Source organism: Pseudomonas sp. LBUM1660, from assembly GCF_059695935.1.
This window is the reverse complement of sequence record NZ_CP166795.1, coordinates 3,116,939-3,174,609: the sequence shown is the minus strand read 5'-3', so window position 1 is coordinate 3,174,609 and position 57,671 is coordinate 3,116,939. Positions and strand designations below refer to the sequence as shown.

The following is a 57,671-nucleotide window of genomic DNA, read 5'->3' as shown; positions in this document are numbered from 1 at the left end:
GATGGGTCGTGCTGGCCTTCAGCGCCTGCTCGTAGCTGATGCGTTTGACTCCGGCCAGCTTGTTGCCCAGCAGCTCATTGGCCTTGGCTTCGATCCACTTGGTGATGTGGGTATCGGCCGGTCCACCGTTGGTGGGGTTGTATTTGTAGCCACCGCTTTGCGGCGGATTGTGCGACGGGGTAATGACGATACCGTCCGCAAGTCCCGAAGTACGGCCGCGGTTGTAGCAAAGAATCGCGTGAGAAATCGCCGGGGTCGGCGTGTATTCATCACCCTCGGCGATCATCACGGTGACGCCGTTCGCGGCCAGCACTTCCAGGGCGCTGGCGCCGGCCGGGGTGGACAGTGCGTGGGTGTCGATGCCGACAAACAGCGGACCATCGATGCCCTGGGCTTCGCGGTACAGGCAGATCGCCTGACTGATCGCCAGAACGTGCCATTCGTTGAAACTCAGGTCGAACGAGCTGCCTCGGTGTCCGGACGTGCCGAAGGCTACGCGTTGGGTAGAGATGGCGGCATCAGGCTGGCCGGTGTAATAGGCCGTTACCAGTCGCGGGATGTCGACCAACAATTCTGCCGGTGCCGGTTTGCCCGCAAAAGGACTGAGTGTCATGCAAAACCTCTGAAATAGAGTGGTTCAGGAATAGGAACGCAGTTTACTGGCAGTTTGACCGCAGCGCGACGTTAACGATCCCGAGCGAAATGTTATCAATCGCCAAAGCCCCGCCCCTGCTCAATCAATCGATTCCAGGCGCAAGGCATCGCCCAGCAAACCCATTGCGGCCGCGAGGTCGTGGTCGCCACCGAAGGTATGGCTCAGGCGCAAGTGTTGCGCGTGCAGCCCCTGGAGACTGAACAGTTCCCCTGGCGCGATGACCACCTGGTGTCTGAGCAGTCGTTGGAACACCCGACGTACATCAACCTGACGCAACGACTGCACCCAGATCGTCGCACCGCCCAAGGGCTCGACGAAGTGCAAGGCATCCCCCAGTCGCTCCTGCAACAACTGGGTCATGTGCACCTTGCGATCCTTGAGCAGGCGCCGCAACACCAGCAAATGCTGATCGATTCGCCCATTGCCGTATAGCCGTGCGATGGCTTTCTGGCGAATAGGTGACAACCGGAATGACCGCAACAGGAAATGCCGCTGCAGTTCGATGCTCAATTGCCGCGAGAGCAGATAACCATAAGGCGCTTCCGGCCCGATGGATTTTTCGAAGGTGGAGAAAACGATCAGCCGATCCGGGTTCAGCAGATCGCGAAACCGCAGGCCGTCGGGCTCGAATTCGAGTTCGCCATAACAATCATTTTCCAAGACCCAACTGCCATGACGCTCCAATAGCTCAGCGATTGACTGCTTGTTGCTGTGGGAGGCGACGCTGCCGCGCGGCATGTTGAGCCCGGAGGAAAGCATCACCAGCCGCACCGGCTCGGTCTCCAGCAGTTGCTTTAGTTGCTCAAGGTCCAGGCAGCCATTGGCCTGCAAAGGCAACTCGATGACCTGGACGTCAGCGTCCTGGAGCAAGCGCAGAATCGTCCAGTCGCAAGGCGATTCAACGATGACCGTGGCATCCTTGAGACACAGCACGGCGATCAGTATCTCCAGGACGCCGCGTAAATCGGCGCCGATGTAGACATCATCGGCGTGCCAGCAGCGTGCCGGGGACGAGGTATAACGTGCGGCCAGGGCGGCGCGCAGTTCCAGTTCACCGCACGGTTGTGAAGTCGTTTGCGGTTGACGCGGATACTGACGCAGCAATTCCCTTTCAAGCAGCAATAACGGGCTATCGAGGGGCTGCAGCAACGCCGGTTCATCCGCGCTCAACACCAGCATCCCCGGCCGCCTGGCGTTTACATAAACCGTCTCGAGCAGGTCATTGCCGCTGCTGAGAGGACGAATGGACGACACGGGCAGCGCGTAATAGCCGGATTTGGCGACCGAATACACCCGCCCTTCCTTTTCCAGCAACGAATAGGCGTATTGAATAGTCGAAATCGATACGCTCAAACGGTCCGCCAATTGCCTTAATGAAGGGAGGCGGACTCGAGTGTCGCTGACGGGTTCGTTGATGAGGTTAGTCAGGTAACGGTAAACCGCCTGATAGGCGAAGTCGGTTTCGCGTGGTCCTTTCATGGGCAATGACCGAACACGCCACGCGCCCTGTGGGGTGGGTGGATGAACGCGGTGACCCCGAGCATTTTCAACGACCCGTTGACCGTTCGCCATCTGCGGCGTTGCCCGCGTCGAGGTCCAGCGCCTGCTCATTCGCATTACCGACTTCCGGCCCTTCGCCCCTCGCCACTGGCCCCATCCGGTAAAGCGTGCCGGTCAAGTTGACGGGCAACCCGCTGACGTCGACCATCCATTGCAGCACCTGCTCGGGCGCCGGCTTGCCCTGCATCGCCCGGTGCAGATCGGGTAACGCGACGAGCATGCCGGGATGACATTGACGTAGAAAACGCTCAAGCGAGGCTCCATTCTCGACAAAGGGCGCGAACAGCAAGCACACCAGTTGAGCCTCGCTCAAGCCGAGGCTTTTCTGGGCCTCGGCCGCCGCCAATTCACGCTGGTCGGACATTGCCGTCGGGTGGCCGAACGTCTCCATTGCCTGCTCGCAAAAGCGCTCGGGAAGTTGTTTGCGACGCATCATGACCAAAGCCTGCTGCACGTATTCAGCAACGCCCGCTTCATAGGTACGGCCGTGAACAAAACAGGCCTCCAGTCCCCGAACGTGCGCGGAAATCGAAAGGCTGACACATTCATTATCGCTAAGCTGTGCGGCCAGTTCGTCAGGCTGAAACCCGAGGAAATCGGTGAGCAGTGGCCAGCGATCTTCCAGATTACTGACCAGCATGTCGTGAATATCGATGAAGGTCGTGCGCCGACACGCCTCAAATGATTCGGCCGGCCGCCACTCGGCCTGGCCATGTTCAGGATAAAACTCGCGGTAGCAATCACTGCCCAGTTCATCCAGTCGTGCGAACAGCTCCTCGTAACCGGATTCAGGGCAAATCGATGCCTTGAGACCGGCCTTTTGCGCCGCTCGGGTCAATCCATCCATGAACTGCTTTTGCTGACGAGGCGTATCGCTGCTGACAAACGCATCGACACCTCGGTCCCAACGGCAGATTTGCCCATAAAACTCGCCCGCTGCCAGGTACCCGTCATCCCACAGATGGAGCGGTCCGTTCCAGGTTCGCCGGTGACCAACCATCAACAGATTGAGACGATTCGACTCGCGGCCTGCATCGGAAACCGGCACCAGGTGGTTGAATGGCAGGACTTCCCGGTTATCGACCATCACCACTTCGACCCGAGGATCGTCGTAGAGAAACAACGCACTGCAACTGCGATGGATGTTTTCAAGAGTCGTCGAGCTTGCGCCGTTCGCGCGCAAGGTCGCGACTCGCAGCTGAAACGTCGCAGGTGCCCGGCCGGCGATGCTCAATTGTGCGGCGCGCAGCAATGCAAGCGTGTAGCAACTGTCGCGGGTCCCGGACTGGATCGCCAATACCTTGTATTCGCCGATACGGTCCATGCCACCTGCGGCGACCACCAGACGCTGAATCATCAACTGCAATGCCGTGCGCTCGGCGCGCGAGAAAAAACTCAGCAATCGCTGCAGTACTTGCTGATAAACATAGTTCATTGCCTGTTCATGGGTATGGGTCATCATTGCTTACCTGTTACGCATAGGTTCGATGTCACGCAAACAACTGTATGCATTGCACAAACGGCTGCCTGACATGATTAAAGTGTTGCGCTTGATATCAAATGCTAACACTTAGTTTTGAGTAATTATTTGAAATGAATCGAGCTTACTTGTAATCCCATCCGTTCGCGATTGCAGCAAAGCCCCGCTGCGCAAGCGCTCTGCGACCGCGCGAGGGATCCTAGGAAATGTCCGACAGCGTCCCACAGACAAGTAGCACGAAAAATAAAGAAAGAAGTCGCCATTAATTTTTCGGCAATTGATCGATCACACGTTATTTGTTGAGTTTGTATTGCCGGAGCGCGCAGAAAAGTATCTATCCAATACCCAGCCATAGCTCATTCCTTGAGATGAAAGTAATCATTCAATTATCGGGGCTTATAGGGTGATTAGAAGATACAGATTGAGAGCAAAAACCAGTTCAGTTGCTGAACTGACTCGTCGTAGATTGGGGGGGGGGGCTCGGTTTTTCGGAGGGAAAATACAAAAGTCCGTGCAAGCACGGACTTTTTTCAGCGGTGTTACGCAGGTTCGACCTGGAGCGCAACCCGTTCGCGACACGGGCATTCGTCCATGTAGCGGTGCGCCTCGACAAACTCGGAAAACGGGAAGACCCGAGTCTTGAGTGGCAGCAGCACGCGGTCAGCGGTCAGTTGGTTGATGTCGCGCAAGGCACGTTGCAGTGCGACCTGGTCCTGGATAATGCCCAACTCCGGCTTGCCGGTGAAGTTGCCGATGCAGTGAACGAAGAACTGAATGTTCTTCTGAAACGCTGCGCAGGCCGGGAACGGCGTCTGGTTACCGCCTTGCAGGCCGTACAGCACCAGGCTGCCACGAGGCGCAAGCACATCGCCGAGCAGTGACATCTGCGGACCGCCGAGGCCATCGAACACCACGTCGACACCGCGGTTGTCGGTGATTTTGTTGATCCGCAGGAGCAGATCTTCTTCCTCGGTGACGATGACTTTTTCGGCACCCAGCGACAACAGGTATTCACGTTCTTCAGCGGTCTTGGTGGCGGCAATTACCCGCACACCCAATGCCTTGCCCAGTTGCACAAAGGACGGACCGGCACAGTGGCTCGCGTCGGTCACCAGGGCAAATTGCCCGGGTTTGACCCGCGCCAGATCGACATAAGCGAAGTAGGCGATCAACAGCGGCGTGTAGTGCACGCTGGCTTCGATCGGGCTGAGCACATCCGGATAGCGGGTCAATGCCGAACGAGGCAGAACGATCTGCTCGCCGTAGACCGGATAGTCGTTGGGGCTTTCAGCCGGGAAGCTGGCGACCTTGTCACCGACTGCCAGGTCATCGACACCCTCGCCGACCGCCGTGACGACGCCGGACATTTCATGGCCAAGGCCAGAAGGCAGGCGAGCGTGAGATGAGGCCAGGTTCTGGCGCCAGAGAATATCGTACCAGCTGATGCCAATCGCCTCGACGCGCACCTGCACTTCGCCCGGCGCAGGGAGAGCGGCCGCATGCTCTTCGCATTTGAGCACCTCGGCTGGACCAAACTTGTGAAAACGAATCGTGCGGGACATCGCAAACCTCGTCAAAGAAACCTCTAATGCCCTGAACTCTATCTGGGCTTTCTACCCAAGACTATCAGTGGCTATTAATAGTCGACATGCCTGTCATTGATTCCGCAGCATCCATTGGATCAACGGTTGTCGTAAAAATCTGCAGTAGCCGTTCAAGGGAAACTGAATTATTCGGTGCAGAGTAGCAGCCTTTCCCCGTAAGATTCATGCCGGCCATTGTTCTCATATGGCCGCTCTCGTCAAGCTTGATGACTCTGCCAGGACTCCAGATGAATCGTAATGACCTGCGTCGTGTCGACCTGAACCTGTTGATCGTTTTCGAAACACTGATGCACGAACGCAGTGTGACCCGCGCTGCGGAGAAATTGTTCCTCGGCCAGCCGGCGATCAGTGCGGCGCTCTCGCGCCTGCGCGGGCTGTTCGATGATCCGTTGTTCGTGCGTACCGGGCGCAGCATGGAGCCTTCCGCCCGAGCGGTGGAAATCTTCGCCCTGCTCTCTCCTGCCCTGGATTCGATTTCCACCGCGGTCAGCCGCGCGGCGGAGTTCGACCCAGCGACCAGTACGGCGGTGTTCCGCATTGGCCTGTCGGACGATGTCGAGTTCGCGCTGTTGCCGATGCTGCTCAAGCGTTTGCGTGCGGAGTCGCCGGGGATCGTATTGGTGGTGCGTCGGGCCAACTACATCCTGATGCCGAGCCTGTTGGCCTCGGGGGAGATTTCAATCGGCGTCAGTTACACCGCCGACCTGCCAGCCAACGCCAAGCGCAAAGTACTGCGCCGCAGCATGCCGAAGTTGTTGCGCGCCGATACGGTGCCGGGGCCATTGAGCCTGGATGACTTCTGCGCCCGCCCCCATGCACTGGTGTCGTTTGCCGGTGACCTGAGCGGCTTTATAGATGAAGAACTGGAAAAGCTCGGGCGCAAGCGCCATGTAGTGCTTGCGGTGCCGCAGTTCAACGGGCTCAGCACGCTCATCAGCGGGACCGATATCGTCGCGACGGTGCCGGACTACACCGCTGACGCGTTGACGGCGGCTGGCGGTGTGCGGGCTGAAGATCCGCCCCTGCCGGTGCGTAGCTTTGAATTGCACATGGCGTGGCGTGGTTCGCAGGATAATGACCCGGGTGAGCGTTGGCTGCGGTCGCGGATTCAGATGTTCTTTGGGGACCCGGACAGCCTCTGATAAAACTAGCTAAATGGCCATAAGAGCCGCGAAATACTTGGCCTTGTCGACTCTGAAACCTTCCATCGCCATCCGTCAAGATCCGCTTTATTCCACCGCATCTGGGGGCTAGTCATGGCATTTGTTGTAATTAAAAAAAAGATGCCCCCTGCCATGAGTGCGAACCTACAGAGCGGCGCTAGAGGTAGCGCAAGGTCGCTGACAGAGTCTGGCAAGTACACCGATGGCGAGGTACCTGCAGTGCTGCCCGTTCTCCGCTGCGCAGTGATCCTGCGAAGAGCCAGTTCTTGCGCCCTAACGCCCAAGGTCGGATCTGGTCTCTACCCAATTATTGTCAATGGGTACGGCGCCATCATCGAGATAGCGCGACAGCGCCGTACAGCGTTTGAGGCTGTAATCCAGAGCTTTACTGATCGCCGAGCCGTCGTGCACGATCTGGTGCTGGGCGATCATCCAGGCATGCAGTATCTTCGGTTCGAGTTCAGGCATTTACAAAGGGAAACTCCAAGTGAAAGCTCGTACCTGCTTCGGTGCTATCAACGGTTACACAACCGCCATGCACTTGCATAATCGAACGAACAATGGCCAATCCCAGCCCCCCAGAGTCGTCGGGCTGATTACGTGATGGGTCGCACCGGTAAAAGCGCTCAAACAATCGTGGTAGATGTTCTGCTGCAATCGGCTCGCCGTGGTTATGCACCGTGATTTCGAGCCTATCCCCCGAAATCTTGCTGCTGACGGTCACTGCTGACGCGGGAGTTGCGTAGCGCAGCGCATTGGCTAGCAAGTTAGCCAATGCTCGACGGACCAAACCTGGATCCCCCAGCAACGGATCCTGGGCCTGGTTTATCAGTTGCACATCTCGCTCTTGCGCCACTCCTTCGAAATACTCACATAGTTGCTCAATGAGATCGTGCAGGTTGATTTGCTCGAATTTTACGCAAGCGTTTGGCTGCTCGGTGCGAGCGAGAAACAGCATGCTGTCGATCATTCTCGCCAGCCTTTCATACTCTTCCTGATTGGAAACCAGCAAATTCTGATAGTCCTCGATAGAGCGACTGCGCCTCAAAGCTTGCTGGGTATGTCCCATCAGGTTGCCAAGCGGGGTTCGCATCTCATGGGCGAGGTCTTCCGAGAAGCGTGAAAGCTGGGCGAATCCGTCCTCAAGGCGTGCAAGCATCTGGTTGAGGGCACTACACAGCAGTTTGAGCTCATTCAGTTCATTGAACTCGTCCAGCCGCAGATGCAGATGCTGCACATCGATTCCAGCGGCGCGCTTGGCCAGCAGTCGCACAGGGTGCAAGCCTCGTTGACTCACCCACCAGCCGAATGCGAAAGCCAACAGCGCGCCGACTGACATGGCCAGCCAGAGCTTGAGTCGGTAGGCCCCCAGCATTTGGTCGCGCTCACTCAACAACTTGCCAGCGATCAGGGTCAAACCGCGATCACCCTGCGTGACATCCTGCCAGGCAAGCCGCACTGGCTCGGAAGAGTGATCGTCAACGAGGCGAGCCTGGGGTGCAGCCGGCAACTTTGGAAAAGTCATACCCACTGGGTTGATTTCGATCAACACCTTGCCGGTGTCATCGACAATCCATAGCAGATTGTCGCGATTGCCCAACATGTTTTCGTAGAGCTTGGGTCGACCTTGCAGTTGCTCGATGCTGTCGCTATCGCTGATCAATGCTTGCATTCGCTCCAGGCGCCCCAGCAGGGCCTGATCATCGCGCCAGGCAATCTCTCGCTGTAAAGACTGATAAAGATAAAAACCAATCGAGCCCAGTAGCAATGCGCTGACCAATGCGAACATGATCGCCAGGCGCAGGCTAAGGGTGTGCGGAAACAGATTCAGGATTGCACCTCAAGCATGTAACCGATACCACGCACTGTATGTATCAACTTAAGTGAGTATGGATCGTCAACCTTGGCCCGCAGTCGACGGATGGCGACATCCACCACATTGGTGTCACTGTCGAAGTTCATCTGCCAGATTTGGGAGGCAATCAGCGAACGCGATAGCACCTCCCCTTCACGACTAAGCAGCAGATGCAGTAGGGCGAACTCCTTGTTGGTCAGGGTGAGGCGCTCTCCGTTGCGCGTTACCTTGCGTCGTAACAAGTCCAGGCTCAGGTCGCCAGCCACAAAATGCTCAACCTCGCGAGGCGGGCCGCGGCGCAGCAAAGTGCGTACCCGTGCCAACAACTCGGCATAGGAAAAGGGTTTCACCAGATAATCATCGGCCCCCAACTCCAGCCCTTTGACCCGATCATCAACCGAATCACGTGCGGTGAGAAACAATACTGGGGTCTGCCACTTACGCCGGATGATTTGCAGCAATTGCCAGCCATCCAACCCCGGCAGCATGACATCCAGAATGATCAGATCGAACTCACTCTCCTGCGCCAAATGCTGGCCGTCCAGCCCGTCAAGGGCGATCTCTACCGCATAGCCCGATTCAGTCAGGGCTTTGCGCAGGTAATCCGCCATTTTCGTTTCATCTTCAACCACCAGGATACGCATTTTTTCCTCCAGGACTGGAGCACAGGCTAGCCCGCTTCGCTGTTTTCTCACATTACATATTGGTAATCAGGAGGCAATCATTCTGACGGGGTGGGCTGGTCATGATGTCTGGCAATGACTCAGAAAGACTCAACCAACCAAGGAAACACCATGCGTACAAGCCTATCGACTTCATTGCTGATCACGCTCGCAATGAGCTCTGCGTTCGCCGTTGCAGCCCCGGATCAGGTTGCGCAACGCAAGGACTTGTCACTCGCAATGGCCAACGATTTGCTAACGGCGGCGCTGACGGCCTGTCACGCCGATGGCCGCTCAGCCGTTGCCGCAGTTGTTGACCGTGGCGGCAATCTGGTTGCTGTGCAACGCGATGACAATGTCGGCCCGCACAACACGTCAGCCGCACAACGTAAAGCTTATACCGCCCTGTCGACCAAGACTTCGACGCGGCAGTTGGCGGAGCGTGCGCGCAGTACTCCGGATGCTGAAAACCTCAACACCCTTGATGAGTTGTTGCTGCTGGGTGGAGGCGTGCCATTGAAGTTCGATGACCAGGTCATCGGCGCCATCGGTGTGGCCGGTGCGGGTGGCGCTGTACACGATGAACGTTGTGCGGAGGTCGCCATCAACAAAGTTTTACCTGCCGTTAAAAACTAAGGACATCACCATGACTGTATTGAAAAGTTTCTTCGCTGGCGCTGTATTGAGTGCCCTTTCAGCCCTTTCAGCCCTTGCATCAGCGGCAACAAATCCATTGAGCGTGCATGTACTTAACTTGCAGGATGGCCTGCCCTCCCCTGGAGTCAACGTCACGTTGGAAAAACAGGATGGGAAAAACTGGGGCATGCTCAACAGCGCGGCAACCAACGAGCAAGGTCGTATCACCGGGCTGTATCCGGAAGGCCGGAGTCTGGAGAAAGGTACCTACCGTGTCACCTTCAAGACTGGTGAGTGGTTCAAGGCGCACAAAACGTCCAGCTTCTTTCCGGAGGTACCGGTCATTTTTGAGGTGGACGGTACCGTTCCTCACTATCACATCCCGTTGCTTCTCAGCCCTTACGGCTTCTCCACATACCGAGGAAATTGATCGTTAAGCGATACCAAATGGATACCGCCCGAAGGTGAAGACAGCCGCCCCTAGTCAAAAGGGCGGCACTGTCGCTTAACTTTTCGGCATCAAAATCTTCAGCGATGACCTGGCCGACTCCTTAGAGTTGGTTCTCGTTTTAGGGGGTAATGCCGGCGACAACTCCTTTCTGATCCTTGACCATGAATTGTGGGCCACTCATCAAAAGCCCTGGTTGGCCATGCTGAGAAAAGGGCATGCGGTCCATTTCACGGCGGAAAGAATGGCGCCCATCCTCAGTCTGTTCCTCGGCGTACTTGATACAAACCTATACAAGATAATGTCATGCGCATAAGGCTGATCAGAAGGCGGTGATGCTTTACTTTGACGATGAATGCCCGCTCTGCGCTCGATAAATCAATGTCCTGCGCAGAGGCGATAATGAGCCCCAACCGCTCTATTTGTCGGCGTCCGTTGTGATGGGCTGGAACCCGCAACATGGAGCTCGCGCGCCGCAAGCTTTAGGTGCTTCGGCCACTAAAATGACTTGAGGCGCAATCCGTGCGCCCCTTTCGGTCGGATATCGAGTGCTCTGCCGATTATGCGACAGCTGCGTAAACCGATAGTCAATTGCCGGTGCTCAATCCCCTACCCGATCAGCGCAATACCCGCGATCAACATGCATTCCTCGTGTTTAACCTCAAATTATCTTGTACAGAATCATATCTTTGTATAGGTTTTACCTTAACTTGATGAAAGTGCCAAGCAGTCCATATCCACTGAGGTACGTATGTTCAACTCGCAAATCAAAAAAGAACTGGCCGCCAGCCAGCAGCGCTTGGCTGACTGCGAAGCCACCCTCGCAGCATTAGGTGGCTCCATGGCACTGATTGAGTTCCAACCTGATGGCACGATCCTCGGCGCCAATAACAATTTCCTGAGAGTAATGGGCTATCGCCTTGAGGAAATTCACTCCCGGCATCACCGCTTATTCTGTACGCCGAAATACGCCAACAGCGTCGCTTATCAAGGTTTTTGGTCACGCCTGAGTAATGGTGAGTTCATAAACGACCGCTTCCTGCGCCTGGACAAACAGGGGCGTGAGATCTGGCTGGAGGCTAGTTACAACCCTGTTTGCGACGCCTCTGGACGGGTGATCAAGGTCGTCAAGATTGCTACTGATGTAACTGCCCGCGTGCAGAAGGAACAAGAGCAGGAGAGCCAAATCAAAGCGATTAACCGCTCCATGGCAACCATTGAGTTCAACCGGCAGGGTGAAGTCATCAGCGCCAACGAAAACTTCCTTGCAGTGATGGGGTACCGCCTCGATGAGATTGTTGGCAAGCACCATCGTCTGTTCTGTGAGCGTAGCGAAAGTGAATCCAACGAGTATCGCCAGTTCTGGGAGCGCCTGAATCACGGCGAATTTTTCTCCGGTAACTTCAAGCGCCTCAACAACCAGGGACAAACCGTCTGGTTACGTGCGACTTACAATCCGGTGTTCGACGCCAGCGGCAGCCTTTACAAAGTAGTTAAGTTTGCGAGCGATATCACGGCTCAGGTTCTCCAGCAGGAAACTGAGTCACGAGCAGCACGCATGGCCTATGAGACTTCATTGAAAACCGACGAGACAGCACACGAAGGCGCCCGAGTGGTGCAGGAGACAGTGGATCTCATGCAAAGCCTGGCTGGCGAATTGAATCACGCAGCCGAAGGTATCAATGATGTCAGTCAGCAGTCGGAAGTAATCAGCAACATCGTGCAGACCATCCATGGCATCGCCGAACAAACGAATCTTCTAGCGCTAAACGCAGCCATCGAAGCGGCTCGTGCCGGAGAGCAGGGTCGAGGTTTTGCGGTGGTCGCTGACGAAGTGCGCAATCTGGCTTCGCGCACAAGCCAAGCCACCATCAAGATTGTCGAGGTGGTGCAGCACAATCGTGAATTGGCCCGGGGGGCAGTGGCCAGGATGGAGGCGAGTAAAGGCAAGGCAGAACAAGGCGTCAAATTAGCCGGTGAGGCTGGTCAAGTGATCCTGGATATTCAGGATAGTGCTCGCCAAGTCGTACACGCGATCAGCAATCTCTCGTCGACATTAGCACGATGATTCAGCCTGCGGCATGTGCAAAATCTTGGCTTGATCGACACATTGATAGCTATTGAAAAATGGGTTTTGAATGAACGAAAAATCATCACCAGTCCCTCTTGGTAGTGCCCAGTCCTTTGCGCAGGCTGCAACACAGAATTGTCATGAACCCGATTGATTGCTCCTCGACGCAAGGCGCATGCTAGAGGGCTAGCCTCAGACTTATATCATTCCGAATGATAGTTACCTTCGCTTCATTCGATTCGTGCGATACCACCCCGCCGCTCATCATCCGCCCATCTCAATACATTGGCGGATGCATCCATGGAACAGTCACTCAAACATTTGCGCTTCCCATTGGCCATGTTGGCCGTACTGGTGATGAGCGCCTGCGGCAAGGCTCCGGAGTCTGCCGCTACCATGCCCGCGGCCAAAGTCAGCGTCGCCAAAGTGCTGGAACAACCGGTCAACGAGTGGGACGAATTCACCGGGCGCCTTGAAGCGCCAGAAACCGTAGAAATTCGCCCACGGGTCTCCGGCCAGATTGATGACGTGGCCTTCACTGAAGGTGCATTGGTCAAAAAAGGCGACTTGCTGTTCCAAATTGATCCACGCCCTTTCCAGGCCGAGGTCCGCCGCCTCGAAGCACTGGTTGCCCAAGGTCGCGCCAACGCCACCCGCAGCGAAAATGAAGCCCAGCGTGGCGAACGCCTGCGTACCAGCAACGCGATCTCCGCCGAACTGGCCGATTCGCGCACCAGTGCAGCTCAAGAAGCCCGCGCCGCCGTCGGAGCCCTCCAGGCCCAACTGGACCTGGCCAAACTGAACCTGAGTTTCACCCGAGTCACCGCGCCTATCAGCGGCCGCGTCAGCCGTGCAGAAATCACCGCGGGCAACCTGGTGACTGCCGACACGACCGCGCTGACCAGCGTCGTTTCCACCGACAAGGTCTACGCCTACTTCGACGCCGACGAACGCGTGTTCCTCAAATACACCCAGCTCGCTCGCCAGGGCAAACGCGGTGCAACCACTCCGGTTTACCTCGGTCTGTCCAACGAAGACGGCAACCCGCACCAGGGCGTGATGAACTTCGTCGACAACCAGGTCAACCCGAAAACCGGCACCATCCGCGGTCGCGCGGTCTTTGATAACGCAGACGGACAGTACACCCCAGGCTTGTATGCGCGCTTGAAACTGGTCGGCAGCGGCACCTACTCCGCCGTGCTGATCAACGACGAAGCGGTCGGTACCGACCTTGGCAAGAAATTCGTGCTGGTGATGGATGCCGACAACAAAACGGCCTATCGCTCCGTCGAGCTGGGGCCGAAGATCGAAGGTTTGCGCATCGTGCGCAGCGGCCTGAACAAGGACGACACCGTCATCGTCAAGGGTCTGCAACGGGTTCGCCCTGGCTCGCCGGTCACCCCTGAAGTGATCCCCATGGCCAGCGAACAAACCCTTGCGGCACTCGCACAACAACGACAAGCGCTGGAAGCCAGCAACCTGCCCCAAGTCGCACCTGCCAAGGTCGCGCCGGGTTCGGTTGTGAAACTGGCTGCTGCGACTCCACGCGGTTAAGGGACGACAACTTCGATGAATTTTTCCCAATTCTTCATTTCACGGCCGATCTTCGCAGCGGTACTTTCGCTGTTGATCCTGATCGCCGGTGCCATCTCGCTGTTCCAGTTGCCGATCAGCGAATACCCGGAAGTGGTACCACCGACCGTTGTGGTCCGTGCAAACTTCCCCGGCGCCAACCCAAAAGTCATCGGTGAAACCGTGGCCGCTCCCTTGGAGCAAGCCATTACCGGCGTCGAGAACATGCTGTACATGTCCTCGCAGTCCACTGCTGATGGCAAGATCACCCTGACCATCACCTTTGCCCTGGGCACCGACCTGGACAACGCACAGGTGCAGGTCCAGAACCGCGTGACCCGGACCGAGCCGAAACTTCCAGAAGAAGTGACGCGCATCGGTATCACCGTCGACAAGGCATCGCCCGACCTTACCATGGTTGTGCACTTGACCTCGCCGGACAAGCGCTACGACATGCTCTACCTGTCCAACTACGCCTTGCTCAACATCAAGGATGAGCTGGCGCGTCTGGGCGGTGTCGGTGATGTGCAGTTGTTCGGTATGGGCGACTACTCGCTGCGGGTCTGGCTCGATCCGAACAAGACCGCTTCACGTAACCTGACTGCCACCGACGTGGTGACGGCGATTCGTGAACAGAACCGTCAAGTCGCTGCCGGTGCGCTGGGTGCGCCCCCTGCCCCGAATGCCACGGCGTTCCAACTGTCGGTCAACACCCAAGGTCGCCTGGTTTCCGAAGAAGAGTTCGAGAACATCATCGTTCGCTCCGGCGACAACGGTGAAATCACGCGCCTGAAAGACATTGCTCGCATTGAGTTGGGTTCCAGCCAATACGCCCTGCGTTCGTTGCTGAACAACCAGCCAGCGGTGGCGATCCCGATCTTCCAGCGCCCTGGTTCCAACGCGATCGAGATCTCCAACGAAGTTCGCGACAAAATGGCCGAACTGAAGAAAAACTTCCCGGAAGGCATGGACTTCAGCATCGTCTATGACCCGACGATCTTCGTGCGCGGCTCCATCGAAGCAGTGGTTCACACCCTCTTCGAAGCACTGATTCTCGTGGTTCTGGTAGTGATCCTGTTCCTGCAAACCTGGCGCGCTTCGATCATTCCGTTGGTGGCAGTGCCGGTTTCGCTGATCGGTACGTTTGCCGTGATGCACCTGTTCGGCTTCTCGCTGAACGCCCTGTCACTGTTCGGCCTGGTATTGGCCATCGGTATCGTGGTGGACGACGCCATCGTGGTAGTGGAGAACGTGGAAAGGCACATCGAGCTGGGAGAATCGCCCGTAGAAGCCACCAAGAAAGCCATGCGAGAGGTGACCGGGCCGATCATCGCGACGGCGCTGGTGCTGTGTGCGGTATTTATCCCGGCGGCGTTCATTTCCGGACTCACCGGCCAGTTCTACAAACAGTTTGCCCTCACCATTGCCATCTCGACCGTGATCTCGGCGTTCAACTCGCTGACACTGTCCCCTGCCCTGGCGGCCGTGCTGCTCAAGAGCCACGATGCGCCGAAAGATCGCTTTACCAAAGTGCTTGATAAACTATTGGGCGGCTGGCTGTTCCGTCCGTTCAACCGGTTCTTCGAACGCGCCAGCCATGGCTATGTCGGCACCGTAGCCCGGGTTATCCGCAGCAGCGGTATTGCCCTGCTGTTGTACGCAGGCCTGATGGTGCTGACCTTCTTCGGTTTCGCCCACACCCCGACCGGTTTCGTACCTGGCCAGGACAAGCAATACCTGGTGGCTTTCGCCCAACTGCCGGATGCCTCGAGCCTGGACCGTACCGAAGACGTGATCAAGCGCATGTCCGACCTCGCCCTGAAACAGCCGGGTGTGGAAAGTGCGGTGGCGTTCCCTGGCCTGTCGATCAACGGCTTCACCAACAGTCCGAACGCCGGTATCGTGTTCGTGACCCTGAAACCGTTCGACGAGCGTAAAGACCCGAGCATGTCGGCCGGTGCGATTGCCGGTGCGTTGAACGGCCAGTTCGCCGGGATCCAGGAAGCCTACATGGCGATCTTCCCGCCGCCGCCGGTGCAGGGTCTGGGCACTATCGGTGGTTTCCGCCTGCAGATCGAAGACAAGGGCAACCTCGGCTACGACGAGCTGTACAAAGAAACCATGAACATCATTACCAAGAGCCACAACGTGCCGGAACTGGCTGCGCTGTTCACCAGCTACACCGTGAACGTGCCACAGGTCGATGCCGCCATCGACCGGGAAAAAGCCAAGACCCATGGCGTGGCCGTCAGCGACATCTTCGACACCCTGCAAATCTACCTGGGTTCGCTGTATGCCAACGACTTCAACCGTTTCGGCCGCACCTACCAGGTCAACGTCCAGGCTGAACAGCAGTTCCGTCTGGAACCGGATCAGATCGGTCAGCTGAAAGTGCGTAACAACAAAGGCGAGATGATCCCGCTGGCGACCTTCATCAAGGTCAGCGACACCTCGGGTCCGGACCGCGTGATGCACTACAACGGCTTCATCACCGCTGAAATCAACGGTGCGGCAGCCCCAGGCTACAGCTCCGGCCAGGCTCAGACAGCGATCGAGAAACTGCTCAAGGAAGAACTTCCAAACGGCATGACCTACGAGTGGACCGACCTGACCTACCAGCAGATTCTGTCCGGCAACACCGCGCTGTTCGTGTTCCCGCTCTGCGTACTGCTGGCGTTCCTGGTGCTCGCGGCCCAATACGAAAGCTGGAGCCTGCCACTGGCGGTGATCCTGATCGTACCGATGACCCTGCTGTCGGCCATCACCGGTGTGATTGCTTCGGGAGGCGACAACAACATCTTCACCCAGATCGGCTTGATCGTACTGGTGGGACTTGCGTGTAAGAACGCGATTCTGATCGTCGAGTTTGCCAAGGATAAACAGCAGGATGAAGGCCTCAGCCCGCTCGCCGCGGTGCTCGAAGCTTGCCGTCTGCGCCTGCGTCCGATCCTCATGACCTCCTTCGCGTTCATCATGGGTGTTGTGCCTCTGGTCTTCTCCAGCGGTGCCGGTGCCGAAATGCGTCACGCCATGGGTGTAGCGGTGTTCTCCGGGATGCTCGGGGTGACCTTCTTCGGTCTGTTGCTGACGCCCGTGTTCTACGTATTGATTCGTAACTTTGTGGAGCGCGGTGAAAAGCGCAAAGCGGCCAAGGCCCTGAAACTGGAGGCGCAACAATGAGCCTGAAAGCCTTCCTGCCGAGCCTTCTGGTGCTGGCCCTGAGTGCCTGTGCCGTCGGCCCGGACTACAAGACCCCAGCCACTGAGCCAGCGAACATCACCACCGCCACCGATGGCGCTGCCGGTCAAAAAAACTTCGACCGCTCGCGTTTCGAAGGCATCTGGTGGCAGCAGTTCGAAGACCCGACCCTCAACCAGTTGGTGACTCAATCGCTGCAAGGCAACCGTAATTTGCGCGTAGCCTTCGCCCGCTGGAAAGCGGCTCGGGCGATTCGCGATGACGTCAGCAATGACGCCATGCCCACCATCACCAGCCGCGCCAGCAGTGATTTGGGCAAGGGTCAGATTCCGGGCCAGACCACCAAACGGGTCAACAGCGAACGTTACGACCTCGGCCTGGACATGGCGTGGGAGATCGACCTGTTTGGGCGTATCCAGCGCAACCTGGAATCCGCCGATGCCGAACAGCAGGCCCTCGAAGCCGATTTGTACCAACTGCAAGTCACCATGATTGCCGAACTGGTGGATTCTTATGGCCAATTGCGCGGCGCGCAATTGCGCGAAAAGATTGCCCTGGCCAACCTGAACAACCAGCAGGAGTCGCGCAAGATCACCGAAAGCCTGCGTGATGCCGGCGTCGGCGATCAACTGGACGTGGAGCGTGCCGATGCACGCCTCGCCTCGGTCGAAGCCAGCGTGCCGCAGTTGCAGGCCGAACAGATTCGGCAGAAAAACCGTATCGCCACCCTGCTGGGTGAGCGTCCGGACAAACTTTCCGTCGACCTGAGTCCAAAAGACTTGCCGGCGATCGCAAAGGCGTTGCCGATCGGCGATCCGGGTGAATTGCTGCAACGTCGCCCGGACATCCTCAGTGCCGAACGCAAACTGGCTTCCTCTACCGCCCGTATCGGCGTCGCAAAGGCTGATTTGTTCCCTCGGGTCAGCCTCAGCGGCTTCCTTGGCTTTACTGCAGGGCGTGGTTCGCAGATCGGTTCTGCGGCGGCCAATGCCTGGGCGCTTGGCCCGAGCATTACTTGGGCTGCGTTCGATCTGGGCAGCGTGCGAGCCCGTCTGCGCGGCGCCGATGCCGATGCCGAAGGCGCGCTGGCGACCTACGAGCAGCAAGTGCTGCTGGCGCTGGAAGAATCGGAAAACGCGTTCAGCGACTACGGAAAACGTCAGCAACGGCTGATCTCACTGATTCGTCAAAGCGAAGCGAGCCGTTCAGCCGCGGACCTGGCCGAGATTCGCTACCGCGAAGGCACCGTGGACTTCCTCGTCCTGCTGGATGCCCAACGCGAGCGCCTGGCGGCCGAAGATACCCAGGCATCGGCCGAAACTGACCTGTATCGCGGCATTGTCGCGATCTACAAAGCCCTTGGCGGTGGCTGGCAACCAGAGACAGTCGCCAGCAAGTAAGTTTTTAAAGAGCTCCTTTGGTTGGCCGCAACCAACCAATTTTTTAGCCCTGCGCCTCATTCGGTCGCGGGGCTTTTTTTTCTTTTTCAGAAGGCGGAGTGAACCTCTGTGGGAGCAAGCCTGCTCGCGATAGCGGTGGGTCAGTCACCATCATCGTTGAATGTTCATCCGTCATCGCGAGCAGGTTCGCTCCCACAAGGGGGGTTAGGGTTGGTTTTGAACTCTTTGGTTTCCCATGACGGTGACGGTGGTCCCGGCACTCAGGTGGTTTTTTGCGACATCGTCAGCATCAATCTGAATCCGCACCGGCACCCTTGCCCGGGGTTGATTATCGCCTTGAAGTACTGGAGCAGCGGTTGCATGGGAATACTCTTCGGGTCATCTCCAGCAAGCGTAGTCACTGCTTCACGGCTTCGACGGGTTTCAATGTCGACGCGACCTGTAGGGAAAATCGCCGACTTTGAACTGAGTCAGGGTTTGACTCACACGCCCGGCTGACCGAAGCTGACAACTTTGCAAAAGCCGCCAGCCCTCGGATTCCTGCATGCCCCAGTCCCGCCGCTACTTGCTCATCAGCCTCTGTGTCCTGCTCGCCTTCGCTCTTGCCTGGTTTTTCTTGCGCAGCACGACACCCGTGGTACCGGAAGCCATCAAGCGCGGCTACAGCGAAGCGCTGACCCAGGCGCGCGCCGGGCAACCGGGGGCCGCACGGGTGCTTTACCAGCAACTGGGCCGCCCTGACCTGTCGCCCAAGCGCCGTGTCTGGCTGCATGCCGAACTGCCGAATTACCCGAGCCCGCAAGCCCTGAAACTGGCGGATGCAGACCTGCAAAACCCTTCGGCCGACGTGCGCATCGCAGCGATCAAAAGCATTGGCGGACTGGTGCCCAGTGGGCAGCGCAGTCTGCTGATCGGACCGTTGCTCGATGACAGCGAACAAAGCGTCCGGTCTGCCGCGATCAACGCGCTGTTGGGTTTATCGCCGGATGACCTGGGCTTGTATTTCGGGCCGTTGCAGCAAGCCATCGATGCCTGGGAACGGGACCTGAAAAGCCTGCCGGAAAGCGCCGAAACCCAATACCAACTGGCCCGTTTGCACGTGCACAATGCCGAACTCAAAGAAGCGCAGCAGGCGCTGGAACGCACACTGCAACTGAACCCAGGCAACCTGCCAGCGCTGGTGATGCAAATCGAAGTACTGGATAAGCAAGGCCAGAGCGACGCAGCCCGGCAATTGCTGGCGAAACAGTTGAAGGCTCAACCCGACTCGGCCTACCTGCAACACGCCTTGGGGCTTTGGTTGCTGCATCACGGGCAAAGCGAGTTCGCCCTGCTTGGTCTGTCCAAAGCGGTCGAGATCGAACCGAACAACAAGGACTATCGCTACGACCTGGCGACTACGCTGCACGGTGAGCAAGAGCTGGAAGCGGCGCAAAAACAGCTGCAGGAAATCGTCCAGCGCCACCCGGCCGACCGCAAGGCGCGGGTACTGCTGATCAATTACTGGAAAGAAAGCGGACAATTACAGAACGTGCAGATCCTTCTGGCGCAGCTGGAACAGCTCAACCCCGATGATCCGGCGTTGCAGCAAGGCTTGTAACGTCACCCTCTGGCAGGTCAACAAAAAGGTTGAACCGTCACCACGGCAAAAGGTCAAGTGATCAGGCAGTCCATTCAGGCACTTCAGGCCTGCTGCCTCGCTTCCCCTAGTCATGAGAGGGTTTTTTTTGTCTGCATCTAACGAGTTGTTCAGTGCAAAAGCCGCCACCGGCATCGAAGGTCTGGATGACATCCTGGCCGGTGGATTGTCCCGCGGCCATGTGTTTTTGCTGGAGGGTGAACCCGGCACCGGCAAAACCACCGTCGCTTTGCATTTTCTGTTGGCTGGCGCCCGTGCCGGCGAGCGCTCGTTGTACATCACGCTTTCAGAAACCGAGCGCGAACTGCGCCAAGGGGCTTTGTCCCACGGTTGGGAGTTGGATGAAAACATTCACATCTTCGAACTGACCCCGCCAGAAAGCCTGCTCAATGCCGAGCATCAGCAAAGCCTCCTGTATTCCTCGGACCTTGAGCTGGGCGAAGCGACCAAACAGATTTTCGAAGTGGTCGAACGGGTCAAGCCGACCCGTGTGGTCCTCGACAGCCTCTCCGAAATCCGCTTGCTGGCCCAGAGCTCGTTGCGTTATCGCCGGCAGATTCTGGCGATCAAGCACTACTTCGTGCGCTACGACGCCACCGTGCTATTGCTCGATGACCTGACCACCGAATCCCTCGATAAAACCGTGCACAGTGTGGCGCACGGGGTGGTTCGCCTGGAAGAACTGACGCCCAACTACGGCGCCGAGCGCCGGCGGATCCGTGTCGTCAAGTACCGCGGTCAAAAGTACCGTGGCGGTTTTCATGACTTCACGATTATGGGCGACGGCGTTCACGTCTTCCCTCGTCTGGTCGCGGCGGAACACCGCGGCGGTTATGTTCGCCAACAATTGACCAGCGGCATCAAGGAAATGGACGCCCTGCTCGGCGGCGGCATCGAGACCGGTTCGAGCACGCTGATTCTCGGCCCGGCCGGCACCGGCAAATCGCTGATCTCGATGATCTTCGCCGCGGCAGCCGTCGCCCGGGGTGAAAAAGCCGCGCTGTTTATCTTCGATGAAGAGCTGGGACTGCTGTTCGAGCGCATGAAAAACATGGGCATCGACCTGCAGGCGCTGCAAGACACCGGCAACCTGCTGATCGAGCAAGTCGACGCCGCCGAACTGTCTCCCGGCGAGTTCTCGCACCGGGTTCGTCGTTGCGTCGATGAGCGCAGTATCAAAACCGTGGTGATCGACAGCATCAACGGCTATCAGGCCGCAATGCCCGAGGAAAACGCGCTGGTACTGCACATGCACGAGTTGCTGCTGTACCTCAATCGCCGAGGCGCCGCGACGTTCATGACCGTGGCCCAACATGGGCTGGTCGGGGACATGCAGGCCCCGGTCGACATTACTTATCTGGCTGACACGGTGATTCTGTTGCGCTACTTCGAAGCCGTGGGCAAGGTTCGCCGGGCCGTTTCAATTATCAAGAAACGCACCGGTAGCCACGAATCGACCATTCGCGAATACCGCATCTGCAGCACGGGCATGACCATCGGTGAGCCTTTGGATGCGTTCCAGGGTGTATTGCGCGGCATGCCGACCTATCTGGGCGCCAGCCAGCCACTCCTCAAGGATGATGACCGGTGAGTGTTGTCGAGGCGATGTCCGAGCGCACGATCATTCTCGCGCCGCTGGGACGTGACAGCCAGATTGCGCTGATGATGCTTAACGAGGCGGGATTCGAAGGTCTAGTGACCCGGGATCTGGTCACGCTGTGCAGCGAGCTGGCGCAAGGTGCCGGCCTGCTGGTGATTTCTTCGGAAGCCTTGCTGGGTTGTGATCTCGAACCGCTGCTGAGCCTGATCGAGGAACAACCGGCCTGGTCAGACCTGCCAATTGTACTGCTGACCCACCACGGCGGCCCGGAGCAGAACCCCGCGTCACGTCTCGGCCCGCAATTGGGCAACGTAACCTTCCTCGAGCGTCCGTTTCATCCGGTGACGTTGATCAGCCTGGTCACTACCGCGTTGCGTGGGCGACGAAGGCAGTATGAAGCCAGGGACCGGTTGATTGACCTGAGCCAAAGCGAACTGCGCCTGCAAAATACGCTGGAAACCCTCGAACAACAGGTCGAGGAACGTACCGCCCAACTGCGTCACAACGAAGAAGCCCTCAGACAGTCGCAGAAAATGGAGGCAGTCGGCCAACTCACCGGCGGTATCGCCCACGACTTCAACAACATGTTGACCGGTATCATTGGCAGCCTTGAGTTGCTGCGCCGACGCCTGGCCCGTGGTCGCACCGACGACCTGGACGGCCTGATTGATCTGGGGGTGACCTCGGCCAATCGCGCGGCAGGTCTGACCCATCGTCTGCTGGCGTTTTCCCGACGCCAGTCGCTGGATTCCAAACCCGTGAAAATGAACACCCTGGTGGCGTCCATGGGCGAACTCTTGCAGCGCAGCATCAACGAAAGCATTCAACTGGACATGCAGTTGAGCGAGAGCTTGTGGGTGGCCGAGGCCGACCCCAACCAACTCGAAAGCGCCCTCCTCAACCTTGTGCTGAACGCCCGCGATGCCATGCCCGAAGGCGGAAAACTGGTGGTCAAGACCTCGAATCAACACTTGGACAAGGGGTTCACGCAAGTCCAAAGCAACCTGCAACCGGGTGATTACGTCGTGCTGCGCGTGACCGACACCGGCTGCGGCATGCCGGAAAGCACCATCAGCAGGGCCTTTGATCCGTTCTTCACGACCAAACCGATCGGCCAGGGCACCGGTTTGGGATTATCGATGATTTACGGTTTCAGCAAGCAATCCCACGGCCACGTCACCATCGAGAGTGAAGTGGGTAACGGCACGACGGTGAGTCTGTATTTGCCGCGCTACAACGGTGATCTGGTTGAGGACACCCTGGTCGATATCGCACACGCGCCTTACGCTCAGGACGGTGAAACCGTGCTGATCGTCGAGGACGATCCGGCGGTGCGCGTGCTGGTCAGTGCAGTGCTGAGTGAGTTGGGCTACGCCTTCGTCGAAGCCGGCGATGCCGACAGCGCGGTGCCGATCCTCGACTCCGGCCAGCGTATCGATCTGTTGATCAGCGATGTGGGCCTGCCTGGAATGAACGGCCGGCAACTGGCGGAAATCGGTCGGCAGTACCGGCCTGATCTGAAAGTGTTGTTCATTACCGGTTATGCCGAGCACGCGGCGGTGCGCGGTGGATTCCTTGACCCTGGCATGCAGATGATCACCAAGCCGTTCACCTTCGACCTGTTGACGGCCAAGGTGCGGGAGATGATCCGAATCTGAAAGCCCCCATGACGGGGGCTTCGGGGCCATTTACGACAGCATTTCCTGCATCAGCTCTTGCAACACATCCAGATCGAACGGTTTGCCGAGGATCGGCGCCTTGCGCGTGATCGGGCTGTCGGTCTCGCGGATTTCCTGCGGATAACCGCTGATAAAAATCACTTTGAGCTCAGGTCGCAGCTTTACGGCAGGCTCGGCGATCTGCACGCCGGAAATCCCGCCAGGCAGGCGAAAGTCAGTGATCATCATGTCCAGGTGCGGCTTGCTCGCCAGTATTTCGAAGGCCTGCTCGCCGTTTTCGGCCTGCAGCACCCGGTAACCCTCACCCGACAAGTAAGCGGACAATACCATCAGAATCGAGGGGTCATCCTCGACAATGAGTACTACATCTTGTGCATCTTCACTCATGGGAAGCCTTTGTTCGGTCAATAGCTGCTGATACGACCATGGGGTCGATCAGAGGTTGCGTTTATCCGGCTGTTTTCCTACAGCGGCAGACAAACGCGAAATAAGGCGCCCTCGTTGATCTTGCTCTCGACGGCGATGGAGCCGCCATGGGCGGCGACGATCTGCTCGGAAATAAACAGCCCCAGTCCCAGCCCCGCGACCACGGTCTTGGCTGACACCCGTTCGAACTGTTGAAAAATACGCTTCTGGTTTTCTTCACTGATACCGATCCCGCGATCCTGCACTTCGACCCGTGCCTGACCCTCGTGACTGTAGACCCTCACATCGATCCGGCTCTTGCCACCATAACGCAAGGCGTTGGTCAGCAGATTTGAAATCACTTGCTCGATACGAAATTCGTCCCAGTTGCCGACCACTGGCTGCTCGGCGCTAAAGGCAACGGAACACTCGGCGGCGTCGACCTGCGGCGCGAAGTTTTGCAACAGGTTGCTGACCAATTGCACGAGGTCGAATCGGGTCGAGCGGATCGACAACTTGCCGGTGCGAATGCGTGACACATCCAGCATGTCTTCAATCAGACGGATCAGGCTTTTGATCTGGCGCTCGTCACGGTCGACCATGGCGTGCATCTTGTCGAGGGTGAACGCCGACGCGTTGTCCCGGGCCAGGTGCATCTTGCGCAACTGGGTTTCGAGGATCAGGCCATTCAGCGGCGTGCGCACTTCATGGGCGACGATCGACATGAAGTCATCACGCATGCGCACCGCTTGTTCCAGCTCATTCTGGGTGGTCTGCAATTGCTTGAGCAGCGCTTCCTGTTCGCGGCGAGCCTGCTCCAGCTCTTCGACTTGTTGCTTCATCGCCTTGCTTTGGCGGTACAGGTCAACGAAGACGTTGACCTTGCTTTTGACGGCGTGAATATCCAGTGGCTTGTGCAGGAAGTCCACGGCCCCGCTTTCGTAACCCTTGAACGCGTAGTTCAGCTCGCGGCCGGCGGCACTGACAAACACGATCGGGATGTTCTTGGTTTTCTCCGTGCCGCGCATTAACTCGGCCAGTTCAAAGCCGTTCATACCCGGCATCTGCACGTCGAGAATGGCCATGGCGAATTCGTGTTGCAGCAGCAACGACAAGGCTTCGTCTGCGGACAAGGCTTTGTAGACTATGCGGTCTTCACGCTTGATCAGTGCCTCGAGCGCCAGCAGGTTCTCCGGCAGATCGTCGACAATCAGCAATTTGGCTTGAATGTTACTTAGCATGCTATTCGTTCCAGCTCGACAAGCAGACGGCCGATGCCGCGTATAGGGAGAATGTGGTCCGGGTGATGCAAATCCAGCGCTGCCCGAGGCATGGTCGCGACCTGGGCTTCGTCCGGGTCCTGCACGATGGTCAGGCCACCGCGATGTTTGACCTGGGCCAGCCCTCGTGCGCCATCACGGTTCGCGCCAGTCAGCAGCACGGCCGCCAGGCTTGAACCATAGGCATCGGCAGCCGACTCGAACAGAAAATCAATGGAGGGACGCGAGTAATGCACGCGATCCTCCAGGCTCAAGGAAAAGCTGCGGTCCTGCTCCACTGACAAGTGATAACCCGGCGAAGCGAAATAAAGGGTTCCAGCTTCCACGTGGGTTTTGTCGCCGGCTTCCTCGACAGGCATCGAAACCCGGCGGGCAAAGACTTCGGCCAGTTGACTGCGGCGCTCGTCGGGCAGGTGCAGGACTACGATGATCGGCAGGACGAAACCTTCACGCAACGGACTGAGAATGTTGAGCAACGCCTCCACTCCACCGGCCGAAGCGCCGATCACGATAGCGTCTATCGAAGGCAAATCCGCTGCATTGTTCATGATTTACGGTAAATCCGTTCTTGTTTGACCAAGGGTACAAACTGGTTGCCGAAGGCCGAAAAATCCGGGGTTTCCTTACTGCCCAGGACCAGGAATCCGCGATGGCAAAGGGACTCATGAAACAGCCCGAACGCACGATCCTGGAGCTTTTTATTGAAATAAATCAAAACATTACGACACGAAATCAATTGAGTTTCTGAAAAGACGCTGTCCGTCGCCAAGCTGTGATCGGCGAAGGTCACGTTCTCACACAATGTCTTGTCGAAAATCGCGTAGCCATACGCCGCTGTGTAGTAGTCGGCGAACGAACGCTGGCCACCGGCCTGCTGATAGTTATGAGTGTAGGCACGGACATTCTCCATGGAGAAAATCCCCTGCTTGGCCTTCTCCAGCGAGCGCGGGTTGATGTCGGTGGCGTAAATGATCGTGCGATCGAGCAAGCCTTCTTCGCGCAGCAGAATCGCCATCGAATAGACTTCTTCGCCCGTGCTGCAACCGGCGATCCAGATCTTGATCGACGGATAGGTTTTGAGCAGTGGCACCACTTCCTTGCGGATTGCCAGGAAATGCGAAGGATCGCGAAACATCTCGCTGACTGGAATCGTCAGCAATTGCAGCAACTGCATGAACGCGGTCGGATCGTGCAGCACCTTTTCTTGCAGGGCTGAAATGGTATTGCACTCGAATTGCACCAACGCATGATTGACCCGGCGCTTGATCGAAGCGCCGGAATAATCGCGAAAGTCGTAGCTGTACTTTAGGTAGATCGCCTCGATCAACAACCGCAACTCGATTTCGCTGTTTCGCGCCACTGTATTAATGCGTTCCACTAAATGCGTTCCATCTTCGGTAACCACACGCGAATCAGCGAAAACAGGCGATCCAGGTCGATAGGCTTGGCCAGGTAATCGTTGGAGCCGGCTTGCAGGCAGCGCTCCTGATCGTCCTTCATGGCCTTGGCCGTCACCGCAATGATTGGCAGCTTGCGCCAGCGCGGGTCCTTGCGGATCTCGATGGTGGCTTCGAAGCCATCCATCTCCGGCATCATCACGTCCATCAACACCAGATCGATGTCCTCGACTTCATTCAACCTTTCAATCGCCTCACGGCCGTTCCGGCCGATGACCACGACTGCACCCTTTTGCTCCAAAGCGCTGGTCAGGGCAAAGATGTTGCGCACATCGTCGTCCACCAGCAGCACTTTGCGGCCCTCGAAGACCTTGTCGCGGCTGCGCGCGGTCTTGAGCATCCGTTGGCGTTCATGGGACAGCCTGGATTCGACTTTGTGCAGAAAAAGTGTGACCTCATCCAGCAAACGCTCGGGTGAGCGAGCGCCTTTGATAATGATCGAACGCGAGTACTTGCGCAGTTCAGCCTCTTCGTCCCGGGTCAGGTTGCGTCCGGTGTAAACGATCACCGGCGGGAACGAGCAAATATCTTCGGTGGACATGCGCTTGAGCAGGTCGTTGCCGAGCATGTCCGGCAGCTTCAGGTCGATGATCATGCAATCGAAAACGGTCGTGCGCAGCAGGTCAAGCGCTTCCTGGGCGAAGCCGACGGCGGTGATCTCGATGTCTTCGTCGCCGATCAGGCGAGCAATGCTGTCGCGTTGCAAATCATCGTCTTCGACCAGCAGCACCCGCTTGACCTTCTGGGTCAGCTTGGCTTCGAGGCGGGCAAACACGTCCTTGAGTTCTTCGCGAGTGGTCGGCTTGACCGCATAACCGATCGCGCCCATGTGCATGGCCGCCTCGACCCGATCCTCCACCGAAATCACATGAACCGGAATATGGCGGGTTCCGGCATGTTCTTTCAGACGCTGCAATACGGTCAGCCCGGAATGATCGGGCAGGCGCATGTCCAGCAGAATGGCGTCGGGAATGAACTCTTTGGCTAGGTCGTAGCCTTCATCGGCCCCGTGGGCGACCAGGCACTGGTAACCCAGTTCGTGGGCCAGATCGTAGAGAATGTTTGCAAAGTTCGGCTCATCTTCCACCACCAGGATGCAACGGGTGGTGAATGGCGCCTTGCTGCGATCATCGTCGAAACGCGGAATGTCGACTTCGGCGATCAGCGGCACCCGCGCGGGCGTTGCCACTCTCGGTTTTGCGGCGACCGGGGTAGCCTGCATCGGCGCGACCGGCGCATCAACCGGTTCTACGTATTGCTGCGGCAGCACCAGGGTGAACACACTGCCCTGCCCCGGCTCGCTGGTGACGCTGATCGAACCGCCCAACAACGCCGCCAGGTCCCTGGAAATCGACAAGCCCAGACCCGTGCCGCCATAACGGCGATTGGTGGTGCCGTCGGCCTGGCGGAAGGCTTCGAAAATGCTTTCCTGCTGGTCGGCGGCGATGCCGATCCCGGAATCGCGGACGATAAAGGCAATGCTGTCGTTTAGCTGGGACGCCACCGTGAGGCTGACGGTGCCTTTTTCGGTAAATTTCACCGCGTTCGATAGCAGGTTCTTGATGACTTGCTCCAGACGCTGGCGGTCGGTGAACAGCATCATCGGCGAACCGGGCTGCAAGTCGACTTCAAACTTCAACTTCTTGTCAGAGGCCATCGGCTCGAACATCCCGCGCAGTCCGTCCACCAGACGCGCAACGCTGGTGTTCTCGGCGTGCATTTCCAGCTTGCCGGCCTCGACCTTGGAAATATCAAGAATGTCATTGATCAGATTGAGCAAGTCATTGCCGGCGGAATAGATCGACTCGGCGAACTTCACCTGCTCGGCGCTGAGGTTTTCCTGAGGGTTTTCTGCCAGCAACTTGGCCAGGATCAGCGAACTGTTCAACGGCGTGCGCAGCTCGTGGGACATGTTGGCGAGGAATTCGGACTTGTACTTGCTCGAGCGCTGCAGCTCTTCGGCGCGCTCCTCAAGCTGGGCCTGGGCCTGGTTGAGCTCGGTGTTTTTCAAGTCCATCGCATCACGCTGATCGGCCAGGATTTGCGCCTGATCGGCAAGTTGTTCGTTGGTCTGCTCCAATTCGACTTGCTGGGTTTCCAGGTGAGCCTGAGACTCCTTGAGAATCCGCGACTGCTCTTCGAGCTCTTCGTTGGCGGTCTTGAGTTCTTCCTGCTGAACTTGCAGCTCTTCGTTGAGTTGCTGGGTTTCAGCGAGTACTTCCTGCAAACGTTGACGATAACGTGCAGCCTCGATTGACGTGCCGATGTTGCCGGCAATCAGTTCAAGCAACTCGATGTCCCGGTCGTCCAAGGGGCGCAGGAAGCCCAGTTCGATCACGCCGTTGACCCGCTCATCGTCGCTGGTGGGCACCACGAGCACGCTATGCGGCAGGCCTTCGCCCAGGCCGGAGCTGACTTTGAAGTAGTCGTTTGGCACCTGATCGAGTCGGATCAGGCGAGCCTGTTGCGCCACCTGCCCGACAATCCCTTCATCACTGTAAATCTGCTGGTTGCGCTCTTCCTGCTCGCGAGAAAAACCGTATGACGCCACACGCTTGAGGCCACCGTGTTCTTCACGCACATAAATAGCGGCGACGGCGGAGCCCAGATATTGCGCGCAGAACTGCAGGATGTTGCGCCCCAACAGGTTGAGGGACAGTTGCCCCAACACCTGCTCGGCCAGTTCGGTCTGGCCGTTGCGCAGCCACGCTTGCTGTTCCAGGCGCCAGGCGCTGGCCTGTTGCGCGGCGAGGTTGGCGCTGTAATTCTGAGAAAGGTTGAGTAAGTCACGACGGCCGATATACGCCAGCAATCCGCTGATACCAAGGATGAACAACAGGTAGAGGGAGATGCTCCAGATCGTGGTGCGGCGCACGTCCTCGTTGCGCGTGGTTCGCAACTGCTGCTCCATGTCGATCACGTCTTCGAATTGCTTGCGGATCTCATCGGTCAGCCGCTTGCCGCGCCCGGCCCTGACGGCACTGCGATAATCGCCGCTGGCGCGCTGCAGATCGATCATTGATTGCGCGTAGGTGGCCCACTCCACCTGCAAGGCCTGAAGCCGGCGCAGACGGTCGGTTTGCACCGGGTTGTCGGCGGTGAGTTCAATCAAGGTATTGAGCGCGACCGCGATTCTCGGCTTGGCCGTCTCGTAGGGATCGAGGAAATGCTCGTCGCCACTGAGTAGAAAGCCACGCATCCCGGTTTCCAGATCAACGGTCAGCTTCACCGCTTCATTGGCGTTATTGATCACCCGGTCGGTGTGTTCGACCCACTGGATCACCGACAGCAGGTAAGTGATCAGCGAAACAAAGAACACCGCACTGAGCACACCGACACCCAACGGCAGGCTGATGTTGCGGCTCAGGAGTTTACGGAATCGTTGCTCATCAACCGAAGACGCAGAGGTCATGGGAAGGCCTTGTCGAACTGTTCAAAACCAAGGAGTTTGCCCCAAAACGGGCACATTGATCCAATTTTCTGACGCGTACTCGGACAAATCCCCGCATTTAGCTGCTCTTGTTCAAAGGAGCGGTTATCCTGCCGACTCTTGTACAGCTATTCTTTTTTGCACAACGCTGGGAACTTGTCGGGATCTGCCACTTACTCATGCTAGAGCCCGGCGATTTCGATCGACCTGCGACCCTGAATTTAACTTGAGAGCCCCCTTATGTCCTCCGACCCGTCCATCATCCTGGTAGTAGAAGACGATGCCATCGTGCGCATGCTGATCGTCGATGTACTGGAGGAACTGGAGTTCAAGGTCCTTGAGGCCGATGGCAGCGAAAAGGCGCTGGAATTTCTCAACGATGAAGATCAATACATCGATTTGATGATGACCGATGTGGGTTTGCCGGTGATGGACGGCCGAGAACTGGCGACACAGGCGCGGATGCTGCGCCCTGAGCTGCCGATCCTGTTTGCCAGCGGTTATGCCGAGAGCATCGATGTGCCGGCAGGCATGCAGGTGATCGGCAAGCCGTTTTCCATTGATCAGTTGCGGGACAAGGTTAAAGGCATGCTTGCTTAATAATTCACTACCTCCCCTTAGACGCTATTTCTCTCCCAAATAGTTTGCCGTAACAACGGCAAACTTTCGCCGCCCATTAATAACTCTGCTTCACTGGCGCATTCTTGATCATTCAATGCGCCTCGCCGTCTTGTTGAAACAAACCATCACACTACCGACCTTGCTTCTTAATTTCGACCGAAAGAGGATTGCAGCCGACTATCGAATCACGCCAAATAACGGAATATTTATGGCCAGCATTACACCCTCATTTGCACCAATACTTGAACAACTGACAACAGTAAATCGCGCTGAAAAAGAGGATTTCAGTCGTGCATTGGAAATTGTGATCCATGGTGCAGAGGATCATCAGGAAGTTGATCTTTCTAGCGTGCAAATCCCACACCGCAGTGGCTCTTCGTTCGATGACATCTACGACCCGGGAAGAGCGTTACTGGAAAGCCTGGTGAACACCCCAGACTTTTCAATGCTCAGCGAAACCCTCGCGATATTTGACACGGAGTCTCGCCTTCGAGTGAGCGCTCAGGGCGACCTGGAAGTACGTCGCCACACCCCATGGAAAAGTGTGAAAGACGAATTCCGGTACTTTCCCAACCTCGAAAAATCGTTGTCATTGATCGGCGAAGTCGCGGCACTGGCAGGTGGTTATATTTACTTTAATGACCCTGTCAGCGTTGAACAATGGCTGAACTTTCATCAGTTCGACATCCCCAAGACTGTCGGTGAAACAAAAAACCTTGTTGGTTTCTTGCACCTCGACTTGCCCGTACCATCTCCGATTGGTAACTACTGGCATGCTCTCTCCAACGCCGAAAATTCTCCGTTTTCGCTAAGCACCGCTGAACGTGAGCGGGTGTTGGCGCTCACCCATCAGGCGTTCAAGCATCCTCATGAAATACTGGAAGAGCTCGCCCGACCTGTAATTGCAGGCAAACCGATTGAAGAGGTGCAAGCGGGAGCCGATTACTTGCTGGACCAGATTCTGGAGACCGAGCGTGCGATCGAATGGGCGCGCGAATACCATGCCGTCGTTGGATGGTATGGCAGCCTTGAAGATCAACCTGTGCGTAAGGAACACCTTCAGTCGTTGCTATTGGCAGCGATCATCCTCGGATTTGATTCATCGGCTGGCCAAATACGCAATCAGATTGCGGGCTATGACCTTTATCAGCCTGGCAACGTTGATCGCAGCCCCCTCGAAATACGCGCAGACCTTGAGGACCATCTCCTCCGTTTGAACAAAGGCGCGGGTCTTGCGACGCCGCTGGCATCATTGGTTCTGCTCGCGGGGATCGCGCCTGAATTTACCGTCAGGGACCTCCCCGAATCCTTGCGCCTGGGCACACCGGCCTGGGTCACACTGAGTCAGGCGGTGGCGCTGGCCGAACTCAATGCCCCCGGCTCATCGCGCTTGATGAGTTACGCTCAGTTGCTGGACTTCGCCGCACTTGAGCCTGTGACACCCGAACTCGCACTACTGCACAGCGTTGTGACCGTTAACCCGATTATCAATTGGGCGGCTATTAACGGCGTCGTTTCGCCTGATGCACAGGGCAATTACGTTGAGCACGTTTTGCAGGAAGCGACCTCTGCTTTCAAACACTATATAGGCGACTTCGACAACGTTATCGGTGCACTGAGCAGTCCTCTTCCCTCGCGGCAGGCGCTAGCGCGCGCTCAGTTGCAGAAAGAGCTTCCAGGGTGCGACTTTCTCGACAAGAAAATCTTTGTACAGGAAGGCAAGGGATTTTATGGCAGTCGGGGATCTTCGTTAATGATGTCCATGGTCGACTTGCACATGTCTGATGAACTGGCAACGGGCGAGTGGGATCGCAGAGGAACGAGTGTCTACACTTCGTTCCCGCAGGTGACAACCTTGTATCCGGTGAGCGAGCTGCTTGAGCCAGCCTTCAATGCTTACTACGAACAACTGGAAACCGGTGTCGTCGCGAACATCAAACTGGCACTGTCGCAGTTGCCTCAACTTGATCGAATTGCACTTCAGGCGGGTGAAATCAGCTTCTATACCCTGCGTAAACCGGTAGCGACCTTGCACAACATGTCGGGCAGCTCGGTCGGCCTGGTGGGCGTCAATACCAAACCAGGGCAACTTAAAGAAACACAGACCGACAAAGACGCCGCCACCTGCCGATACGCAATAGTGCTATGTGCGACTTACCAGGGGCAGCTCAGATGTTATGAACTCTTCACGCTGCGTGGTGAATGTCGAAAAAACCCGGCACTCGGACGCATTCTTGTTGAGTCAGGCACGATCCATTCGCCTTCAAGAGTGGACTTCAAGGGGAGCATGACTGACCCGACTCCAGCGATCAGCCCCCTTTTACTGCCCATCGATTTCAATGCTTACAGCCAAGGTATTGAACCCGTAGCCGGTGTTTCCAGTCGCGCGGTGATTGAAAAACTCGGCGTGTTGCCTGCCCCGTTGCCACTTGCGCTCTCGAGAAGCAGCCCCTACCAGAGTTTTTGCAGTGAGCCATTCAAGGCGATCGCTTCCTTCATCTTCAAACACCGCCCCATGGCCAGTTACGAAGAGTTGTATCGCAACGCCGAAGGTAGAACGGAGCTGGAGCTTGAACGCGAGAAGGCGGAGCGCATTGGCACGTTCATCATCGACCTGGTTGTCCCCTTCAAAAAGTGCATTGAAGACCTCTCATCAGATGACAAAACACGCCAGGCCGAAGGTGCCGTCGGGTGCATCATTGATGGGCTCGCCCTCCTCGGAACGGTGGTCGGTGTCGCCGGGAAGTTTGCCAGTGCTGCCGCCAAAACAGCTTCCCTGACCTCAAGAACTGCTCACTTGGCCAGAATCGGTGCCGTCGCGACGTTCTCTATCTTCAATCCTTTGGACGGAACGCCCCGGTTACTGTTCGGCGGTGCCCGCCTGCTTAAAAAGGGTTTGCTGAGACTAAGTACACAAGGCGCAGCTGCATTGGAGAATGCGACGTTTCAACTGCATCGATTGACGGGCAGCGCGCGATCCTACGACCTTCTCAAGGCAGTGAATCGCAAGGATTTCGGACTCGGCACATGGCGACCGCTCGGCGACGCGGGCGAAGCGGTCCCAATATGGGCAATTCGCGATAGAAACCAGTGGTTCGGTCTTAATCTGCGCACTGGCGAGCCATGGGGGCCGGCCCTGAAGAACTTCCGGATCACCAATGATTTTGTGCAAGTGCCCGGTTTGCATCGGGTCTTGCCTAATAGTTATGCGCGACACGTCATCACCAAGGCGCTGCCCATTGCGTCCAGCAAAATCGACGTTGCAATTGACCTACTGAGTAAGCGAATTCCTGACCGAGACAACACGTTAGTTCTAAAGGCGCTTTTTGGTTCCGACTCTAGAGAGGTGACCGAATGGTATTTGGACGGCCTCAAGGTCATGAAAGACGATCTCAAATCCATCTCGATTAATAATTTCATGGTGGATAGCTCTGGTACGGGTGATGTAATGGCCGGGCTCTATCCTGACAGCTACCGCGCGTGGCAAGCGGCGACGAAGGCCGATCAAGTGCATGAACAATTTATCGTCTTTTATAGCAACGATTCTTAATCGTTACTACCGTCACATGAATTACGACGACAGTGGGATTGCTGACATAGTGGTGCATGAAATATCCCATGGCGGGCCGGGCACCCTGGACTTTTTCTACGCAGACAAAAGTTTAGACAAAGCCGTGATGCTGGGTGACATGGAAGTATCCGAATTGCTCAATCTGGCCAAGGGTGGCGAGTACGTCGCTCCCTCCAGCAGATTTGCCGGTAACGATGTCGGGGTACTTCGCAATCCAACCAAGAACGATCTCGTGCCCTTCATCAAAGAGGCACCCGGCGTGCACAACGCCGACTCCCAGGCTTTGGTGACCGCCCTACTGAGTCAATCGGTCACCCATCCTTCAAAGTTCCAAACCAATATCGCCCAACTGCGCACTGCATTGAATCGAAGCGCAAACCAACGCGTTACCGGACCTGTGCGGATAAACCTCAGCACGTTTTCCATAGCCGTGAAGTAAACTCTCGCGCGGCCTGCCCACAACCAGATGGCAGGCCGCCTTTGTATGGCAGAACAATTCCATCGACGTCGTATCGCGATGATCCTGTGCGGCGAGGTATGGTTTAATCGCGCGTCTCTCGCATCACCCTGCCCACCGCCCGAGTCAAGGAAATACCGTTCATGAATCAGCCCCGCGCAACCAAAGTCCTCGTCATTGGTTACGTCTGGCCCGAGCCTCGATCATCGGCCGCCAGTGGGCATGTGATGCAGATTCTGGATACGTTTCTGCAACAAGGCTGGGACATTACTTTCAGCAGCCCGGCCGGCACCGGTGAACATCGGGCGGACCTGACGGCACTGGGCATTCGCGAAGTGCCTATCGAGTTGAACAACAGCAGTTTCGACGCGTTTATCAGTGAACTGGCCCCGGATATCGTGCTGTTTGACCAGTTCATGATGGAAGAGCAGTTCGGCTGGCGTGTAGAGAAGCACTGCCCTGATGCCTTGCGAGTGCTTGAAACGTCGGATCTGCAAAGCCTGCGGCACGCCCGGCATCAGCGTCTCAAGGATCGCTTGAAGGCCAGTGAAGACAACAATGATTTCAGCGACCTGTTCGCACCGGCATTGCGCGAAGAGTTCGAACTGATGGCCGATACCGATCTGGCCAAACGGGAAGTTGCCGCGTTGTATCGTTGCGACTTGAGCCTGATGATCTCTGAAGTGGAAATCGAGTTGCTGGTCGAGCAGTTCAAGATGCCGCGCAACTTGCTGCACTGGTGCCCGTTGATGGTCGAACCGCCGAGCTTGCCGCCGGCCGTGTTTGAAGATCGGTCGCACTTTCTCAGCATCGGTAACTTTCGACATGCGCCGAACTGGGATGCGGTGCTCTGGATGAAAACAGCCATCTGGCCGTTGATCCGCGAACAGCTGCCCAGCGCTCAGTTGCACATCTACGGCGCTTACACGCCGCCCAAGGCCACTGCGCTGCATAACCCGGCCCAGGGTTTCCATGTCATGAACTGGGCGGAAGACGCCTTGCAAGTGATGTCGGCGGCGCGTGTGTGTCTGGCTCCGCTAAGATTCGGCGCCGGCATCAAAGGCAAGATCGTCGACGCCATGCTGTGTGGCACGCCCACCGTCACAACACCTATCGGTGCCGAAGCGATGCATGGCGAACATCCCTGGTCTGGCGCCGTGACCCGGACGGCACGGGAGTTCGCCGATGACGCAGTGCGGCTTTACAAGGATGACGCGCTCTGGGCCGACGCCCAATCCAAGGGGCAGACGTTGCTGACTGATCGTTATCGGCAGTCGGAGCATGGCCCGGCACTGATCGAAAAGTTATTGTACTGCCAACAACATCTCATACAACTTAGAAGCGATAACTTTACCGGCAGCATGTTGCGCCATCACCACCACAAAAGTACGCAATACATGGCGCAGTGGATTGAAGCAAAGAATCGAACCATTTAGACATCACGCACTATTTATACACACTTTACATTGCCACGACTATTGACCACACCAACAACCCACCCTTATAACTAACACGCCGGATTAAGGTCTGGCCAACTTATCCGGCACAACCTATTAAACTTATAAATCAATGCAAGGACGCATTAAATGAATAACATTGTTCAAAATAATCTGACACCTAATAACTGGATGTCCGGCACTCCGGCCATTGACACGTTGTCGCTCTGTGAATTGACCCTGCCGGGCACCCATAACGCAGGCAGCGACTGGAAAGCGTCCTGGCCACTGATTCCAGGCCCCCATTGGCTGGCATGTCAGCACCAATCGTTTTATTCCCAGCTGTGCCACGGTTCCCGAGCATTGGATATCCGACTCGTGTTCGACGCCAAGGCACCGGGCCTCGGCAAATTCCGAATGCATCACAACGGCAACCGCAATAATCGCACCTTGGGAAACTTGATAACCGATGTGAGGCAATTTCTTGAGGAGAACCCCGATGAATTTATTGTCTTGGATTTCCACGAACTGCAAGGGGATGCGTTTGATTTCACTTTTTTCAACAACATGATGATCCATCTAATGGGTCACCAGATAATCCCCCCTCAAAACCGGTCTCTGAGTCTGCGCCAACTCAAACAAATCAGTTCTGAACAAAGGATTCTGGTCGCGGCGACAGGGCACTGGGAGCTTGATCGAAACGTGTTCCTTGGGCAAATTGAACACAAATGGTCTGGCAGCGGTATCACGAGTGCCGCCGACTTGAAGAAGCACATTACGAGTGTGCTGACATACCCGCCAGGCACGTGGGCACCGTGGTCACTGTCCGCGACCAGTTACAGCGCCCTCGGCGGCCCCGTGGATATACATAAAGAGCTTGATGCGTGGTTCGACCCGGAAAAAAGCGATTGGGCGGCAAAGTGCAACATCATCAACGTCGACTTCATTGAAGAATCGCGAATTGTTTCATATTGCCGAACCGCAAACTTGCATAAAGCCAACAAGCGAACCAATTAGTCGGCCCGCCATTAAATGGCTATATATGTGTAACTATTTCCGTGGATGGCAATCCTGTTGCGCACTTCTATGCTGGGTCATGAAAGCCTTTCACGCAGGGCGATCAACACAGATGTGGCTTGCAGCCAGCTCTGATACATAAACTTCGTCGCCCCACGGAGTGGGCACCTCAACGACAAGGAACTGTCATGACCCATAACACAGCAGGTGCGTTAGACAAAAAAATGGATGAGTAACGTCCTGGATATCCATCGACTAAAGCTGACCGAACTTGTCTGGCCCGGCGCCCATAACGCCGGCATGGATAAACAGGTGCCCAATTATGATGTGGTTATCGGCAACTGGACGACGTGTCAAAACGGTTCATTTGCCTGGCAACTGTCCAACGGCGCCCGGGCCTTTGATATCCGCCTGGGCTACACCGAGGGCACAGACCAGTCGATCTTCTATTTTCATCACAACGGATACCAGTCCCATCGAGTCCTCAATGAACTGATGACAGACGTATCAGCGTTCCTTGACCGTAATCCGGATGAGTTCATCGTGCTGGATTTCCACCAACTCGCAGACGGGGCCAAACCTTTTGACTACCAGAAACTCAATGATCTTTTGGTGAGTCGACTCGGACAGCGAGTGATCCCCCCCGACGACTCCACAAAAACCATCGGCGAACTCAAGCGGATCAGTACTCGTCGCCGGGTGGTGTTGGCGGCGCCCGGACGGCGGGAACTGGATGAGGACTACTTCTGGCCGCCCATCCCACACAAGTGGATCAACAAAAGGTTTACCGACACCGAGGATCTGAAAACCCATATTTCCAGCACGCTAGAAGACGGGCCTTACGAAACGTTCCTGTGGTCGTTATCGGCCACCAGCTACGCGTTTCTGGGAGGGCCTCAAGACATCAAAAACCAGATCAATGATTGGTTCAATCCCACCCGGGACTGGGTAACGCGCTGCTGCATCATCAATACCGACTTTTTCGACGAGTCAGAGATCGTTCGTTATTGCTGGTCCGCCACCAGCATGAAAGCGGTTTACGGCGACGCCTTGCATGATCGGGCACAGGCCTGAAGCCCGGAGCGTTGCACGCTGGCATTACAGGCCTGGAAAGAGGCATGATCAGGGCGCAATGACAATAAAAAGCGCCCTGACATGACCCGAACCGTTAGAGTCACCGATCCTTCCTACGAACTGATGGACGACCACAACGGGTTGTCGATCATCTATCGCCAGCATGGATTCCCCTGCCCTTTGGTGCGTTGGCATTTCCACAAGGAATACGAACTGCACCTGATCGTCGCCAGTTCCGGCAAGGTGTTCATTGGCGATTACATTGGCAACTTCTACCCGGAAACTCTGTTCCTGACCGGCCCGAATCTGCCCCATAACTGGATCAGCCAGGTGGCCGAAGACGAGGTAGTGCCCAAGCGCGACATGCTGGTCAACTTCACGGATGAATTGTTCGAGAGCGGTCATCAGGTATTCGCGGAACTCAAGACCCTGGCGCCACTGCTGGAGCGCGCTCAGTACGGCATCGAATTTCGTTGCAAGCGCACCATCCGCCAGGCCATGACGTTGATGCAACGCATCGCTGACACTAAAGGCGTCACCCGGCTCGGGCACTTTTTCATTCTGCTGGAGCTGCTCGCGGCTTCTGACGATTTTCAGTTGCTGTCGGGTGCCACCACGCCGCAACTGGCGGATGAACACAACATTGATCGCACCAACCGAGCGGTGGATTACATTTTTGCGCATTACGCCCGGGACCTGCCGCTCGAGGAAGTTGCCGAGCACCTGGGCATGAAGCCTACTTATTTCAGCCGGGTGTTCAAACAGGCTACTGGGCGCTGTTTCATTGAGTTCGTCAATCGCCTGCGCATCAGCAAATCCTGCGAGTTGCTGGCCGATGGCGACAAACCGGTGACCGATGTGTGTTTCGAATCGGGCTTCAACAATATTTCCAACTTCAATCGGCGTTTCCAGCAGCTCAAGGGCATGACGCCTTCGCATTACCGGCGACTGGCGGTGCAGCGGTTGACTGAGCAGAATCTGGGTTAAACACTCAAAAACCTGTACAGAATCAATACGGACATGCGGCAAGAAAGCCGCTATCTGCGCCTCGCACCCAAAACATCAGTGCAAAATAGTATCGGTTTTTGTGCGACGGATGATTTGTCACATCCTCAATTGAAGGCTGTAATCAGTGCACATTCTTCCTGCCTTCGGAAGACACAAAAACAATAACTGTCCTTCTGTCCCCCATCGGGCGCAGAAAAGGAGTGCACGATGCAACCTTCTGTAAAAGCTCTGCTTGCCCTTACCTGCATGACCCTCAGCAGCGTCAGCCTCGGCGCTCAGACCCTGACCATCGCCACCGTCAATAACAGCGACATGATCCGCATGCAAAAGCTCTCGAAGACCTTCGAGGCCGAGCACCCGGACATCAAGCTCAATTGGGTGGTGCTGGAAGAAAACGTCCTGCGCCAACGCCTGACCACTGACATCGCCACTCAGGGCGGGCAGTTCGACGTGCTGACCATTGGCATGTACGAAGCCGCACTCTGGGGTGCCAAGGGCTGGCTGGAGCCGATGAAGGATTTGCCGGCCACCTACGCCCTCGACGATGTCTTCCCTTCGGTGCGTGAAGGCCTTTCGGTCAAGGGCTCGCTCTACGCCCTGCCGTTTTACGCGGAGAGTTCCATCACCTATTACCGCACCGACCTGTTCAAGGACGCCGGGCTGACCATGCCCGAGCATCCGACCTGGACCCAGATCGGCGAATTCGCCAGCAAACTGACCAATAAAGACAAAGAACAGTACGGCATCTGCCTGCGTGGCAAGGCCGGTTGGGGCGAGAACATGGCGCTGATCACCACCGTCGCCAATGCCTATGGGGCGCGCTGGTTTGATGAGCAGTGGAAGCCGGAATTCAGTGGCCCTGAGTGGAAAAACGCCCTGAACTTCTACGTCGAGACGATGAAGAAATCCGGCCCACCAGGAGCTTCCAGCAACGGTTTCAACGAGAACCTGGCGCTGTTCAACAGCGGCAAGTGCGCGATCTGGGTGGACGCCAGCGTTGCCGGTTCCTTCGTCACCGACAAGACCCAAAGCAAGGTCAGCGAGCACGTTGGCTTCACTTATGCGCCGCATGAGACCACGGACAAAGGCTCGGCCTGGCTCTATTCCTGGGCGCTGGCGATTCCGACCAGTTCCAAGGCCAAGGACGCGGCGAAAACCTTCAGTGCCTGGGCCACTTCCAAGGAATACGGCGCACTGGTCGCTGAAAAAGACGGCATTGCCAATGTGCCGCCCGGCACTCGGGCCTCGACCTACAGCGAGGCTTACATGAGCGCCGCGCCGTTTGCCAAGGTGACGCTGGAATCGCTGAAAGCCGCGGACCCGAGCAAACCGACTCTAAAACCGGTGCCCTACATCGGCATCCAGTTGGTGACCATTCCTGAATTCCAGGGCATCGGCACCCAGGTCGGCAAGTCGTTCTCGGCGGCGCTGATCGGCCAGACCACGGTCGACCAGGCGCTTACGGCTGCCCAGCAAACCACCGAACGTGAGATGAAGCGCGCCGGTTATCCCAAGTAGCTAACGGCGCGGCGGGGGCAACGGTTCTGGTTTGTCCGGACACCGAGTGGCCTCCATCGCGGGCAAGCCACGTTCCCACAGGTTTGACGCACTCTATGTAGGAGCGAGGCTTGCCCGCGAAGGCGGTGTTCTAGCCGTTGAGGATGCATCGGATGTACCGGCCTCTTCGCGGGCAAGCCTCGCTCCTACCGGTGATCTTCACTTGTCTGTCCTAATCGGTTAAATGCCATGAATATTTCAACTGCCAAAGCTCACATGGACATCCCCCAACCGGTACGTAAAAGCCGGTTGGCCAATCCCGGCTGGTTTCTGGTCAGTCCCTCGGTGGCGTTGTTGCTGCTGTGGATGATCGTGCCGCTGGGCATGACCCTCTACTTTTCGATGATCCGCTACAACCTGCTCAACCCCGGCGAGAACGAGTTCGTCGGGCTGGAGAACTTCACCTACTTCCTGACCGACTCCGGGTTCATGCCCGGCGCCACCAACACCTTGCTGTTGGTGGGCAGCGTGCTGCTGATCAGCGTAGTGCTGGGCGTGCTGATCAGCGCCTTGCTGGAAGCCAGTGAATTTCTCGGTCGCGGTATCGTGCGGGTCATGCTGATCTCGCCATTCTTCATCATGCCCACCGTCGGTGCGCTGATCTGGAAGAACCTCATTTTCCACCCGGTGTCGGGGATTCTCGCCTACGTCTGGAAGCTGTTCGGCGCGCAACCGGTGGACTGGCTGGCGCACTACCCGCTGTTGTCAATCATCATCATTGTCTCCTGGCAATGGCTGCCCTTCGCGATTCTGATCTTGATGACCGCCATGCAGTCCCTCGACCAGGAACAGAAAGAAGCCGCGCGCCTCGACGGGGCGGGGCCGATCGCGATTTTCTGGCACCTGACCCTGCCGCACCTGGCCCGCCCGATTGCGGTGGTGGTGATGATCGAAACCATCTTTCTGCTCTCGGTGTTCGCCGAAATCTTCACCACCACCAACGGCGGTCCCGGTTATGCCTCGACCAACCTCGCGTACCTGATCTACAACCAGGCGCTGGTGCAGTTCGATGTCGGCATGGCGTCCGCCGGAGGCTTGATCGCGGTGGTGATCGCCAACATCGCGGCCATCGTGCTGGTGCGCATGATCGGCAAAAACCTGACAGACAAAGCCTGAGGCCTGCGCCATGACTCTTCAACAATCCCGTCGCCTGCAAAGCCTGCTGCTCGGCACCCTGGCCTGGGCCATCGCGATCCTGATCTTCTTCCCGATCTTCTGGATGGTGCTGACCAGTTTCAAAACCGAAATCGACGCCTTCGCCACGCCGCCGCAGTTCATCTTCACGCCGACGCTGGAGAACTACCTGCACATCAACGAGCGCAGCGATTACTTCAGTTTTGCCTGGAACTCGGTGGTGATTTCGTTCAGCGCCACGGCTCTGAGCCTGCTGATCGCAGTGCCAGCGGCGTACTCGATGGCGTTCTACGAAACCCAACGCACCAAAGGCACGCTGCTGTGGATGCTGTCCACCAAGATGCTGCCGCCGGTGGGCGTGCTGATGCCGATCTACCTGTTGGCCAAGAGCTTCGGCCTGCTCGATACGCGCATCGCGCTGATCGTGATCTACACGCTTATCAACCTGCCGATTGTGGTCTGGATGATTTACACCTACTTCAAGGACATCCCCAAAGACATCCTCGAAGCCGCGCGTCTCGATGGCGCCACGCTGTGGCAGGAAATGGTCCGGGTGCTGCTGCCGATCGCCAAGGGCGGTTTGGCCTCCACCGTTTTGCTGTCGCTGATCCTGTGCTGGAACGAGGCGTTCTGGTCGCTGAACCTGACCTCGTCGAAAGCTGCGCCACTGACTGCGCTGATCGCCTCCTACTCAAGTCCCGAAGGTCTGTTCTGGGCCAAGTTGTCGGCGGTGTCGACCCTGGCCTGCGCGCCGATCCTGATTTTCGGCTGGATCAGCCAGAAACAATTGGTCCGCGGCCTGTCGTTCGGCGCCGTGAAATGAATCCGATCCTTGTAGGAGCCAGGCTTGCCGGCGAAGGCGTCCTTCAAATCGCTTTCGCCGGCAAGCCGTGCTCCTACAAAAGCCCGCCCGGCTCAACTGAATAACAACACGTGGAGGCCCATCATCATGGCCAACCTGAAAATCAAGAATCTGCAAAAAGGCTTCGAAGGCTTTTCCATCATTAAAGGCATCGACCTGGAAGTGAACGACAAGGAATTCGTGGTCTTCGTCGGCCCGTCGGGCTGCGGTAAATCCACGCTACTGCGGTTGATCGCCGGCCTGGAAGAAGTCAGCGGCGGCACCATCGAACTCGATGGCCGCGACATTACCGAAGTCAGCCCGGCCAAGCGCGATCTGGCGATGGTGTTCCAGACCTATGCCCTGTACCCGCACATGACCGTGAAAAAGAACATGTCGTTCGCCCTTGATCTGGCCGGCGTACCGAAGGCTGAAGTCGAGAAGAAAGTCGGCGAAGCGGCGCGCATCCTTGAGCTGGGGCCGATGCTGGAGCGCAAGCCGAAGCAACTGTCTGGCGGCCAGCGTCAACGGGTGGCCATCGGCCGCGCCATCGTGCGCAACCCGAAAATCTTCCTGTTCGACGAACCGCTGTCCAACCTCGACGCCGCGCTTCGCGTGCAAATGCGCCTGGAACTGCTGCGACTGCACAAAGACCTGCAAGCCACGATGATTTACGTGACCCACGACCAGGTCGAAGCGATGACCATGGCCGACAAAGTGGTCGTCCTCAACGGCGGCAAAATCGAGCAAGTCGGCTCGCCGCTGGACTTGTACCACCAGCCGGCCAACCTGTTTGTTGCCGGGTTCCTCGGCACACCAAAAATGGGTTTCCTCAAGGGGAAAGTCACCCGCATCGACAGCCAAAGCTGTGAAGTCCTGCTGGACGCTGGCACCCGCATCACCCTGCCATTGAGCGGCGCCAACCTGAGCGTCGGCGGTGCGGTAACCCTGGGAATCCGTCCGGAACACTTGAACCTGGCACAAACCGGCGACTGCACGCTGCAAGTTACCGCCGACGTCAGCGAACGCCTGGGCAGCGACACCTTCTGCCACGTCGTGACCGCTTCCGGCGAAGCGCTGACCATGCGCGTTCGTGGCGACCTGGCCAGCCGTTATGGCGAAGCCTTGAGCCTGCACCTGGACGCCGACCACTGCCATCTATTCGATGCCGACGGCGTGGCGCTGACCCGCCCGCTGCGTGCAGCGGCCTGATTTAGAGAGCCTTTGATGAAACTCAATAAACAGAACCTCAACCGCCTCGCACCCGAGGTGGTCCTGCCCGCCTACGCGCTGAGCGATACGCGCCAAGGCATTGCACACATCGGCGTCGGCGGTTTTCACCGTGCTCATCAGGCGTATTACACCGACGCGCTGATGAACACCGGCGAAGCCTCGGACTGGGCGATTTGCGGGGTCGGCCTGCGCACCGAAGACCGCCGCGCCCGGGACGATCTGAAAGAGCAGGATTACCTCTTCACCCTGTTCGAACTGGGCGACACCGCTGACACCGAAGTCCGGATCATCGGCGCCATCCGCGACATGCTGCTGGCTGAAGACGGCGCGCAGGTGTTGATCGACAAACTCGCCAGCCCGGAGATCCGCATCGTCTCGTTGACCATCACTGAAGGCGGTTATTGCATCGACGACAGCAACGGCGAGTTCATGGCGCACTTGCCACAAATCCAGCACGACCTGGCCAACCCGAATGCGCCGAAAACCGTGTTCGGCTTTCTCTGCGCCGCGCTCGCCAAACGTCGCGCCGCCGGCACGCCGGCCTTCACCTTGATGTCCTGCGATAACCTGCCGCACAACGGCGCGGTCACCCGTAAGGCGTTACTTGCGTTCGCCGCCCTGCGCGATGCCGATCTGCGGGACTGGATCGCCAGCAATGTCAGTTTTCCGAACGCGATGGTCGACCGCATTACCCCGATGACCAGCACTGAGCATCGGCTGCAACTGGCCGACAAACATGCGCTGGACGATGCCTGGCCGGTAGTCTGCGAACCCTTTGTGCAGTGGGTACTGGAAGACAAGTTCGTCAACGGGCGTCCGGCCTGGGAGAAGGTCGGCGTGCAATTCACCGACGACGTCACGCCGTATGAAGAGATGAAGATCAAACTGCTCAACGGCAGTCATCTGGCCCTGACGTATCTGGGGTTCCTGAAGGGTTATCGCTTCGTGCACGAGACCATGAATGACCCGCTTTTTGTGCGCTACATGCGTGCCTACATGGATCTGGACGTCACCCCGCAACTGCCGCCCGTGCCCGGGATTGATCTGACGGATTACAAGAACACGCTGGTGGCGCGTTTCTCCAATCAGGCGATTGCCGATCAGCTGGAGCGGGTGTGTTCGGACGGTTCGTCGAAGTTTCCCAAGTTCACGGTGCCTACCATTAACCGTTTGATTGCCGATGGCCAGGACACCAGGCGGGCCGCATTGGTGGTGGCAGCCTGGGCTTTGTATTTGAAGGGGGTGGATGAGAACGGGGATGCCTACTCGATTCCCGATCCGCGGGCGACGTTCTGCCAGGCCTTGGTGGCGGATGATGCGTTGATCACCCAGCGTTTGCTGGGGGTAGAGGAGATTTTTGGTACGGCGATTCCCCGTTCGCCGGAGTTTGTGGCGGCGTTTGAATGGTGCTGCAACAGCTTGCGGGAAGTGGGTGTGACGCGGACGTTGGAGCGGGTGTTGGCGTAAGTGCGGCGGTGAAATCACTGCCGTCTTCGCGGGCAAGCCTCGCTCCTACAGATCCGGGATCAACCATCTGATCCTCGCTCGACACTAACCTGTAGGAGCGAGGCTTGCCCGCGAATGGCTTCACCAAGATCGACCTGACACACCAAGGATCTACCATGGAAAACCAACAACTCTTCCTCGGCATCGACTGCGGCACCCAAGGCACCAAAGCCGTGATCCTCGACGCCCACAGTGGCCAGGTCCTGGGCCAGGGCGCGGCCGTGCACGGCTTGATCAGCGGCGCCAACGGTCGTCGCGAGCAAGACACCCGTCAGTGGCTGGAAGCGTTCACCCTGGCGACCCGCCAAGCGTTACTCGCGGCAAACGTCGACGGTCAGGACATCCTCGGCATCGGTGTCTCCGGCCAGCAACACGGCCTGGTGCTGCTTGATGACCAGGGCCAAGTGCTGCGTCCGGCCAAGCTTTGGTGCGACACCGAGTCCACCCCGGAAAACGATCGTCTGCTGGCTCACCTCGGTGGAGAAAAGGGCTCACTGGAACGCCTCGGTGTGGTCATCGCGCCGGGCTACACCGTTTCCAAACTGCTGTGGACCAAAGAACAGCACCCGGACATTTTTGCCCGGATCGCCCGCATCCTCCTGCCCCACGACTACCTGAACCACTGGCTCACCGGCCGCAGTTGCAGCGAGTACGGCGACGCGTCAGGCACCGGGTATTTCAACGTGCGGACCCGCCAATGGGATTTGCAGTTGCTGCGCGACATCGACCCAACCGGACGCCTGCAAGCTGCGTTGCCCGAGCTGATCGACGCCCATCAAGCCGTTGGCACGATCCTGCCAAGCATCGCCGAACACCTGGGCATCAACCCGCAAGCGCTGGTCTCCAGCGGGGGTGGCGACAACATGATGGGCGCTATCGGCACCGGCAACATCAAGCCCGGCGCCATCACCATGAGCCTCGGCTCTTCGGGGACGGTGTACGCCTATGCTGACCAGCCGAAAGTCAGCCCGGATGCGTCGGTCGCGACATTCTGTTCTTCCAGCGGCGGCTGGCTGCCGCTGATCTGCACCATGAACCTAACCAACGCCACGGGGGTCATTCGCGAGCTGTTCGACCTTGATATCGAGCAGTTCAACGAACTCGTGGCACAAGCGCCCATCGGCGCCGACGGCGTGTGCATGTTGCCGTTCCTCAACGGCGAGCGCGTCCCCGCCCTGCCCCATGCCAGCGGCAGCCTGCTCGGCCTGACCATGACCAACCTGACCCAGGCCAACCTGTGCCGCGCTGTCGTCGAGGGCACGACCTTCGGTTTGCGTTATGGACTGGACCTGCTGCGCCAGAATGGCTTACAAAGCCGCAGCATTTGCCTGATCGGCGGCGGCTCGAAAAGCCTGGTGTGGCGGCAGATCGTCGCCGACATCATGAACACCCCGGTGATCTGTACCGAGCAGAGCGAAGCGGCGGCTCTCGGCGCGGCGATTCAGGCAGCGTGGTGCAAGTCCTGGGCAAACGGCAACGAGGACAGTCTGGCGGACCTATGCGAGCGCTGCGTAAAGCTCGATCCGGCCAGTGAAACCTTGCCGATTGCCGACAATGTGGCGGCCTGTCAGCAGGCCTATGAACGCTATCAACAACATGTCGCAACCCTTTAAAGAGCGAACAATTATGTATCTGGTGTGTGGCGAAGCGCTGTTCGATTTCTTCAGTGAAGACGACGCCAGCGGCCTGGCTTCAAAAGTGAACTTCAAGGCGATTGCCGGCGGTTCGCCGTTCAACGTGGCGGTTGGTTTGCGTCGGTTGGGTGTGGAGGCGGCGCTGTTTGCCGGGTTGTCCACCGACTACCTTGGCCGACGCCTGCAGCAAGTGCTGCAGGATGAAGGTGTACTCCCGGACTTCCTCGTGGATTTCGCCGCACCAACCACGCTGGCCATGGTCGCCGTCGGTGCCAATGGTTCGCCCCACTACAGCTTTCGTGGTGAAGGTTGCGCGGATCGGCAGCTCAAACCTGAGCATTTGCCTGAGCTGGGCCCGCAAGTGCGCGGTTTGCACATTGGCTCGTTTTCCTTGGTGGTGCAGCCGATTGCCGACACGCTGCTGGCGTTGGTGCAGCGCGAAAGTGGTAAACGCCTGATCAGCCTTGATCCGAATGTGCGACTCAATCCTGAGCCGAATATCGACCTGTGGCGCTCGCGGATTGCGACGCTGGTTGAGTTGGCCGACTTGATCAAAGTCAGCGATGAAGACTTGAGCCTGTTGTACCCCGAGCAAGATCCGCAGCGGGTGATTGAAGGTTGGCTGCAGCATCGCTGTCAGTTGGTGTTCCTGACCCGGGGTGGTGAGGGGGCGACGGTGTTCAGCCGCAACCATGGTTCATGGTCGGTGCCGGCGAGCGCGGTGAAAATCGCCGATACCGTGGGCGCGGGTGATACGTTTCAGGCGGCGTTGATTACCTGGCTGACCGAGCAGCAGCTGGATTCGGTTGGGGGTGTGCAATCGCTTGAGCGCGGGCAAATCGACGGGATGTTGAAATTTGCGGTGCAGGCAGCGGCGCTGACATGCAGCAAGACCGGGCCGGATTTGCCGTATCGGCAGCAGTTGGAAATGCGCTGAATGTGAAGCCCTGCAACATAGAATCTCCCACATTGGATCGACAGTGAACTCGGGTTTTGTGCTCGACAACGATCCACTGTAGGAGCGAGCCTGCTCGCGATGGCGGTGCAACACACACCGCCAATCTCAGGGTCACCACTCCAAAAGTCTGAAAATGACTGTCAATTCACGGTCGCCGCAAGGGTATGACGCTGTCATGTCCAGGAACGGATGACGCAACATCCCCCGCATTCATTGGCCGATACCGTGTATCTAAGGGTTTTCCCGATAGCCCAACGCATCCACGCCTACGGCATTTGCGCCTTGAACGAGGCGGTTTAATGCTGCACCATCCGCACCAGCTTATTCAAAGGACGGAATTCAAGGCATGCTGGACGCGAACGCAACCCATATTTCCCTGACGCTGGAAGGCGTTTCCGTTGACCTGCAAGTGCTCAGCTTCGTCGGTCGCGAAACCCTCAATCAGCCGTTCTGTTTCGACATCGAACTGGTCAGCGCCCGCCCTGACCTTAAACTCGAAGAGTTGCTGCACAAGCCTGGCTCCCTGACCTTCGGCGCCACCGGCAAGGGCATCATCCACGGTCTGGTCTATCGCATCGAGCAAGGCGACTCCGGCAAAAGCCTGACGCGCTACAGCATCAGCCTGGTTCCGCAACTCGCTTACCTGCGTCACAACCATGACCAGCAGATTTTCCAGCATTTAAGTGTGCCGAAGATCATTGCCCAGGTCCTCGAAGCACGCGGCATCCTGGCCGATGCCTACAGTTTTCAGCTCGGCGCGATCTACCCCGAGCGCGATTACTGCGTGCAGTACGACGAGTCCGACCTGCACTTCATCCAGCGACTGTGTGAAGAGGAAGGCATTCACTTCCACTTCCAGCACAGCGCCAGCGGCCACAAACTCGTCTTCGGCGATGACCAGACAGTGTTCCGCAAGCTCTCGCCTGTGGCCTACCAGCAAGACTCCGGCATGGCCGCCACGAAACCGGTGATCAAGCGTTTCAACCTTCGCCTTGAAACCCGCACCTCCCGCGTCAGCCGCCGCGATTACGACTTCGAAAAACCAAGCATCCTGCCCGAAGGCGCCGCCAAGAGCACCTTCGCGCCGGACCTCGAAGACTACGACTACCCCGGCCGTTTCCTGACCCGTGAGCGCGGCAAACAACTGGCGACCCGCGCACTGGAACGCCATCGCAGCGATTACCAACTGGCCGAAGGCAAAGGTGACGAACCCACTCTGGTCAGCGGCCACTTCATGGCCCTGAGCGAGCACCCGCGCGCCGAATGGAACGACCTCTGGCTGTTGCTCGAAGTCGTGCACGAAGGCAAGCAACCGCAGGTGCTCGGCAAAAACGTCACCAGCGACGTCACCCACAACAAAGACGATTTCCATCAGGGTTACCGCAACACCTTCCTCGCCACCCCGTGGGACGCGCACTTCCGCCCTGCCCTCGAACACCCGAAACCGAAAGTCCTCGGCAGTCAGACCGCCATCGTCACCGGCCCGCCGGGCGAAGAAATCCACTGCGACGAATACGGCCGCGTCAAAGTGCAATTCCACTGGGACCGCGACGGCCAGGCCAACGACAACACCAGTTGCTGGCTGCGCGTCGCCACCGGCTGGGCCGGCAGTGCCTACGGCGGCATCGCCATCCCGCGCGTCGGCATGGAAGTCCTCGTCACCTTCCTCGAAGGCGATCCCGACCAACCGCTGGTCACCGGCTGCCTGTTCCACAAGGAAAACGTCGTCCCCTACGACCTGCCGGCAAACAAGACCCGCAGCACCTTCAAAACCCTGAGTTCACCGGGCGGCAAGGGTTACAACGAGTTTCGCATCGAAGACAAGAAAGGCGCGGAACAGATCTACCTGCACGCCCAGCGCGACTGGGATGAAAACATCGAGCACGACCAGAAAATCCGCATCGGCAATGAACGCCATGACACGGTCGAGGCCAATGTTTTAAGCGAATTCAAGGTTGAAGAGCACCGCATCACCCATCTGGACCGCAAGACCGAAGCGCGGGCGGATGATCACCTGACCGTGGCGGTGACCCAGCATTTGAAGGTGGGGACAGCGCAGTTTGTCGAGGCTGGGCAAGAGATTCATTACCACGCTGGCGAGAAGGTGGTGGTTGAAGGCGGCATGGAACTGACGGCCAAGGCTGGCGGGAGTTTCGTCAAGGTTGATGCGGGGGGTGTGACGATTAGTGGGGCTGAGGTGAAGGTGAATACCGGGGGCTCGCCTGGGGTGGGTTCCGGGATTCAGATTCTGCCGCCGATCACGCCGGGTGCGGCCGCTGCTGCCCTTGCAGGGAAATTGCTGAGTGCTCCGCCGGTTGGCAAGTTCAATGCGGTGGCTGATGAAGCGCCTAAAGCTGCGCCACAGGCGGTGGAAGAAGAGCTTGAGGAAGAGGAGGAAGAGGTTGAGCTGGAAGATATTACCTTGCGAGTTGGGGTGTTCTTCGACGGTACGGGCAACAACCGCAACAACAGTGAACGCGTCTTTGGCTGCTTTGCGCCGGATGTAAACCTGGAGGAAATGGCAGAGGATATCCGTCAGTTCTGCGCCTCCTATGGTTATGACGGTAAGGGAAGCTCCCCGGACAATAGCTACGGGAACGATGTCAGCAACGTGGCAAGGCTATATGACCTTTACGTAAACGATGCAGATAAGACCCTGCCCATTGATGCCAAGACAGCGAGCTTGCCAGTTTATGTAGATGGCATCGGTACTAGCAGTACCGCGCAGGACTCTACATTTTCGCAAGGCACAGGCTTGGGCGCGCAAGGCGTCCGGGCGCGAGTTGAAGAAACTCCACAGCTGCTTCTTCGGGTGATCCGTACCTTCCAAGACAACAATCCCGATAAACGTGTGGCAAAAATCGAGTTCGATATTTTCGGGTTCAGTCGCGGCTCAGCAGCAGCAAGGGACTTTGCAAATGAGGTGTTAAAAGGCAACCAAAGCATCCTTGCCAAAGCGTTGCCAATCGGGTCCTCGGTATTATCTGACAGCTTTGCCTGGCAGCCACAAACAGATGTATCTATAAATTTTATCGGCGTTTACGACACCGTCGCTGCCATTGCCAATCTCCTGGTAGGAGACCTTGACGGGAATAACGCCTACAACCCAGGCATCAACATCTTTGTGGCATCAGATGCGGCTAAAAAAGTCGTCCAATTGGTCGCCCGAAATGAACGTCGTTATAACTTTGCCCTCAATAGTCTTGGTGCGGCGGATATTATTTTGCCGGGCGTGCACTCGGATCTAGGAGGTGGCTATTTACCAAAAGCAGTGGAACGCATCCTGCTTAGCAAGCCGCGTAAAAGCGAGATTGAAGAGAAAGTTCCTTTCACTCAAGCCAATAGTTACAAGCTCGCCCAACAGGACTTGAGAAGGTTTCAAGACCAATTGTCCCAATATCACCTTTCGTTGGAGGTCCGGACATGGGAGGTTCCGTTTCGGAGTACTGAGAAGGGCAATCAAAAAGACATGAAACACGTTTATGCTGCGGTCAGCAGCCAGCGAGAAGTCCGCAGTGATCTGTCCTTGATCTACTTTCGGATTATGCGCAAGCTGGCCGTGGAAAATGGAGTACCATTTGACGAGATTGACGAAAGTGAACCGCGACTTGCATTACCTGCAGAACTCATTCCTATTTCCGAAAAACTGATGGAATACGCCCTGGGGAAAAGCAAAACAACAGGACTTACTCCGCAGGAGGAGGAACTGTTGTTCCAGCGTTACGTTCATTTATCCGACAACTGGAATGCTGCCAAAAATCGAAACAATAGCGACCTGAATATAGTATTCATTAATCGACCAGACGAAAACTACGTACGCACGGTGCACCCAAATGAGTAATTTTATACGTGTCGCTATTGCCGCTTTGCTGCTCAGTGGCTGTGCGCTCGCCAATAGTCAGTCAATGCCTTACAAATCCTGGTACTTAGGGTTCTCGGCCCCCGACTACATGGAGGTTTGGATCGAAACAGCAGATGTAGTCGATATTCAGGAACAGCTGTATCCACGTGCGATGAGTGGGAATGCAGCCATACTAAGGCCCCCTAACAACTCGGGGGACCCCAAAGGCTGGCCAAAAAGAGCGAGCATCGGAAAAGGTAAAAATGTAACAGGGGCAGATTTACCCAAAAAAATTTATGTCCGATGGCAGTCGCTTGCCGAGCCGCAAACTTACCAAATGGTAATTAACATACCGGAGGCAACTCAGGAAATCATGCGCAAGGGGGAAAAGGTTTTCTGCGCAGCTGACGGAAGATGGATCACCGGATATCGGGACTCAGTCGCTATCATGTTGGTTCCGGGAGGTATCGCTAAAGTCTGGGTAGCCGGTCCCTGCATGACACCGATCGAAATTACTAGGGTGAAAGCCGAGATTGCTCCTCTTGGTCCGTACGGGGGAGAGTCTGGAGGTAAACATCGCCCGCTTTCGGCAGTCTCCAAAGCCTATGTCGAAAAATTTGGTGTGCCATATGACTCTTGGAAATGACCAGCCACAACATCCTAATGTGTAAATTTGTTCATATTGCCATCGTGGCATTGTTGCTCAGCGGCTGCACATTTGCCAATAGCGAGCCCTTACCCTACGACGCTTGGCGCTTGGGCTTCTATGAGCCTAGCTATATGGAGGTCTGGATCGAAACAGCTGACGTCGTAGATATGCAGGGTAACGTTTATAGACGCGCCATGAGTGGAAACGCTGAAATGCTCAAGCCCTCGAACAATACCGGTGACCCTAAAGGCTGGCCTGCAAGACCAGGCTGGGGGAAAGGCAAATATGTAATGCGGGCGGACCTGCCGAAAGTAATCTATGTCCGTTGGCAATCGCTGGTCGAGCCCAAAACCTACAAAATGGCTATCGATATTCCTGAGTCAACCAGAGAGATCATGCGAAAGGGTGAAAAGGCTTTCTGTGCCGCCGATGGGAAATGGATTACGGGTTACCGCAAGGCAATTGTTGTAGGTCTGGCCCCTGGCGGCATCGCCAAAGTCTGGGTAGTCGGCCCGTGCTTGACGCCAATTGAGGTTACGCGAGTACAGGCCGAAGTTGATCCTCGAGGGCCATATGAAGGGGAATCCGGGGGAAAACACCGCCCTCTGTCAGCTTTTTCAAAAGCCTATGTCGAAAAATTCGGTGTTCCGTATGGCTCTTGGGAATAACGGCACTGCCCGGTACTTCAAGCATTGCTCCAATGCGAATGCTGAGCCTGACATTAAGTGAAAAAAGCGTGCTGGTGTTTAATCGCGGCGCTGCTGGCGAATCCCGCATTTGCTGAGGCACAGCGGTCAATTCTCAACTGTCCGTTATCCGATGGCACAGATATCTCCTTGCTGGCAGAGGTAAACGCTGATGGCCAGCGTCTACTCGTAAATGTCGATCAAAAAACGTCGAATGCTTTCACCGATATGCCTGACTCCGACTTTGTCGGGGAAGTCGTCTTGGCCAAGTGCGCGTCCTCTAGTCTGATATTTGTCATGGACTGCGGCTCACCCTATTTGAAGGGCGTCGTTTTACGCAAAAATCCGGTCAGTCATTCAATCGAGCGAATCGATTTTGCCGAGAAAGCCCTGCCCCGTTATCTTTATTTGGGGCAACATCAGATGAGGCTGGTCATTCCAAATATCGGGAATGAAGTCTCCACGAAGTTTTTGGTTTATGACTATGTCGCGGGCAAAGGTCAGCCGGACGAGGCTGCCGGTAGTGACGTCGTACCTAATGGCCGTGGCTTCAAGGTCGTACACCTCAAGTAGGCATCAAATAGATAAAACACCCTGCCATAACAAATCCAGCGCCTACGGGCGCTGGATTGTTTGGAGTTTCAGAGGTCAAACAGGCGCCTTCCACCCCATCATCCGCTGCTGAGCCACCTGCAACAGATCAAAACCATCCTGAGTCAGCAGATAAAGCGCATGGGTAATGTGCGGGATATCTTGAACATCCCCGTGCTTGAAGCATTGGCAGTGAAGGGTTTCAAGTAACTGGCTGGCGGCCCGGACCCGCTGTAAGGCGGCTTCGAGAATGTCTTGGGGATTGGCTTCGGTGTCAATCACCAAAGGACTTGAATCGGTAACGTTGCTGTTGATTGAACGGTAGCGATCGGGAAACGGGTTTAGCGTAGGCATAGTAATTACTCGGGTATTAATTAGTAATCGCCAGCACCGTGACCAAACGGTGGGAGGCGGCTGTGTACAGGCTTGGTCAACCGACAACACCCAATCGGCTCGCCCTAAGGCGTCCCGCACACAGCCACCATTGCAACGCACCACGAGGACGTAGAAGTCCGCGGCGCGAATCATGGCACATATATGTGCGGTGTTATCAGGTGACCAAACCTGTCCGCTGATTTTGCAGCGAGCCCAAACAGTAAACGCCGCACCCCATCCGGCGAAAGTCGACAAGGCGTCTGACCTTGTAGGACCAAGCCGAAGATCCCGTAGATCGTTTCCCACGTGAAACCTCTGACAGAAACACCCTCGCGACAGGCGGCGCTCAGCCGGGTTAACCATCCGTTAACCCCGCGGTCCAAAACTTTACTGGACCGCACGCCCTCAGGTTCCTCTGACGCCCAGTGCGGCAGGTTCGACGCTCAATCCGTCGGGCTGACTCAATGTCTGCACTGGAGATTGCCACATGAACATCCGCACCCTGCTGATCACTTCCGCCCTCGCCTGCACCGCATTTACCGGTTTTGCGCTGGCCAACGACATGTCGTCCTCACAAGCCACCCCCTATCACTACGGTATGCCGTTGAACATCGGCAAAGTGGTTGCCCTGACTGAGCCGAACACACCGGAATGCAAAGTGATCACGGCCCAAATGAAGTACATCGATACATCAGGTAAACCTGAAGAAATCAGCTATCAGAAGCTTTCCGACGCGTGCAGTTATCAGAACTGACTGAAAGGTCTGATTTAATACTTTGCGGTATTCCTGTGAGGGGTTCTGGCGCTATGCTCAGCGCTTCCCTCACTGCCGCAAGGATTCGCCATGCAGTTATCGTTTCGCACCGTGTCGACCTTCACTTCCCTTTTGTGTTTATTGCTGGCCCTGGCCTGGGGTTTGATGCCGGACGATTTGCTGGCGATCTGGAGTATTGAGTATTCGTCAGCGGCAGGTTTTGTGGCGCGGCGCAGTGCGGTGCTGTTCGCCGCGTTGGGTGTGATGTTTTATCTGGTTAGAAACGAGGCGCCGTCCGACACTCGCAATGCGCTGAGCACCGGGTTCACCGTGGGTTGTTTTGGATTGGCGATACTAGGTTTCGGCGAATGGCTCAATGGCCATGCCGGGCCAGGTATTTTGCTGGCAGTGGTGGTTGAATCAGCGCTGGGACTGGGGTTTGTCCAGGCCCGGCGCGTGTCAGCAGAACTCGAAACCGTGGGTTAAAGCGCTTTCTTATCCAGGTGCAGAGGCTGAGCATCGACCTGGGACCGGCGAATCATGTCAGAGCGTAACTCGGTGATCAGGTCGTTGATTTCACGACAACCATTCAGGTGCTTGGCATTGATCCCGGTCACCACCAGATCGAGGTGATCGGTCTGACGGTCTGAATACACCTTGATGGTCATCGACAGGTCCGGCGACAACGTGCATTGACAACGTTTGGGCAGAAAACTGCTTTCAATGATGTTGCGTAGTTCCAAGGCAGAAAGAAACATGGCGACCCTCTCCTGATTGTGAAACTGCCAAAAAATTCAACGTCGGTCCGTGCTGAAATCTCCCGCGTTTCTTCCTTATGCAGGGTTTCTACTCTTCAAGCACCAGACCGTCCTCGCCTTCTGAGCTGACTCGTTAATGTCCGGCCAACTTAAGATCTGCTTGAGCATAAAACATGCCGCAAATTTCGCCGTGCAGTTCATCGGTAATTCAATGATTTAACGGACATGCCTGAAAATGGCTTCATGCAATCTGCAAGAAAGGGCAGCTTCAGCCCTGCAATTTGCATACATCCCCGAGCAGGTTTGCATTGGTGGCTGTCGACAGTAAGAATGCGCCTGTCAATCCAGTATCCGCTGACCCTACTCACACGCAAGGAGGCAACATGGGTTCTTTGACCTGCATCACTACCGTCGGGCTGATTGTTGCCACTCTTTCGAGCTTGGCCCATGCGGCGAAGCTCGAAACCGTCGCGCCGTTTCCCAAACCCGAGAGCGGTTTTACCCGCCAAGTCATTCATGTAGCGCCGCAACCGCAGGAAGAAAACTTCCAGGTCGAGGTGCTGGCTGGCAAGACGCTGACGGTGGACTGCAATCGCCAACGCCTGGGCGGTATCCTTGAGGAAAAAAACCTTGAAGGCTGGGGTTATCCCTTTTACCGTCTGGAAAAAGTCATTGGCCCTATGAGCACGATGATGGCCTGCCCAGACGGCAAGAGTAAAAAGGAGTTCGTACCGGTGGTCGGTGACGGCTTCATGCTTCGCTACAACAGCAAGTTGCCGATCGTGCTCTATGTGCCCAAGGACGTCGAGGTCCGCTATCGGATCTGGTCGGCGTCGAGCAAGGTCGAGAAAGCTGTTCAGGAGTAACCAAGACGCCCGCTGCCCCCTCTGCTGATCATCCCAAGGAAGGAAACCATGAAGTCTGTCGCCCTGCCCCTCATTGCCTTGATCGCCTTTGCCGGCTACACCGTTTCCGTGATGCTTCAGGCGGAGCAGTCGTTGATCGACTTTGGCATCGGTTTGATGTCTAGCCCGGATACTGCGCAGGTGGTGATTGATCTTTATCTGCTGGCGACACTTGCGGGCGTCTGGATGTACCAGGATGCGCGCAAGCGTGGGCAGTCGGGGTTGTCGGTGATCCCGTATCTGCTGATCACGGCGGTTTTCGTGTCTGTGGGGCCGTTGTTGTACCTCGTGGTCCGGGGGCTCAAAAATCGTAGGAATTGCGGTGATGCACGCCAGCAAGCTTGATCCAAAGTAGTGTTGTGATGCTGATAGAGCTTGGCAGGCAAGCCTCGCTCCTACATTGGAATGCATTCCCCTGTAGGAGCGAGGCTTGCCCGCGAAGGTGGCCTGACAGTCGACATCGTTATTTCGCCAGCCGCCTGAGCCCAAGTACCATCGCCCCCGCCCCAATCATCATCGCCGTCAGAAACAACGGATACGAAACCCACCACGGTGTGCCCGCCGTCATCATGCTGAACTCGGACATGCCGCCAATACTCGCAATCAGGTTCAGCGGCAAAAACACCACGTTGATTAACGTCAGTTTGCGCAGCAGGTTGTTCATGCTGTTGTTCATCAGGTTGCCCCGGGCGTCGATCAGCCCGGAGAACACCGTGGAGTAGATCTCCGCCTGTTTGTAGCACTGGTTGTTTTCAATGATCAGGTCGTCGATCAGGCCGATGGCTTCGGCGCTGAAGTGTTCCTTGGCCGCGTGGTTGCGCAGCCGCGTCAGCACCGCGCCGTTGCTGTGAATCGCGTTGATGTAATAGATCAGGCTTTCGCTGAGGTTGAACATCTGAATCAGGTGCTGGTTCTGCATCGAGGCGTTGAATTTCTGCTGCAACTCCCGGGCAACCAGCTTGATCACCTTCAGGTGACCCAAATAGTGATGGATGTTGTTGAACAGCAGATCGAGCAGCACATCCAGCGGCGTGTTCAACCGCTGCCGGGTGCCGAGCCCGTGCAGCGGCGCATCGTCGGTGGCGATCACCAGTAAGCGCTGCGCAGAAAACAATAGGCCGCAGGATGACACTTCAAAGGCCAGGCTGCCGGCGCCGGAGTAATTCTCCGGGCGCTTCCAGATCAGAAACAGGTTGTCGGGGTGGAACTCGATGCGTGACACCTCATCGGGGTCCAGGGCCGACGCCAGGGCGTGCTCATCAAGCTTGAAG

General features: G+C 57.0%; 45 protein-coding genes and 4 pseudogenes (2 of these 49 running past the window's edge). 33 read left to right on the top strand and 16 right to left on the bottom strand.

All coding sequences use genetic code 11. The annotated features are described in order from the left end of the window. The 4 genes from pgm to ACA068_RS14990 all read right to left on the bottom strand — a co-directional run. Positions 1-613 carry the start of a phosphoglucomutase (alpha-D-glucose-1,6-bisphosphate-dependent) gene (gene pgm, locus ACA068_RS15005; RefSeq protein WP_497310500.1) on the bottom strand. It extends 1,034 nt beyond the left edge of the window, so 613 of the gene's 1,647 nt are visible here — the first part of the coding sequence; its start codon is at positions 611-613; its stop codon lies off the left edge, out of view. A gap of 120 nt (positions 614-733) precedes the next feature. Further along, positions 734-2,134: an aminotransferase-like domain-containing protein gene (locus ACA068_RS15000; protein WP_497310499.1), complete on the bottom strand. Its 1,401-nt coding sequence runs from the start codon at positions 2,132-2,134 to the stop codon at positions 734-736. A gap of 67 nt (positions 2,135-2,201) precedes the next feature. Beyond that, positions 2,202-3,674, bottom strand: a complete 1,473-nt coding sequence (locus ACA068_RS14995) for a hypothetical protein (RefSeq protein ID WP_497310498.1) — start codon at positions 3,672-3,674, stop codon at positions 2,202-2,204. 560 nt (positions 3,675-4,234) lie between these two features. After that, complete coding sequence (locus ACA068_RS14990; RefSeq protein WP_497310497.1) at positions 4,235-5,257, bottom strand: zinc-dependent alcohol dehydrogenase family protein; 1,023 nt, start codon at positions 5,255-5,257, stop codon at positions 4,235-4,237. A gap of 269 nt (positions 5,258-5,526) precedes the next feature. Between ACA068_RS14990 and ACA068_RS14985 the strand changes: the two genes are divergently transcribed. After that, positions 5,527-6,441 carry a LysR family transcriptional regulator gene (locus ACA068_RS14985; RefSeq protein ID WP_461982098.1) on the top strand — a complete coding sequence of 305 codons (915 nt, stop codon included), beginning with the start codon at positions 5,527-5,529 and terminating at the stop codon, positions 6,439-6,441. Between the two features lie 241 nt (positions 6,442-6,682). Here the strand turns inward: ACA068_RS14985 and ACA068_RS14980 are convergent. From ACA068_RS14980 to ACA068_RS14970, 3 genes and pseudogenes are all read right to left on the bottom strand, one after another. Then, positions 6,683-6,906, bottom strand: a pseudogene (locus tag ACA068_RS14980) (IS66 family transposase); the annotation flags it as partial. Positions 6,907-6,922: 16 nt separating this feature from the next. Beyond that, on the bottom strand, positions 6,923-8,293 hold the full coding sequence (locus ACA068_RS14975) for a heavy metal sensor histidine kinase (RefSeq protein ID WP_497310601.1): 1,371 nt from the start codon (positions 8,291-8,293) through the stop codon (positions 6,923-6,925). After that, a complete protein-coding gene (locus ACA068_RS14970; protein WP_283184464.1) occupies positions 8,290-8,961 on the bottom strand; it encodes a heavy metal response regulator transcription factor in 672 nt (223 codons plus the stop codon). Before ACA068_RS14970 ends, ACA068_RS14975 begins: the two co-directional genes overlap by 4 nt. A 192-nt stretch (positions 8,962-9,153) precedes the next feature. Between ACA068_RS14970 and ACA068_RS14965 the strand changes: the two genes are divergently transcribed. From ACA068_RS14965 to ACA068_RS14935, 7 genes and pseudogenes are all read left to right on the top strand, one after another. Beyond that, on the top strand, positions 9,154-9,615 hold the full coding sequence (locus ACA068_RS14965) for a GlcG/HbpS family heme-binding protein (protein ID WP_497310600.1): 462 nt from the start codon (positions 9,154-9,156) through the stop codon (positions 9,613-9,615). A 10-nt stretch (positions 9,616-9,625) separates the two neighbouring features. After that, on the top strand, positions 9,626-10,045 hold the full coding sequence (gene uraH, locus ACA068_RS14960; protein WP_497310496.1) for a hydroxyisourate hydrolase: 420 nt from the start codon (positions 9,626-9,628) through the stop codon (positions 10,043-10,045). Positions 10,046-10,814: 769 nt separating this feature from the next. After that, positions 10,815-11,588: pseudogene (locus ACA068_RS14955) on the top strand (PAS domain-containing protein); the annotation flags it as partial. Positions 11,589-11,621: 33 nt separating this feature from the next. Beyond that, positions 11,622-12,131, top strand: a complete 510-nt coding sequence (locus ACA068_RS14950) for a methyl-accepting chemotaxis protein (RefSeq protein ID WP_497310599.1) — start codon at positions 11,622-11,624, stop codon at positions 12,129-12,131. Positions 12,132-12,434: 303 nt separating this feature from the next. Further along, positions 12,435-13,688, top strand: a complete 1,254-nt coding sequence (gene mexE, locus ACA068_RS14945) for a multidrug efflux RND transporter periplasmic adaptor subunit MexE (protein WP_497310495.1) — start codon at positions 12,435-12,437, stop codon at positions 13,686-13,688. A 15-nt stretch (positions 13,689-13,703) separates the two neighbouring features. Then, the gene (locus ACA068_RS14940; protein ID WP_497310494.1) at positions 13,704-16,886 is read left to right on the top strand and encodes an efflux RND transporter permease subunit; all 3,183 of its coding nucleotides are present in this window, start codon (positions 13,704-13,706) and stop codon (positions 16,884-16,886) included. Next, positions 16,883-18,304, top strand: coding sequence for an efflux transporter outer membrane subunit (locus ACA068_RS14935; RefSeq protein WP_497310493.1), 1,422 nt, complete (start codon positions 16,883-16,885; stop codon positions 18,302-18,304). Before ACA068_RS14940 ends, ACA068_RS14935 begins: the two co-directional genes overlap by 4 nt. 204 nt (positions 18,305-18,508) lie before the next feature. On the opposite strand, the pseudogene ACA068_RS14930 reads toward ACA068_RS14935, so the two are convergent. Then, a pseudogene (locus ACA068_RS14930) lies at positions 18,509-18,619 on the bottom strand (HlyD family secretion protein); the annotation flags it as partial. A gap of 229 nt (positions 18,620-18,848) precedes the next feature. Between ACA068_RS14930 and ACA068_RS14925 the strand changes: the two are divergent. From ACA068_RS14925 to ACA068_RS14915, 3 genes are all read left to right on the top strand, one after another. Continuing rightward, positions 18,849-19,904, top strand: a complete 1,056-nt coding sequence (locus tag ACA068_RS14925) for a tetratricopeptide repeat protein (RefSeq protein ID WP_497310492.1) — start codon at positions 18,849-18,851, stop codon at positions 19,902-19,904. 127 nt (positions 19,905-20,031) lie between these two features. Then, on the top strand, positions 20,032-21,534 hold the full coding sequence (locus ACA068_RS14920; protein ID WP_497310491.1) for an ATPase domain-containing protein: 1,503 nt from the start codon (positions 20,032-20,034) through the stop codon (positions 21,532-21,534). Positions 21,535-21,548: 14 nt separating this feature from the next. Then, positions 21,549-23,201, top strand: coding sequence for an ATP-binding protein (locus ACA068_RS14915; protein ID WP_497310598.1), 1,653 nt, complete (start codon positions 21,549-21,551; stop codon positions 23,199-23,201). 30 nt (positions 23,202-23,231) lie between these two features. On the opposite strand, the gene ACA068_RS14910 is transcribed toward ACA068_RS14915, so the two are convergent. The 5 genes from ACA068_RS14910 to ACA068_RS14890 all read right to left on the bottom strand — a co-directional run bounded on the left by ACA068_RS14910 (position 23,232) and on the right by ACA068_RS14890 (position 29,776). Further along, on the bottom strand, positions 23,232-23,609 hold the full coding sequence (locus ACA068_RS14910; protein ID WP_059405185.1) for a response regulator: 378 nt from the start codon (positions 23,607-23,609) through the stop codon (positions 23,232-23,234). A gap of 77 nt (positions 23,610-23,686) precedes the next feature. Then, positions 23,687-24,868 (bottom strand): hybrid sensor histidine kinase/response regulator, encoded by a 1,182-nt coding sequence (locus ACA068_RS14905; RefSeq protein ID WP_497310490.1) that lies wholly within the window; start codon positions 24,866-24,868, stop codon positions 23,687-23,689. Continuing rightward, positions 24,862-25,455 (bottom strand): chemotaxis protein CheB, encoded by a 594-nt coding sequence (locus ACA068_RS14900; protein WP_497310489.1) that lies wholly within the window; start codon positions 25,453-25,455, stop codon positions 24,862-24,864. Before ACA068_RS14900 ends, ACA068_RS14905 begins: the two co-directional genes overlap by 7 nt. After that, the gene (locus ACA068_RS14895) at positions 25,452-26,285 is read right to left on the bottom strand and encodes a CheR family methyltransferase (RefSeq protein ID WP_497310488.1); all 834 of its coding nucleotides are present in this window, start codon (positions 26,283-26,285) and stop codon (positions 25,452-25,454) included. The genes ACA068_RS14900 and ACA068_RS14895 overlap by 4 nt, the downstream gene beginning before the upstream one ends. After that, entirely contained in the window at positions 26,285-29,776 is a 3,492-nt protein-coding gene (locus ACA068_RS14890; protein WP_497310487.1) for a response regulator, read from the bottom strand. Before ACA068_RS14890 ends, ACA068_RS14895 begins: the two co-directional genes overlap by 1 nt. A 258-nt stretch (positions 29,777-30,034) precedes the next feature. On the opposite strand from ACA068_RS14890, the gene ACA068_RS14885 reads away from it, so the two are divergent. The 18 genes and pseudogenes from ACA068_RS14885 to ACA068_RS14800 all read left to right on the top strand — a co-directional run bounded on the left by ACA068_RS14885 (position 30,035) and on the right by ACA068_RS14800 (position 53,590). Further along, a complete protein-coding gene (locus ACA068_RS14885; RefSeq protein ID WP_149660337.1) occupies positions 30,035-30,394 on the top strand; it encodes a response regulator in 360 nt (119 codons plus the stop codon). Between the two features lie 115 nt (positions 30,395-30,509). Beyond that, positions 30,510-33,965 carry a hypothetical protein gene (locus ACA068_RS14880; protein WP_497310486.1) on the top strand — a complete coding sequence of 1,152 codons (3,456 nt, stop codon included), beginning with the start codon at positions 30,510-30,512 and terminating at the stop codon, positions 33,963-33,965. Then, positions 33,928-34,425, top strand: a complete 498-nt coding sequence (locus ACA068_RS14875; RefSeq protein ID WP_497310485.1) for a hypothetical protein — start codon at positions 33,928-33,930, stop codon at positions 34,423-34,425. The genes ACA068_RS14880 and ACA068_RS14875 overlap by 38 nt, the downstream gene beginning before the upstream one ends. A 161-nt stretch (positions 34,426-34,586) precedes the next feature. Next, positions 34,587-35,879 (top strand): glycosyltransferase, encoded by a 1,293-nt coding sequence (locus tag ACA068_RS14870; protein WP_497310484.1) that lies wholly within the window; start codon positions 34,587-34,589, stop codon positions 35,877-35,879. A 150-nt stretch (positions 35,880-36,029) separates the two neighbouring features. Beyond that, entirely contained in the window at positions 36,030-36,896 is an 867-nt protein-coding gene (locus ACA068_RS14865; RefSeq protein ID WP_497310483.1) for a phosphatidylinositol-specific phospholipase C domain-containing protein, read from the top strand. A gap of 188 nt (positions 36,897-37,084) precedes the next feature. Further along, a pseudogene (locus ACA068_RS14860) lies at positions 37,085-37,970 on the top strand (phosphatidylinositol-specific phospholipase C domain-containing protein). A gap of 81 nt (positions 37,971-38,051) precedes the next feature. Further along, positions 38,052-38,957 carry a helix-turn-helix domain-containing protein gene (locus ACA068_RS14855; RefSeq protein WP_497310482.1) on the top strand — a complete coding sequence of 302 codons (906 nt, stop codon included), beginning with the start codon at positions 38,052-38,054 and terminating at the stop codon, positions 38,955-38,957. A 228-nt stretch (positions 38,958-39,185) separates the two neighbouring features. Beyond that, entirely contained in the window at positions 39,186-40,496 is a 1,311-nt protein-coding gene (locus ACA068_RS14850) for an ABC transporter substrate-binding protein (RefSeq protein ID WP_497310481.1), read from the top strand. A gap of 228 nt (positions 40,497-40,724) precedes the next feature. Next, entirely contained in the window at positions 40,725-41,651 is a 927-nt protein-coding gene (locus ACA068_RS14845; RefSeq protein ID WP_497310480.1) for a carbohydrate ABC transporter permease, read from the top strand. A 10-nt stretch (positions 41,652-41,661) separates the two neighbouring features. Further along, positions 41,662-42,492 (top strand): carbohydrate ABC transporter permease, encoded by an 831-nt coding sequence (locus tag ACA068_RS14840; RefSeq protein ID WP_462010068.1) that lies wholly within the window; start codon positions 41,662-41,664, stop codon positions 42,490-42,492. 126 nt (positions 42,493-42,618) lie between these two features. Further along, positions 42,619-43,722 carry an ABC transporter ATP-binding protein gene (locus ACA068_RS14835; RefSeq protein ID WP_497310479.1) on the top strand — a complete coding sequence of 368 codons (1,104 nt, stop codon included), beginning with the start codon at positions 42,619-42,621 and terminating at the stop codon, positions 43,720-43,722. Between the two features lie 15 nt (positions 43,723-43,737). After that, positions 43,738-45,210, top strand: a complete 1,473-nt coding sequence (locus ACA068_RS14830) for a mannitol dehydrogenase family protein (RefSeq protein ID WP_497310478.1) — start codon at positions 43,738-43,740, stop codon at positions 45,208-45,210. Positions 45,211-45,365: 155 nt separating this feature from the next. Next, positions 45,366-46,862: a xylulokinase gene (xylB, locus tag ACA068_RS14825; RefSeq protein WP_497310477.1), complete on the top strand. Its 1,497-nt coding sequence runs from the start codon at positions 45,366-45,368 to the stop codon at positions 46,860-46,862. A gap of 13 nt (positions 46,863-46,875) precedes the next feature. After that, positions 46,876-47,820, top strand: a complete 945-nt coding sequence (locus tag ACA068_RS14820) for a carbohydrate kinase family protein (RefSeq protein WP_497310476.1) — start codon at positions 46,876-46,878, stop codon at positions 47,818-47,820. Positions 47,821-48,187: 367 nt separating this feature from the next. Next, positions 48,188-51,682, top strand: coding sequence for a type VI secretion system tip protein TssI/VgrG (tssI, locus tag ACA068_RS14815; protein WP_497310475.1), 3,495 nt, complete (start codon positions 48,188-48,190; stop codon positions 51,680-51,682). Further along, complete coding sequence (locus ACA068_RS14810) at positions 51,675-52,328, top strand: DUF2931 family protein (RefSeq protein ID WP_497310474.1); 654 nt, start codon at positions 51,675-51,677, stop codon at positions 52,326-52,328. Before tssI ends, ACA068_RS14810 begins: the two co-directional genes overlap by 8 nt. After that, the gene (locus ACA068_RS14805; protein WP_497310473.1) at positions 52,325-52,999 is read left to right on the top strand and encodes a DUF2931 family protein; all 675 of its coding nucleotides are present in this window, start codon (positions 52,325-52,327) and stop codon (positions 52,997-52,999) included. Before ACA068_RS14810 ends, ACA068_RS14805 begins: the two co-directional genes overlap by 4 nt. A gap of 57 nt (positions 53,000-53,056) precedes the next feature. Next, positions 53,057-53,590 carry a hypothetical protein gene (locus ACA068_RS14800; RefSeq protein ID WP_497310472.1) on the top strand — a complete coding sequence of 178 codons (534 nt, stop codon included), beginning with the start codon at positions 53,057-53,059 and terminating at the stop codon, positions 53,588-53,590. 75 nt (positions 53,591-53,665) lie between these two features. On the opposite strand, the gene ACA068_RS14795 is transcribed toward ACA068_RS14800, so the two are convergent. Continuing rightward, complete coding sequence (locus ACA068_RS14795; protein ID WP_497310471.1) at positions 53,666-53,962, bottom strand: hypothetical protein; 297 nt, start codon at positions 53,960-53,962, stop codon at positions 53,666-53,668. A 508-nt stretch (positions 53,963-54,470) separates the two neighbouring features. Between ACA068_RS14795 and ACA068_RS14790 the strand changes: the two genes are divergently transcribed. Both ACA068_RS14790 and ACA068_RS14785 read left to right on the top strand, forming a co-directional pair. Beyond that, positions 54,471-54,737: a DUF2790 domain-containing protein gene (locus tag ACA068_RS14790; protein ID WP_497310470.1), complete on the top strand. Its 267-nt coding sequence runs from the start codon at positions 54,471-54,473 to the stop codon at positions 54,735-54,737. A 90-nt stretch (positions 54,738-54,827) separates the two neighbouring features. Next, on the top strand, positions 54,828-55,223 hold the full coding sequence (locus ACA068_RS14785; RefSeq protein ID WP_497310469.1) for a hypothetical protein: 396 nt from the start codon (positions 54,828-54,830) through the stop codon (positions 55,221-55,223). Here the strand turns inward: ACA068_RS14785 and ACA068_RS14780 are convergent. Continuing rightward, complete coding sequence (locus ACA068_RS14780) at positions 55,220-55,495, bottom strand: DUF1652 domain-containing protein (RefSeq protein ID WP_497310468.1); 276 nt, start codon at positions 55,493-55,495, stop codon at positions 55,220-55,222. The genes ACA068_RS14785 and ACA068_RS14780 overlap by 4 nt on opposite strands. A gap of 383 nt (positions 55,496-55,878) precedes the next feature. Between ACA068_RS14780 and eco the strand changes: the two genes are divergently transcribed. Together eco and ACA068_RS14770 are read left to right on the top strand one after the other, a co-directional pair. Then, positions 55,879-56,361, top strand: a complete 483-nt coding sequence (gene eco, locus ACA068_RS14775; protein ID WP_497310467.1) for a serine protease inhibitor ecotin — start codon at positions 55,879-55,881, stop codon at positions 56,359-56,361. Between the two features lie 48 nt (positions 56,362-56,409). After that, positions 56,410-56,745, top strand: a complete 336-nt coding sequence (locus ACA068_RS14770) for a DUF2834 domain-containing protein (protein ID WP_497310466.1) — start codon at positions 56,410-56,412, stop codon at positions 56,743-56,745. Between the two features lie 118 nt (positions 56,746-56,863). Here the strand turns inward: ACA068_RS14770 and ACA068_RS14765 are convergent, their stop codons facing one another. Then, positions 56,864-57,671, bottom strand: partial view of a magnesium transporter CorA family protein gene (locus ACA068_RS14765; RefSeq protein WP_497310465.1) — the 3' portion only. It continues 116 nt past the right edge of the window; the window shows 808 of its 924 coding nt (coding positions 117-924); the start codon falls outside the window, past its right edge — the gene reads right to left on this strand; its stop codon occupies positions 56,864-56,866.

What these genes read in the sequence shown, in the direction of transcription:
- ACA068_RS15000 (WP_497310499.1), bottom strand. Translation starts at nt 2,134, where the DNA reads ATGAAAGGACCACGCGAAACCGACTTCGCCTATCAGGCGGTTTACCGT.
- ACA068_RS14995 (WP_497310498.1), bottom strand. Translation starts at nt 3,674, where the DNA reads ATGACCCATACCCATGAACAGGCAATGAACTATGTTTATCAGCAAGTA.
- ACA068_RS14990 (WP_497310497.1), bottom strand. Translation starts at nt 5,257, where the DNA reads ATGTCCCGCACGATTCGTTTTCACAAGTTTGGTCCAGCCGAGGTGCTC.
- ACA068_RS14985 (WP_461982098.1), top strand. Translation starts at nt 5,527, where the DNA reads ATGAATCGTAATGACCTGCGTCGTGTCGACCTGAACCTGTTGATCGTT.
- ACA068_RS14970 (WP_283184464.1), bottom strand. Translation starts at nt 8,961, where the DNA reads ATGCGTATCCTGGTGGTTGAAGATGAAACGAAAATGGCGGATTACCTG.
- ACA068_RS14965 (WP_497310600.1), top strand. Translation starts at nt 9,154, where the DNA reads ATGAGCTCTGCGTTCGCCGTTGCAGCCCCGGATCAGGTTGCGCAACGC.
- uraH (WP_497310496.1), top strand. Translation starts at nt 9,626, where the DNA reads ATGACTGTATTGAAAAGTTTCTTCGCTGGCGCTGTATTGAGTGCCCTT.
- ACA068_RS14950 (WP_497310599.1), top strand. Translation starts at nt 11,622, where the DNA reads ATGGCCTATGAGACTTCATTGAAAACCGACGAGACAGCACACGAAGGC.
- mexE (WP_497310495.1), top strand. Translation starts at nt 12,435, where the DNA reads ATGGAACAGTCACTCAAACATTTGCGCTTCCCATTGGCCATGTTGGCC.
- ACA068_RS14940 (WP_497310494.1), top strand. Translation starts at nt 13,704, where the DNA reads ATGAATTTTTCCCAATTCTTCATTTCACGGCCGATCTTCGCAGCGGTA.
- ACA068_RS14935 (WP_497310493.1), top strand. Translation starts at nt 16,883, where the DNA reads ATGAGCCTGAAAGCCTTCCTGCCGAGCCTTCTGGTGCTGGCCCTGAGT.
- ACA068_RS14925 (WP_497310492.1), top strand. Translation starts at nt 18,849, where the DNA reads ATGCCCCAGTCCCGCCGCTACTTGCTCATCAGCCTCTGTGTCCTGCTC.
- ACA068_RS14915 (WP_497310598.1), top strand. Translation starts at nt 21,549, where the DNA reads ATGTCCGAGCGCACGATCATTCTCGCGCCGCTGGGACGTGACAGCCAG.
- ACA068_RS14910 (WP_059405185.1), bottom strand. Translation starts at nt 23,609, where the DNA reads ATGAGTGAAGATGCACAAGATGTAGTACTCATTGTCGAGGATGACCCC.
- ACA068_RS14905 (WP_497310490.1), bottom strand. Translation starts at nt 24,868, where the DNA reads ATGCTAAGTAACATTCAAGCCAAATTGCTGATTGTCGACGATCTGCCG.
- ACA068_RS14900 (WP_497310489.1), bottom strand. Translation starts at nt 25,455, where the DNA reads ATGAACAATGCAGCGGATTTGCCTTCGATAGACGCTATCGTGATCGGC.
- ACA068_RS14890 (WP_497310487.1), bottom strand. Translation starts at nt 29,776, where the DNA reads ATGACCTCTGCGTCTTCGGTTGATGAGCAACGATTCCGTAAACTCCTG.
- ACA068_RS14885 (WP_149660337.1), top strand. Translation starts at nt 30,035, where the DNA reads ATGTCCTCCGACCCGTCCATCATCCTGGTAGTAGAAGACGATGCCATC.
- ACA068_RS14880 (WP_497310486.1), top strand. Translation starts at nt 30,510, where the DNA reads ATGCGCCTCGCCGTCTTGTTGAAACAAACCATCACACTACCGACCTTG.
- ACA068_RS14875 (WP_497310485.1), top strand. Translation starts at nt 33,928, where the DNA reads ATGAACAATTTATCGTCTTTTATAGCAACGATTCTTAATCGTTACTAC.
- ACA068_RS14870 (WP_497310484.1), top strand. Translation starts at nt 34,587, where the DNA reads ATGAATCAGCCCCGCGCAACCAAAGTCCTCGTCATTGGTTACGTCTGG.
- ACA068_RS14865 (WP_497310483.1), top strand. Translation starts at nt 36,030, where the DNA reads ATGAATAACATTGTTCAAAATAATCTGACACCTAATAACTGGATGTCC.
- ACA068_RS14855 (WP_497310482.1), top strand. Translation starts at nt 38,052, where the DNA reads ATGACCCGAACCGTTAGAGTCACCGATCCTTCCTACGAACTGATGGAC.
- ACA068_RS14850 (WP_497310481.1), top strand. Translation starts at nt 39,186, where the DNA reads ATGCAACCTTCTGTAAAAGCTCTGCTTGCCCTTACCTGCATGACCCTC.
- ACA068_RS14845 (WP_497310480.1), top strand. Translation starts at nt 40,725, where the DNA reads ATGAATATTTCAACTGCCAAAGCTCACATGGACATCCCCCAACCGGTA.
- ACA068_RS14840 (WP_462010068.1), top strand. Translation starts at nt 41,662, where the DNA reads ATGACTCTTCAACAATCCCGTCGCCTGCAAAGCCTGCTGCTCGGCACC.
- ACA068_RS14835 (WP_497310479.1), top strand. Translation starts at nt 42,619, where the DNA reads ATGGCCAACCTGAAAATCAAGAATCTGCAAAAAGGCTTCGAAGGCTTT.
- ACA068_RS14830 (WP_497310478.1), top strand. Translation starts at nt 43,738, where the DNA reads ATGAAACTCAATAAACAGAACCTCAACCGCCTCGCACCCGAGGTGGTC.
- xylB (WP_497310477.1), top strand. Translation starts at nt 45,366, where the DNA reads ATGGAAAACCAACAACTCTTCCTCGGCATCGACTGCGGCACCCAAGGC.
- ACA068_RS14820 (WP_497310476.1), top strand. Translation starts at nt 46,876, where the DNA reads ATGTATCTGGTGTGTGGCGAAGCGCTGTTCGATTTCTTCAGTGAAGAC.
- tssI (WP_497310475.1), top strand. Translation starts at nt 48,188, where the DNA reads ATGCTGGACGCGAACGCAACCCATATTTCCCTGACGCTGGAAGGCGTT.
- ACA068_RS14810 (WP_497310474.1), top strand. Translation starts at nt 51,675, where the DNA reads ATGAGTAATTTTATACGTGTCGCTATTGCCGCTTTGCTGCTCAGTGGC.
- ACA068_RS14805 (WP_497310473.1), top strand. Translation starts at nt 52,325, where the DNA reads ATGACCAGCCACAACATCCTAATGTGTAAATTTGTTCATATTGCCATC.
- ACA068_RS14795 (WP_497310471.1), bottom strand. Translation starts at nt 53,962, where the DNA reads ATGCCTACGCTAAACCCGTTTCCCGATCGCTACCGTTCAATCAACAGC.
- ACA068_RS14790 (WP_497310470.1), top strand. Translation starts at nt 54,471, where the DNA reads ATGAACATCCGCACCCTGCTGATCACTTCCGCCCTCGCCTGCACCGCA.
- ACA068_RS14785 (WP_497310469.1), top strand. Translation starts at nt 54,828, where the DNA reads ATGCAGTTATCGTTTCGCACCGTGTCGACCTTCACTTCCCTTTTGTGT.
- ACA068_RS14780 (WP_497310468.1), bottom strand. Translation starts at nt 55,495, where the DNA reads ATGTTTCTTTCTGCCTTGGAACTACGCAACATCATTGAAAGCAGTTTT.
- eco (WP_497310467.1), top strand. Translation starts at nt 55,879, where the DNA reads ATGGGTTCTTTGACCTGCATCACTACCGTCGGGCTGATTGTTGCCACT.
- ACA068_RS14770 (WP_497310466.1), top strand. Translation starts at nt 56,410, where the DNA reads ATGAAGTCTGTCGCCCTGCCCCTCATTGCCTTGATCGCCTTTGCCGGC.